The organism is Brachybacterium sp. FME24 (assembly GCF_014897705.1).
In the GTDB taxonomy this organism is placed as follows: Bacteria; Actinomycetota; Actinomycetes; order Actinomycetales; family Dermabacteraceae; genus Brachybacterium.
In genome coordinates this window covers 1-55,854 of the sequence record NZ_JABUXV010000002.1, presented here as the reverse complement: position 1 = coordinate 55,854, position 55,854 = coordinate 1, and the positions used below count along the sequence as shown (strand labels likewise).

The 55,854-nt window shown below is 69.4% G+C and carries 54 protein-coding genes (1 of these 54 only partly in view); 30 read left to right on the top strand and 24 right to left on the bottom strand.

What is annotated here, in order from left to right; all coding sequences use genetic code 11:
• Positions 1–812: the 3' portion of a sugar phosphate isomerase/epimerase gene (locus INT51_RS02335; protein WP_193103595.1), read on the top strand. The gene continues 37 nt to the left of window position 1, outside the view; only the last 812 of its 849 coding nucleotides appear in the window; its start codon lies off the left edge, out of view; it ends in the stop codon at positions 810–812.
• Positions 813–842: 30 nt separating this feature from the next.
• On the opposite strand, the gene INT51_RS02330 is transcribed toward INT51_RS02335, so the two are convergent.
• From INT51_RS02330 to INT51_RS02320, 3 genes are read right to left on the bottom strand one after another with little or no spacing between them, the layout of a single operon-like run.
• Positions 843–1,586, bottom strand: a complete 744-nt coding sequence (locus tag INT51_RS02330) for a rhamnogalacturonan acetylesterase (protein ID WP_193103594.1) — start codon at positions 1,584–1,586, stop codon at positions 843–845.
• On the bottom strand, positions 1,583–3,565 hold the full coding sequence (locus INT51_RS22490) for a DUF6807 family protein (protein ID WP_193103593.1): 1,983 nt from the start codon (positions 3,563–3,565) through the stop codon (positions 1,583–1,585). The genes INT51_RS02330 and INT51_RS22490 overlap by 4 nt, the downstream gene beginning before the upstream one ends.
• Positions 3,562–5,145, bottom strand: coding sequence for a glycoside hydrolase 43 family protein (locus INT51_RS02320; RefSeq protein WP_193103592.1), 1,584 nt, complete (start codon positions 5,143–5,145; stop codon positions 3,562–3,564). The genes INT51_RS22490 and INT51_RS02320 overlap by 4 nt, the downstream gene beginning before the upstream one ends.
• A 380-nt stretch (positions 5,146–5,525) precedes the next feature.
• On the opposite strand from INT51_RS02320, the gene INT51_RS02315 reads away from it, so the two are divergent.
• The 8 genes from INT51_RS02315 (at position 5,526) to INT51_RS02280 (ending at position 14,515) form a co-directional block, all read left to right on the top strand.
• Positions 5,526–6,521: a sugar ABC transporter permease gene (locus INT51_RS02315; protein ID WP_304502056.1), complete on the top strand. Its 996-nt coding sequence runs from the start codon at positions 5,526–5,528 to the stop codon at positions 6,519–6,521.
• Complete coding sequence (locus INT51_RS02310) at positions 6,521–7,258, top strand: YesL family protein (RefSeq protein ID WP_193103590.1); 738 nt, start codon at positions 6,521–6,523, stop codon at positions 7,256–7,258. Before INT51_RS02315 ends, INT51_RS02310 begins: the two co-directional genes overlap by 1 nt.
• A complete protein-coding gene (locus tag INT51_RS02305) occupies positions 7,255–8,763 on the top strand; it encodes an extracellular solute-binding protein (protein WP_193103589.1) in 1,509 nt (502 codons plus the stop codon). Before INT51_RS02310 ends, INT51_RS02305 begins: the two co-directional genes overlap by 4 nt.
• A gap of 63 nt (positions 8,764–8,826) precedes the next feature.
• Positions 8,827–10,113: a glycoside hydrolase family 28 protein gene (locus tag INT51_RS02300; RefSeq protein ID WP_304502055.1), complete on the top strand. Its 1,287-nt coding sequence runs from the start codon at positions 8,827–8,829 to the stop codon at positions 10,111–10,113.
• Complete coding sequence (locus INT51_RS02295; protein WP_193103587.1) at positions 10,097–10,585, top strand: DUF4064 domain-containing protein; 489 nt, start codon at positions 10,097–10,099, stop codon at positions 10,583–10,585. Before INT51_RS02300 ends, INT51_RS02295 begins: the two co-directional genes overlap by 17 nt.
• Positions 10,582–11,541: a carbohydrate ABC transporter permease gene (locus INT51_RS02290; protein ID WP_193103586.1), complete on the top strand. Its 960-nt coding sequence runs from the start codon at positions 10,582–10,584 to the stop codon at positions 11,539–11,541. The genes INT51_RS02295 and INT51_RS02290 overlap by 4 nt, the downstream gene beginning before the upstream one ends.
• 84 nt (positions 11,542–11,625) lie before the next feature.
• Positions 11,626–12,576 carry a dienelactone hydrolase family protein gene (locus INT51_RS02285; RefSeq protein ID WP_193103585.1) on the top strand — a complete coding sequence of 317 codons (951 nt, stop codon included), beginning with the start codon at positions 11,626–11,628 and terminating at the stop codon, positions 12,574–12,576.
• 244 nt (positions 12,577–12,820) lie between these two features.
• Positions 12,821–14,515, top strand: coding sequence for a ribonuclease J (locus INT51_RS02280; protein WP_193103584.1), 1,695 nt, complete (start codon positions 12,821–12,823; stop codon positions 14,513–14,515).
• Between the two features lie 92 nt (positions 14,516–14,607).
• Here the strand turns inward: INT51_RS02280 and INT51_RS02275 are convergent, their stop codons facing one another.
• From INT51_RS02275 to INT51_RS02260, 4 genes are all read right to left on the bottom strand, one after another.
• The gene (locus INT51_RS02275) at positions 14,608–16,128 is read right to left on the bottom strand and encodes an HNH endonuclease signature motif containing protein (protein ID WP_193103583.1); all 1,521 of its coding nucleotides are present in this window, start codon (positions 16,126–16,128) and stop codon (positions 14,608–14,610) included.
• A 343-nt stretch (positions 16,129–16,471) separates the two neighbouring features.
• On the bottom strand, positions 16,472–17,005 hold the full coding sequence (locus INT51_RS02270) for an AAA family ATPase (protein WP_193103582.1): 534 nt from the start codon (positions 17,003–17,005) through the stop codon (positions 16,472–16,474).
• 20 nt (positions 17,006–17,025) lie between these two features.
• Positions 17,026–17,175, bottom strand: coding sequence for a hypothetical protein (locus INT51_RS02265; RefSeq protein WP_193103859.1), 150 nt, complete (start codon positions 17,173–17,175; stop codon positions 17,026–17,028).
• A 69-nt stretch (positions 17,176–17,244) separates the two neighbouring features.
• Positions 17,245–18,069 carry a helix-turn-helix domain-containing protein gene (locus INT51_RS02260; protein WP_193103581.1) on the bottom strand — a complete coding sequence of 275 codons (825 nt, stop codon included), beginning with the start codon at positions 18,067–18,069 and terminating at the stop codon, positions 17,245–17,247.
• 71 nt (positions 18,070–18,140) lie between these two features.
• Between INT51_RS02260 and INT51_RS02255 the strand changes: the two genes are divergently transcribed.
• Positions 18,141–19,013 (top strand): phytanoyl-CoA dioxygenase family protein, encoded by an 873-nt coding sequence (locus INT51_RS02255; RefSeq protein WP_193103580.1) that lies wholly within the window; start codon positions 18,141–18,143, stop codon positions 19,011–19,013.
• A gap of 121 nt (positions 19,014–19,134) precedes the next feature.
• A complete protein-coding gene (locus tag INT51_RS02250; RefSeq protein WP_193103579.1) occupies positions 19,135–20,736 on the top strand; it encodes a peptide chain release factor 3 in 1,602 nt (533 codons plus the stop codon).
• A 28-nt stretch (positions 20,737–20,764) separates the two neighbouring features.
• Here the strand turns inward: INT51_RS02250 and INT51_RS02245 are convergent, their stop codons facing one another.
• Complete coding sequence (locus INT51_RS02245; RefSeq protein WP_193103578.1) at positions 20,765–21,847, bottom strand: 3,4-dioxygenase subunit beta; 1,083 nt, start codon at positions 21,845–21,847, stop codon at positions 20,765–20,767.
• 167 nt (positions 21,848–22,014) lie between these two features.
• Between INT51_RS02245 and INT51_RS02240 the strand changes: the two genes are divergently transcribed.
• The 3 genes from INT51_RS02240 (at position 22,015) to INT51_RS02230 (ending at position 24,792) form a co-directional block, all read left to right on the top strand.
• Positions 22,015–22,752: a response regulator transcription factor gene (locus INT51_RS02240; protein WP_304502054.1), complete on the top strand. Its 738-nt coding sequence runs from the start codon at positions 22,015–22,017 to the stop codon at positions 22,750–22,752.
• Positions 22,749–24,329: a HAMP domain-containing sensor histidine kinase gene (locus INT51_RS02235; RefSeq protein WP_304502053.1), complete on the top strand. Its 1,581-nt coding sequence runs from the start codon at positions 22,749–22,751 to the stop codon at positions 24,327–24,329. The genes INT51_RS02240 and INT51_RS02235 overlap by 4 nt, the downstream gene beginning before the upstream one ends.
• A gap of 124 nt (positions 24,330–24,453) precedes the next feature.
• Positions 24,454–24,792: a cupin gene (locus tag INT51_RS02230; protein ID WP_193103577.1), complete on the top strand. Its 339-nt coding sequence runs from the start codon at positions 24,454–24,456 to the stop codon at positions 24,790–24,792.
• A gap of 132 nt (positions 24,793–24,924) precedes the next feature.
• Here the strand turns inward: INT51_RS02230 and INT51_RS02225 are convergent, their stop codons facing one another.
• The 3 genes from INT51_RS02225 to INT51_RS02215 form a co-directional block, all read right to left on the bottom strand.
• Positions 24,925–25,104, bottom strand: a complete 180-nt coding sequence (locus tag INT51_RS02225; RefSeq protein WP_193103576.1) for a hypothetical protein — start codon at positions 25,102–25,104, stop codon at positions 24,925–24,927.
• Between the two features lie 98 nt (positions 25,105–25,202).
• Complete coding sequence (locus tag INT51_RS02220) at positions 25,203–26,714, bottom strand: hypothetical protein (protein ID WP_304502052.1); 1,512 nt, start codon at positions 26,712–26,714, stop codon at positions 25,203–25,205.
• Positions 26,715–26,882: 168 nt separating this feature from the next.
• On the bottom strand, positions 26,883–27,545 hold the full coding sequence (locus INT51_RS02215) for an isochorismatase family protein (protein ID WP_193103575.1): 663 nt from the start codon (positions 27,543–27,545) through the stop codon (positions 26,883–26,885).
• Positions 27,546–27,689: 144 nt separating this feature from the next.
• Here INT51_RS02215 and INT51_RS02210 point away from each other — a divergent pair, with 144 nt between their 5' ends.
• From INT51_RS02210 to INT51_RS02195, 4 genes are all read left to right on the top strand, one after another.
• Positions 27,690–28,631: a GlxA family transcriptional regulator gene (locus tag INT51_RS02210; protein ID WP_193103574.1), complete on the top strand. Its 942-nt coding sequence runs from the start codon at positions 27,690–27,692 to the stop codon at positions 28,629–28,631.
• Positions 28,632–28,717: 86 nt separating this feature from the next.
• The gene (locus INT51_RS02205) at positions 28,718–29,503 is read left to right on the top strand and encodes a thioredoxin domain-containing protein (protein ID WP_193103573.1); all 786 of its coding nucleotides are present in this window, start codon (positions 28,718–28,720) and stop codon (positions 29,501–29,503) included.
• A gap of 1 nt (position 29,504) precedes the next feature.
• Positions 29,505–30,380, top strand: a complete 876-nt coding sequence (locus INT51_RS02200; RefSeq protein WP_193103572.1) for a cytochrome c biogenesis CcdA family protein — start codon at positions 29,505–29,507, stop codon at positions 30,378–30,380.
• Positions 30,377–31,588 (top strand): PQQ-binding-like beta-propeller repeat protein, encoded by a 1,212-nt coding sequence (locus INT51_RS02195; protein ID WP_193103571.1) that lies wholly within the window; start codon positions 30,377–30,379, stop codon positions 31,586–31,588. The genes INT51_RS02200 and INT51_RS02195 overlap by 4 nt, the downstream gene beginning before the upstream one ends.
• Before the next feature lie 10 nt (positions 31,589–31,598).
• Here the strand turns inward: INT51_RS02195 and INT51_RS02190 are convergent, their stop codons facing one another.
• The 3 genes from INT51_RS02190 to INT51_RS02180 are packed head-to-tail and all read right to left on the bottom strand — an operon-like array spanning position 31,599 to position 33,549.
• Complete coding sequence (locus INT51_RS02190) at positions 31,599–32,582, bottom strand: M56 family metallopeptidase (RefSeq protein ID WP_193103570.1); 984 nt, start codon at positions 32,580–32,582, stop codon at positions 31,599–31,601.
• Positions 32,579–32,992 carry a BlaI/MecI/CopY family transcriptional regulator gene (locus INT51_RS02185; protein WP_304502051.1) on the bottom strand — a complete coding sequence of 138 codons (414 nt, stop codon included), beginning with the start codon at positions 32,990–32,992 and terminating at the stop codon, positions 32,579–32,581. The genes INT51_RS02190 and INT51_RS02185 overlap by 4 nt, the downstream gene beginning before the upstream one ends.
• Positions 32,989–33,549, bottom strand: coding sequence for a hypothetical protein (locus INT51_RS02180; RefSeq protein WP_193103569.1), 561 nt, complete (start codon positions 33,547–33,549; stop codon positions 32,989–32,991). The genes INT51_RS02185 and INT51_RS02180 overlap by 4 nt, the downstream gene beginning before the upstream one ends.
• 224 nt (positions 33,550–33,773) lie before the next feature.
• Between INT51_RS02180 and INT51_RS02175 the strand changes: the two genes are divergently transcribed.
• Positions 33,774–35,915, top strand: coding sequence for a heavy metal translocating P-type ATPase (locus tag INT51_RS02175; protein WP_193103839.1), 2,142 nt, complete (start codon positions 33,774–33,776; stop codon positions 35,913–35,915).
• 12 nt (positions 35,916–35,927) lie between these two features.
• Here INT51_RS02175 and INT51_RS02170 read toward each other — a convergent pair whose 3' ends face one another.
• Together INT51_RS02170 and INT51_RS02165 are read right to left on the bottom strand one after the other, a co-directional pair.
• Complete coding sequence (locus tag INT51_RS02170; protein WP_193103568.1) at positions 35,928–36,530, bottom strand: CueP family metal-binding protein; 603 nt, start codon at positions 36,528–36,530, stop codon at positions 35,928–35,930.
• Between the two features lie 81 nt (positions 36,531–36,611).
• Positions 36,612–37,172 carry a YdhK family protein gene (locus INT51_RS02165; RefSeq protein WP_193103567.1) on the bottom strand — a complete coding sequence of 187 codons (561 nt, stop codon included), beginning with the start codon at positions 37,170–37,172 and terminating at the stop codon, positions 36,612–36,614.
• Between the two features lie 235 nt (positions 37,173–37,407).
• Between INT51_RS02165 and INT51_RS02160 the strand changes: the two genes are divergently transcribed.
• Positions 37,408–39,084 carry an FAD-binding dehydrogenase gene (locus tag INT51_RS02160; protein ID WP_193103566.1) on the top strand — a complete coding sequence of 559 codons (1,677 nt, stop codon included), beginning with the start codon at positions 37,408–37,410 and terminating at the stop codon, positions 39,082–39,084.
• 154 nt (positions 39,085–39,238) lie between these two features.
• Here the strand turns inward: INT51_RS02160 and INT51_RS02155 are convergent, their stop codons facing one another.
• A complete protein-coding gene (locus INT51_RS02155) occupies positions 39,239–40,078 on the bottom strand; it encodes an NAD(P)-dependent oxidoreductase (protein WP_193103565.1) in 840 nt (279 codons plus the stop codon).
• Between the two features lie 104 nt (positions 40,079–40,182).
• Positions 40,183–41,028 carry a GNAT family N-acetyltransferase gene (locus INT51_RS22795; RefSeq protein ID WP_370540775.1) on the bottom strand — a complete coding sequence of 282 codons (846 nt, stop codon included), beginning with the start codon at positions 41,026–41,028 and terminating at the stop codon, positions 40,183–40,185.
• A 93-nt stretch (positions 41,029–41,121) separates the two neighbouring features.
• On the opposite strand from INT51_RS22795, the gene INT51_RS02145 reads away from it, so the two are divergent.
• Entirely contained in the window at positions 41,122–42,474 is a 1,353-nt protein-coding gene (locus tag INT51_RS02145; RefSeq protein WP_193103563.1) for an FAD-dependent oxidoreductase, read from the top strand.
• Between the two features lie 78 nt (positions 42,475–42,552).
• On the opposite strand, the gene INT51_RS02140 is transcribed toward INT51_RS02145, so the two are convergent.
• Together INT51_RS02140 and INT51_RS22620 are read right to left on the bottom strand one after the other, a co-directional pair.
• On the bottom strand, positions 42,553–43,188 hold the full coding sequence (locus INT51_RS02140) for a response regulator transcription factor (protein ID WP_193103562.1): 636 nt from the start codon (positions 43,186–43,188) through the stop codon (positions 42,553–42,555).
• Positions 43,185–44,375, bottom strand: coding sequence for a sensor histidine kinase (locus INT51_RS22620; RefSeq protein ID WP_193103561.1), 1,191 nt, complete (start codon positions 44,373–44,375; stop codon positions 43,185–43,187). The genes INT51_RS02140 and INT51_RS22620 overlap by 4 nt, the downstream gene beginning before the upstream one ends.
• A gap of 133 nt (positions 44,376–44,508) precedes the next feature.
• On the opposite strand from INT51_RS22620, the gene INT51_RS02130 reads away from it, so the two are divergent.
• The 6 genes from INT51_RS02130 (at position 44,509) to INT51_RS02105 (ending at position 50,653) form a co-directional block, all read left to right on the top strand.
• Positions 44,509–45,312 carry an ABC transporter ATP-binding protein gene (locus tag INT51_RS02130; protein WP_193103560.1) on the top strand — a complete coding sequence of 268 codons (804 nt, stop codon included), beginning with the start codon at positions 44,509–44,511 and terminating at the stop codon, positions 45,310–45,312.
• Positions 45,312–47,432: an FtsX-like permease family protein gene (locus INT51_RS02125; RefSeq protein WP_193103559.1), complete on the top strand. Its 2,121-nt coding sequence runs from the start codon at positions 45,312–45,314 to the stop codon at positions 47,430–47,432. Before INT51_RS02130 ends, INT51_RS02125 begins: the two co-directional genes overlap by 1 nt.
• 86 nt (positions 47,433–47,518) lie before the next feature.
• Positions 47,519–47,938 carry a hypothetical protein gene (locus tag INT51_RS02120; RefSeq protein WP_193103558.1) on the top strand — a complete coding sequence of 140 codons (420 nt, stop codon included), beginning with the start codon at positions 47,519–47,521 and terminating at the stop codon, positions 47,936–47,938.
• 176 nt (positions 47,939–48,114) lie between these two features.
• On the top strand, positions 48,115–49,284 hold the full coding sequence (locus tag INT51_RS02115) for a VOC family protein (protein ID WP_193103557.1): 1,170 nt from the start codon (positions 48,115–48,117) through the stop codon (positions 49,282–49,284).
• Positions 49,285–49,468: 184 nt separating this feature from the next.
• Positions 49,469–50,185: an NADPH-dependent F420 reductase gene (locus tag INT51_RS02110; protein ID WP_193103556.1), complete on the top strand. Its 717-nt coding sequence runs from the start codon at positions 49,469–49,471 to the stop codon at positions 50,183–50,185.
• Between the two features lie 87 nt (positions 50,186–50,272).
• Entirely contained in the window at positions 50,273–50,653 is a 381-nt protein-coding gene (locus INT51_RS02105) for a MerR family transcriptional regulator (RefSeq protein WP_193103555.1), read from the top strand.
• Here INT51_RS02105 and INT51_RS02100 read toward each other — a convergent pair.
• A complete protein-coding gene (locus tag INT51_RS02100; protein ID WP_193103554.1) occupies positions 50,605–51,339 on the bottom strand; it encodes a nitroreductase in 735 nt (244 codons plus the stop codon). The genes INT51_RS02105 and INT51_RS02100 overlap by 49 nt on opposite strands.
• Before the next feature lie 219 nt (positions 51,340–51,558).
• On the opposite strand from INT51_RS02100, the gene INT51_RS02095 reads away from it, so the two are divergent.
• A complete protein-coding gene (locus tag INT51_RS02095) occupies positions 51,559–52,053 on the top strand; it encodes a GyrI-like domain-containing protein (RefSeq protein WP_193103553.1) in 495 nt (164 codons plus the stop codon).
• Positions 52,050–52,883, top strand: coding sequence for a MerR family transcriptional regulator (locus INT51_RS02090; protein WP_193103552.1), 834 nt, complete (start codon positions 52,050–52,052; stop codon positions 52,881–52,883). The genes INT51_RS02095 and INT51_RS02090 overlap by 4 nt, the downstream gene beginning before the upstream one ends.
• 19 nt (positions 52,884–52,902) lie before the next feature.
• Here INT51_RS02090 and INT51_RS02085 read toward each other — a convergent pair whose 3' ends face one another.
• Positions 52,903–53,358, bottom strand: a complete 456-nt coding sequence (locus INT51_RS02085; protein WP_193103551.1) for a hypothetical protein — start codon at positions 53,356–53,358, stop codon at positions 52,903–52,905.
• A 111-nt stretch (positions 53,359–53,469) separates the two neighbouring features.
• Positions 53,470–54,030 carry a TetR family transcriptional regulator gene (locus INT51_RS02080; RefSeq protein ID WP_193103550.1) on the bottom strand — a complete coding sequence of 187 codons (561 nt, stop codon included), beginning with the start codon at positions 54,028–54,030 and terminating at the stop codon, positions 53,470–53,472.
• Between the two features lie 85 nt (positions 54,031–54,115).
• Between INT51_RS02080 and INT51_RS02075 the strand changes: the two genes are divergently transcribed.
• A complete protein-coding gene (locus INT51_RS02075) occupies positions 54,116–54,862 on the top strand; it encodes an SDR family NAD(P)-dependent oxidoreductase (RefSeq protein WP_193103549.1) in 747 nt (248 codons plus the stop codon).
• 233 nt (positions 54,863–55,095) lie between these two features.
• On the opposite strand, the gene INT51_RS02070 is transcribed toward INT51_RS02075, so the two are convergent.
• A complete protein-coding gene (locus INT51_RS02070; RefSeq protein ID WP_193103548.1) occupies positions 55,096–55,674 on the bottom strand; it encodes a helix-turn-helix transcriptional regulator in 579 nt (192 codons plus the stop codon).
• Positions 55,675–55,854: the final 180 nt, after the last annotated feature.

Sequence of the window (55,854 nt, the reverse complement as noted above, 5' to 3'; positions counted from 1 at the left end):
CCCTGGACCACTCCACCTCGATCGAACTCGCCGCGAAGCACGGCTTCGGCGGCGTCGACCCCGACCTCGGCTACTTCCGCTCCCTCGGCAGCACTGCCGCGGTCGCCGAGCACGCCGCCGCCGTGCGCGAGCGCGGCCTGCAGTGGGGCATGACCGGCCTTCCCGTCCCGCTCGACGGCTCCGCCGCGGAGTTCCGCCAGGCCCTCGTGGACCTCCCCGAAGCCCTCGAGCTGCTGACCGCCGCCGGTGTCGAGCGCGTGGGCACCTGGATGCGCCCGATGCACGACGATCTGGACTACTTGCGCAACTGGCGCCTGCACGTGGGCCGCCTGGCCCTGGTCGGCGAGCTGCTGGCCGACGCCGGGCTGCGCATCGGCCTGGAGTACATCGGCCCGAAGACCTTCTGGTCCACCGAGCGGTACCCGTTCATCCACAGTCTGCGCGAGGCGCGCGAGCTGATCGCCGATTCCGGGGCCACCAACGTCGGCCTCATCCTGGACAGCTACCACTGGTACACCGCCGGCGAGAGCGCCGCGGACCTGGTCGGCCTCACCGACGCCGACATCGTCTCGGTCGACATCAACGACGCCCGCGAGGACCGCGAGCGCGACCAGCAGCAGGACCTCGACCGTCGCCTGCCCTACGACACCGGGGTCATCGACCTGGCCGGGTTCATGGGCGCCGTCCACGCCGCGGGCTACACCGGCCCGGTGAAGGTCGAGCCCTTCATGAAGTCCCTCGCCGAGCAGCCGGTCGACGAGGTCCTCGCCGACATCTCCAGCCGCCTGGATCGCGCCGTCGCCGGGCAGTGACCCCGCTTCGCACCGCGCTCCGTCGCTGAGTCAGCGAGGGAGCGCGGTGCGTTCGCGGCGCAGCGCAGCGACCACCACGGGCGCAAGCAGCTCCGCCACGATCTCGGCGACGGTGATCGCCCCGTCGACGCAGAAGTGCGTGTTGTCCTCGACCCCCTCGGGGTAGAGCGCGCTGGCCCCGGCGGGCAGCTGGGTGAACAGCCGGCGCGAGGCCTCCTCGCCGAGGGACTCGATGAGCTCCCGGGTCCGGGCGTTGAGGTCCAGCAGCGGCACCCCGAGACGCTCAGCCAGGGCGATGACCGCCGCGGGATACTCCGCATGGGTGTGCAGCAGCAGCCCCTTCGCGAAATGCCGACGCGCCACCGGCGTGCACAGCACCGGGTGCGCGCCGAGCTCACGGACCTCCTCGACCATGCGGGTCAGCGCCGCCGTGTACCCGCCCCAGGGGTCAAGGTACTCACGCTTCTGGTCGTTGTGCCCGAACTGGATCACCACCAGGTCACCGGCGCGGGTCTCCTCGAGCACGCCGGCCCAGAGGCCCTCCTCGCGATGACTCTGCGTGGAGGCACCGTTCTTCGCGAGGTCGACGACATGGATCGGCGCCGCCGGCTGCTCCGCGGCCGTGGCGCACCGCGCCGTGAGGGCGGCACCGAGGTGGGCGCCCCATCCGCTCATCGGATACGCGGTCGCGACATAGGGAGCCATCGTCGAGTCGCCGGCCAGCACCACGCGCAGGCCCCGCCCGGTCTCGGCCCGACGAGCCCCGACGCTCATGCGCCCGGCCCGGGGAAGTCGTCCTCCATGACCGGCATCGCCGTGATGATGTCGGGAACCTCGTCGGTGATCACCGGATGGTCGAACACCGCCGCGCGCACCCGCACGTCCAGCATGCCCCCGGCGGGGAGGAGCCGGGACTGCGACCAGGCGAAGCTGGTGCCGATCCCCACGTAGTCCGAGGCCCGCACGAACCAGGGATCGATCCGCCCCTGGGCCTGTTCGTCCTGGACCAGCAGCAGGCTCGTCCAGTCGTTCCCGTGACGGCGCTGGACCACCAGGAACGGGCTGGAGGAGCCGTGGGCGACGGATTCGCCCTGCCCGCCCTCGACGAGGATGCGGGTCTCGTCGGTGCTCGGCAGGCGCCAGAACAGGCCGCCGTAGCCGGCGCCCAGGCGGCCGCGCACGGCGGGGCTGGTCATGTGAAGATCCCCGGAGTCGGCCTCCAGACGACTGCGCCAGGCCAGGCCCCAGCCGCGCTGCTCGGGCAGCAGGAAGGCGCCGAGTCGCCGGTGCTCCAGCAGCAGGTCGCTGCCGTCATGGGCGAGCCACCGCACCTGCGACTGCAGGTCGCGACCGTTCTGCGCCGTCACCTCCCCCCGCGACTCCTGCCGGCCGTGGTTCGCCAGCAGCGTCGATCCGCGCCCTTCGACGAAGGTGCGCCCTCCCCAATAGGTGGTGCCGTTGACGTCCGGCAGGGTGAGGGAGACGCCGAAGTGGTGCCGGTGGTCGACCGGGTTGGTCGCGGTCATCGCCCGGCCGCTCAGCGAGCGCACCGGATGCAGATGCGGCCGGGGACTGTGCACGGGTGCCATGGAGGCGCCGGTCACGGCGGCGCTCAGCAGCGTCCCGCCGTGCAGCAGGGTCCAGTCCCGCCCCTCCCGCACCCACCCCAGAGGCTTCTTCTCGAGCTCGAGCTCCGTCGGCTCGGCCGGACCGCTGGTCTTCTCGGTGACCGGCACCCGCGAGGGCGGCACCCTCCCGGTGCTGTCGCCGACCAGGAGCTGCGGCTCGAGCAGGACGTCGTCGGCCGCCTCGGTGCCGCCGGAGCGCTGGAGGCGCCCGCGCAGCAGGGTCCAGGCGATCGCGCCGGCATCCAGCTGCTCCAGGCCCACGGTGGTCAGCCGCGGCACCGCGAAGCGGGACAGTTCGATCCCGTCGAACCCGGTCACCGAGAGGTCGCCGGGAACATCGACCCCGAACTCGTTCAGCCGGGCCAGGATGCCGAAGGCCACCAGGTCGTTGAAGGCGAGGACCGCGGTGGCTCCGGACTCGAGCACCTCCTCGGCCACCCGGTACCCGTCCGACATCGCGGAACCGCCGAGGATCGAGCGCAGCGCCATCGCCGGGTTCGCGTCGGTCAGTGCGTTCAGGGTGGTGAGGCGCTCGCGGTTGGCGGCGCTGCGCGGCGGGCCGGCCACGTACAGCAGGTCGCGGTGGCCCAGGCCCTCGAGGTGGCGGACCAGCTGGGTGAGGCCGGCCGCGTAATCGATGCCGACGGACGCCAAGCGGGGATCCTTCGCCCGACGGTTCACGAGCACCACCGGGGAGATCTGCTCGACGAGCTCGTCCAGCGCCAGATCGTCCATCCGGGGCGAGACCAGCACCACGGCGTCGCATTGGCGGCGGGCGTCCTTCGCGATCGCCGCCTCCCGCTCCGGGGACGCGGCCTCGGCCACCAGCACGCTGTATCCGTCGGTCTCCGCTGCGCGGGACAGGCCCCGCAGGATCGCCTGGAACATCGGATTGCCCAGGTCGGGGATGACCAGGGCGATCGTCAGGGTGCGGCCGGTGGAGAGGTTCCGTGCGGTGAGGTTGGGGCGATACTGCAGCCTGTCAGCGGCGTCCTTGACCCGGGCGCCGATCTGCGGGTCGACGCTGGTGCGACCGTTGAGCACGCGGGAGACCGTGGCCCGAGAGACCCCGGCCGCCTCCGCGACCTGGGTGATGGTCGGTCCTCCGCTGCCTCGAGACGTCACGCGTCACGCCCTTCTCGTCGTACGGTCACCGGTCCGAAGCTCGCCCGGCGGTCCTCGAGCACGCGGTGGGCCATGCTGCCGACGGTCGCGAACAGACCGATCTCGGCGCCGATCCAGTGCCCCTTCGTGCTCGGCCATTGTGACAGCAGCGGTTCGACGGCGACGCGACCCAGCGGTTCGTCGAGCTCACCGAGGCGGACGTCGGACGCGGCGAAGCTGACGCGCCCGTCAGCGTCGATATCCGCCTGCAGGTGCACGGATACCTCGGCGGCGGGGTCTGCCGTCAGCAGGCGAGCCCGGTGCTCGGACTCGTCGACCTCGTCCTGCGCCATGGTGGCGTGCACCAGTGCGATCCCGTCGGCGTCGCGGCGCAGTCCGGCCCAGGCGTAGCTCAGCCCCAGCACCACCAGCCCGGCGCGCTCGATGCCGAGCGACACCGGTGACTCGGCGCCGGGCAGGTGCAGGCGGGCGGACCACTGCGAGGGCCGGCCCGGCATCTGCTGACCGAGGATCTGCCCCAGCTCCCGCAGGTCGCCCCGGGGGCTCGGCGCGAAAGCCAGATCCAGGCGGCCGTTCCCGGTGCGGGACCAGTGCGGCTGCGGATTGGCCTGCCAGTGCCAGCGCGGGTGGAGGTGCGCGGTGGTGAAGTCGTCGGAGCGCTGCGGCTCGGAGTACGCAGCGGCGGCGCCGCGCTGGGGGATCACCGGGACCGGCCGCCCGCGCACCTCGTCGATCGGATCGCCCAGGTGCGGCCACCCCTCGTCGTCGAACCGGACCGGCTGGACGTGGGTGACCCGCCCGAACACGTCGCGGTCCTGGAAATGGACGAACCACCAGTGGCCGTGGACATCGTCCACCAGCGCGCCCTGGTGGGGGCCGTTCACGGCGGTGGAGTCCTGCTCGAGCACGATCCGGTGCTCGTAGGGGCCGCGCAGGTCGCGCGAGCGGAAGACCACCTGGTAGCCGTCGGCGACCCCGCCGGCCGGGGCGTAGATCCAGTACCAGCCGTCGTGCACGTACGCCTTGGGGCCCTCGAGTGTGAGCATGTCCGGAATGGTCGCGCCATCGATGATGACCTGCGAGGTCGATAGCGGCGCGGTCAGCTCGGGGGTGACCTCCAGCAGGGTGAGGCGGTTCTTGATGCCGGCGCGGGAGCGCGCCCAGCCGTGCACGAGGTAGGCGCGGCCATCGGTGTCCCACAGGGGGCAGGGATCGATGAGCCCGCGACCGGGCAGCAGCAGGCGCGGAGCGCTCCAGGGCCCAGCGGGGTCCGGGGCCTCGAGCACGAAGATCCCGTGGTCCGGATCCGGGTAGACGATGAAGAAGGTGCCGTCGTGCTCGCGGATCGCCGGCGCCCACACCCCGCTGCCCCGGCGGGGGAGCGCGTAGTGCTCGGCGGGGACCAGCGAGGGCAGGGCGTTGGTGACGTGCTCCCAGTCCACCAGGTTGCGAGAGCGCAGCACCGGCAGGCCCGGGGCGCGGTTGAAGCTCGAGGCGATCATCCAGAAGTCGTCGCCGCAGCGGATGACGTCAGGATCGGGCCAGTCCGCATCGAGAACGGGATTCGAACGGTGCTCCAACGGGGTTCCTCCTCAGGAGTGGGCGGCCGCGAAGAGCCGTAGTGCGCCGAGCGGGATGGGCGCGAGTAATCGGTTTCAGCCCCCGCGATCGCACACGCTATCAGGGCGGCCCAGAGGGCGTGCGAGAGGGCAGCTCGACGGCCCGATCCCGGCCCCCACTGTCGACACCAAAACGTGATCAAGCGCTGACCTGGGAAAAGAGTGCCCTATGGCGCATCCGGCGACGGTCCGCGCCTCGCTTCCGGCGGGGACGTCGTTGACAGCCTCGCGGCCCGACTGCACACTGGGGCGACTGCGGGGAACCGGTTTCCCATAGAGCGGTTTCCCGCCGCTCTGCACGGTGCCCCGCCGATCCCTACGACGAGCAAGGATGGCCAATGGTGGCTGACTCCGTAAGCGACGCCAGGACGGATGCTCCCGTGCTCGCGGCGAGCATCCCGGCAGCGGGCGCCACGCCGCTCGCGCCGCGCAAGAAGCCCCTGGGCACGATCCTGTGGCGCTACCGGGCGCTCTATCTGATGGCACTGCCCGGCATCGTGTACTTCCTGGTGTTCAAGTACCTGCCCATGGGCGGGCTGATCATCGCCTTCCAGGACTACAAGCCGTTCCTGGGGATCATGGACAGCCCGTGGGTGGGCTTCGAGCACTTCGTGCGGCTGTTCACGCAGGACACGTTCTTCATGCTGCTGCGGAACACGCTGGTGCTCTCCCTGCTGCTGATGGCGATCTCGTTCCCGGTGCCGATCATCCTGGCGCTGCTGCTGAACGAACTGCGCGGGAAGTTCTTCAAGCGCAGCGTGCAGACGATCATCTACCTCCCCCACTTCATGTCCTGGGTGATCGTGGTGTCGCTGTTCTACGTGATGCTCACGACCGACGGTGGGGCGCTGAACAACCTCATCGTCTCGCTCGGCGGGGAGCCCGTCGGCTTCCTCACCGATCCGGACTGGCTGCGACCGATGTACATCTTCCAGCACGTCTGGCGCACCGCGGGGTGGGGAACGATCGTCTATCTGGCAGCTCTGACCGCGGTGGACATGAGCCTGTACGAAGCGGCCGAGATCGACGGCGCCAACCGGTGGAAGCAGACCTGGCACATCACCCTGCCGGCCATCCGCGCCACGATCATCGTGCTGTTCATCCTCTCCATCGGGGACTTCCTCGAGCTCGGCTTCGAGCACATGTTCCTGCTGCTGAACTCGATGAACCGCGACGTCGGCGAAATCTTCGACACCTTCGTCTACACCGCCGGGATCCAGAACGGCCAGTTCGGCTTCGCGACCGCGGTGGGCCTGTTCAAGGGCCTCGTGGGCCTGATCCTCGTGATCGGGATGAACTCCCTGGCCAAGCGGCTCGGCGAGGAGGGCGTGTACTGATGTTCGGCTTCGAGCAGTTCGTGACGCTGAACCGGGGGCTCACCGGGTTCTGGCGCTTCGCGTGGCTGAACATCCTGTGGATCGTGGTCACCGTGCTCGGGCTCGGCGTGCTCGGCGCAGGGCCGGCGAGCTACGCGATGGCGAAGTACCTCGATCGGTGGTTCCGCCACGGCGAGACCCCACCGGCCGCCCCGACCTTCTTCCGCTACGCCCGGGAGCTGCGCTGGCATCCCGTGCTGGTCGGAGGGGTCCTCCTGGCGGCCGGCGCCGTGATCCTGGTGAACCTCATGAGCCTGCCGGACTGGTACCTGCGGGTCGCGAACCTCCTCGCGCTCGCCGTGCTGTGGATCATCACCGCGCACGTGTTCTTCGTGATGGCTGCCCTGGACGTGCAGGGCCTGCGCGCTCAACTGTCCAGTGCGCTGCTGCTGGGGCTGGGCTCCCTGCATTGGACGATCATCGGCACCGCCGTGGTGCTGGCCGGCTACGCGCTGATGATCCGCTTCGCGCTGCCGCTGCTGGCCCTGTTCGGCGTGGCCCTGCCCGCCGTGGTCTTCGCCGCGATCTGCCGGCGCACCGTGCGTGACCTCGACCTCCACCCCGCGACGACGCCGTCGTCAGCCCCTGATCTCCCGCGCATCGATGCGCATCCCGCAGGGCGCACCGATGCGCTCTCGCGCCGCTCGCCGTCGGCCTCCGACCGAGCGACCACCCTCAGGAAAGGAACCCCGGCATGATCTCTCGCAGGAACCTCCTCCAGTCCGTCCCCGTCGCCGCAGCCGGCGCCCTCGCAGTCTCCGCCTGTGGAAGCAGCGGCGACTCCGGCGGATCAGGCGGCTCGAATGCTCCGCTGACCTGGATGTCCATGCTTCATACGCCCACCACCCCGGACCCCGATGGTTCGATCATGGCGGCACTGGCGGAGTACACCGGCACCGAGTTCGAGTTCCAGTGGGTCCCCGACGCCTCCAAGGAGGAGAAGATCAACGCGGCCCTCGCCTCGGGCTCGGTCGCCGACATCTCCACCCTCAACCAGCTGGGCATGCCTTCTACCCGCGACGCTCTCACCTCCGGGATGTTCTGGGAGGTCGATGACCATCTCGCCGACTACCCGAACCTCGCCGCGATCAACCCCGACACCCTGGACGGCGCCCGCTTGGACGGCACCCTCTACGGCGTGCCCTTCCAGAAGCCGATGGCCCGCTACGGCGTGCTGATCCGCCAGGACTGGCTGGACCGCCTCGGGCTCGAGGTCCCGCACACGATCGAGGACCTCGGTGAGGTCGCGAAGGCCTTCGCCGAAGGGGACCCCACCGGCACTGGTGCCGGGACCACCGGGTTCATCGACCGCCAGGAGAGCTTCCTGGTGGGCTTCCGCTCGCTGGCCGGATACTTCGGCGCCGGCGACAAGTTCCAGCTCGACGACGCCGGGAAGATCGTTCCCGCCTGCACCACCGAGGCCTGGAAGGAGGCCATGCAGTGGTACCGCGGGGTCTTCGAGGCCGGCGGCGTCAACCAGGAGTTCGTCACCGTCCAGAAGCAGAACCAGCAGCAGGCGATCGCCCAGGACAAGGGCGGGATCGTGGTCACCGGCCTGTTCGAGGCGAAGAACTACGTGGCGCTCGCCGAGTCCATCAACCCCGACACCGAGGTGAAGTGGACGCTCATCAACGACATCACCTATGCGGACGTCCCCCGCCGCATCGTCTCGGACACCGGCGGCGGCATGGGCGGACTGATGGCCTTCAACTCGCAGACCCTGACGTCCGAAGCGGATCTCGGCCGCGCGCTGACCCTCATCGACAAGCTGCTGGACGAGCCCGCCTTCCAGCTCATGACCAACGGTGTCGAGGGCACGCATTTCGAGCTCGATGCCGACGGCGCGGTGACCATCATCGATCAGCCGCTGTGGGAGCAGGAGGTCCAGCCGTACTCCAGCTCCCGCCCCTCGGACCAGGTGGAGACCTACAAGTCCACCGACCCGTATGTGAACCAGGCCAACGAGATGATGACCGAGAACGCCGAGTTCGCGATCACCAACCCGGCCCAGCAGCTGACCTCGCAGACCTACGACACGCAGTGGGCGACCCTCGAGAAGGCGCTCAACGACTCCTACAACACCTTCATGGTGGGGCAGTCGACGCTGAGCGACTACGAGGCGACCATCGAGTCGCTCCGCTCGCAGGGGCTGGACGACATCATCAGCGAGTACACCGAGGCCTACGACGCCCTCGGCGGCTGACCCGCCGTCGGTCCGCACCCCCGTCTCCCTCCCGTCCTTCGAAAGGCCGTTCCCGTGTCCCTCGTGGAGATCACCGAACCACCCGCCGCCGCCGACCTGGCGACCGCCCGGCTCCAGCGCGCCATCGACGAGGCCGCCACTCGCGGTGGCGGGCGGGTCGTCGTTCCCGCGGGCGTGCACCGCACCGGGGCGCTGCGATTGCGGACCGGCATCGACCTGCACCTCGAGGCCGGCGCCCTGCTGCAGTTCGTCCCGGAGCCGGAGCTGTACCCGGCGGTCCAGGCGCGGTGGGAGGGAGCCGTCGGCCTCGTGCATTCCCCGTGCCTGTACGCCCAGGGGGAGAAGGATGTGTCGATCACCGGTCTGGGCACGATCGATGGTGGCGGCCAGGCCTGGTGGGACACCTTCCGTCATCGCCGGGCAGAGCTCGCTCATCCCCGGCCCACCCTGATCGGGCTGCACGGGTGCACGCGGGTCACGATCCGCGACGTGGCGCTGCGCAACTCCCCGGCCTGGACCGTCCACCCCGCCCTGTGCGACGACGTCACGATCAGCAGCATCCGCATCAGCAACCCGGCCGATTCCCCGAACACCGACGGCATCGACCCCGAGTCCTGTCGCAATGTGCGCATCAGCGACTGCCATATCGATGTCGGGGACGACTGCATCGCGATCAAGTCCGGCACCGAACACACCCCGGAGCGCGTGGCCAGCGAGAACATCGTGATCACCAACTGCACCATGGTCCATGGGCACGGCGGGGTGGTGATCGGCAGTGAGATGAGCGGCAGCGTGCGCAATGTCGTCATCAGCAACTGCGTCTTCCAGGGCACCGACCGCGGCATCCGGGTGAAGACTCGGCGCGGTCGCGGTGGAGCGGTCGAGGATGTGCGCGTCACGGGCGTCGTCATGGACGACGTGCTCTGCCCGATCACCGTGAATCCCTTCTACTTCTGCGGGCCCGACGGCAAGGATCCCCACGTGGGTGACCGCAGCGCCCGGGAGGTCGACGGCGGCACCCCGCAGATCCGCGGACTGCACCTGGCCCACGTCACCGCGAAGAACGTGCACGCCTCGGCCGGACACCTCTTCGGACTGCCCGAGGCGCCGCTGGTCGATCTCACGATCGATGACTTCCTGGTCTCCTTCGCGGCCGACCCGCGCCCGAGCTCTCCGGAGATGGCCGCGGGCGTCGAGCCCCGGACGCGCTCCGGGATCGAGCTCGGGTTCCTCTCCGGCGGCGCGCTGCGCCGGGTACGGGTCTCCGGGGCCGACGGGGACGTCGTGACCACCCACGCCTGCGAGGGCGTCGACCTCGACGTGAGGGGCAGCGATGACCGTCACGTCTGAGACCCGGCGGCGTCCCGCCGGGAGCGCGCACCGAGAGCAGAGCACAGCCCGGCGGGTCCGCCGCACCCCAGAGCTGTGGATCGCCTCGATCGGCAGTGTCCTGTCCTTCGTGGCCCTCGGGGGCTTCTCCCTGGTGATGACCAAGATCGACCCCGCGGCTTTCGAGCGGGTCGTCATGCCGGCGCTGATCGGTCCCGAGGCGGGTATGAGCCGCCAGGAGGCGTTCGAGGTGGGCCGCACCCTCGGTGCCTGGTTCGGCGCGACCCTCCTCCTCGTGCTGGCGCTCGTGAGCGTCGGGATCTTCTTCGCCCGTCGGCGGCCCTCGCGCCGATCCACCGGCTGGTGGTTCCTCGCCGCTGGTCTCGCCTGCCTGCTGGGCAGCCAGCTGATCCTCTATCCGATCGCCTTCCTCTTCTTCGTCAGTGCCGGACTGTTCGCCCTGCGTCCGGTCACGGATGGGAGCCCTTCATGACCACGTCCTCTCCTGCGCCCGCCACCGACGTGGCGGCCACGGCTGTGCTCGCCACCCGACCGCCGGTGCGCCCGAAGAAACCCACGGCGCGACGACTCGGCCCGGGCGAGCAGATCTTCCGGGTGGTCAACGTGATCATCCTGGGCGGCTTCTCGCTGATCTGCGTGATCCCGTTCGTCCACGTCATCGGCAGCTCCTTCGCCACCCCTGGGGAGCTCGCGACCACCAACTTCCTGCTGGTCCCGCGCGAGGCCACCCTGGATGCGTACCGGTACATCCTGTCCACCCCGACGATCTTCCGGGCGATGGGGGTCTCGACGGTCGTGACCGTCGGCGGCACCTTCCTCAGCCTCCTGGTCACCGCGCTCATGGCGTACGCGCTGGCGAAGCCGTACCTGGTGGGGCGCCGCGCCATCAACTTCATGGTCGTGTTCACGATGCTGTTCAGCGGCGGCATGATCCCTACCTTCATCGTGGTCTCCAAGCTGGGGCTGCTGGACTCCCTGTGGGCGCTGGTCCTCCCGGTCACCGTGAACGCCTTCAACTTCGTGATCATGCGGAACTTCTTCCAGGGCATCCCGGACAGCCTCGAGGAATCCGCCCGGATCGACGGCTGTTCCGAACTGGGCGTGTTCGCGCGGATCGTGCTGCCCCTGTCTATCGCCTCGATCGCCACCATCGGCCTGTTCTACGCCGTGACCTACTGGAACACCTACATGCACGCGGTGCTCTACATCAACGACTCCTCGAAGTGGCCGATCCAGGTGCTGCTGCGCCAGATCGTCATCGTCGCCAGCGGTGTCAACGCCGACGCCTCCTCGGTGGACGTGGTGCCGCCGGCGCAGTCCGTGAAGATGGCCGTGATCACCGTGGCAACCCTGCCGATGCTGATGGTCTACCCCTTCATCCAGCGCTTCTTCGTCAAGGGCGCGCTGATCGGCTCGGTCAAGGGCTGAGGCGCGCTCCGCGCCGTACCGTGAGGACCAGAGGACGGGTCGTTCGAGAAGCGCTGCCCGCATCCCCGATGACGAGGAGAACGCATGCCCGCCCTGTCCACGAGCCCAGAGCCGCTCCGCAGACGCCTTCGCTCCTTCCTCGGTCTGGCTGACGAGTTCCATGACCAGCCCAGCGGGGGACCCGGTGGCGCGATCATCGTCGGGCCGACGGGCGCCTCCGCGGCCCCCGGGCCCTCCCTCGTGCAGGTCCTCACCGCCGACGGCGACGATATCCCCGCCTTCCTGCTGCGCCCCGCACCCGAGGTCGCCACCGGGGCCGGGGTGGTGCTGGTCGCCGGGCACGGCCGCGGCATCGATGATCTGGTGGCCACGGATCCGGTCGACGACTACCACGACGCCCTCGCCCACAAGCTGGCCCGGGCCGGGTTCACGGTGCTCTGCCCGGAGATGATCAGCTTCGGCAGGCGCCGCGTCCCACGAGCCGCAGAAGAGGAGCCGTACGAGGAGACCGAGAACTCCTGCGGCATCGATGCGGCCCGGCACCTGCTGCACGGACAGCCCGTGATGGGCCGACGGGTTGCCGATGCCCGCGCCGCCGTACAGGCCCTGCGCGGGGTGGCGGGCGTGGACCCGCAGCGGGTCGCGGTAGCGGGCGGCTCCGGGGGAGGGGCTGTCTCCTTGCTCCTGGCGGCAGTGGACACATCTATCGCCGGCGCCCTGGTCGCGAGCTACTTCTGCAGCTTCGAGGCGAGCCTGTGCTCGATCCGCCACTGCCCCTGCAACATCATCCCGGGCCTGCTGCCGGACCTGGAGATGGCGGACATCGCCGCACTGATCGCCCCGCACCCCCTGATCCTCGAGGCAGGGGAACAGGACCACATCTTCCCGATCGAGGCGACCCGGGCGTCCTTTGCGATGCTGCCGCCGGTATGGGAGGCCCTCGGGGCGACCCCGCCGGAACTCGTGGTCACCGACGCCGGGCACGCGTTCCGCGCTGAGCGCTCGCTCGACGTGCTGACACAGCGGATGGCCTGACCAGAGGCTCCGGCGGTTCTCGCTCGCGCCCCTGCGGGCCGCCTGAACCCTTCCCGTCGGGGCGTTCCAGGGCCGTGCGCAGGGGCGAGTGCCGCCATGGCGATTGTCTCCCCTTGCGGGATGTCGTCGGCCCGGAGACCGATACTGCCGTACGGTTGATGCTGTGAACGCTGCTGCGAAGCCCTGCGACGCGCGCGACACCCAGCTCTTGAGACCCTGACCCTTCAACGATTGAGATGCCTCTATGCCCTCCTCCGTAGCCACCCACCGCAAGCTCACCGCGCCCCCGCGCCTTCCCAAGAACGGCCTGCGCATCACGCCGCTGGGCGGCCTCGGCGAGGTCGGCCGCAACATGACGGTCTTCGAGTTCGGCGGCAAGCTGATGATCGTCGACTGCGGCGTGCTCTTCCCCGAGGAGCACCAGCCCGGCATCGACGTGATCCTGCCGGACTTCACGTCCATCCGCGATCGCCTCGACGACATCGAGTGCATCGTGCTCACCCACGGGCACGAGGACCACATCGGCGGCGTGCCGTACCTGCTCAAGGAGCGGGCCGACATCCCCCTGATCGGTTCCGAGCTCACCCTGGCCTTCATCACGGCCAAGCTCAAGGAGCACCGCATCACCCCCAAGACCATCCAGGTCGAGGCGGGGGAGCACCGCAAGATGGGCGCGTTCGATCTCGAGTTCGTCGCGGTCAACCACTCCATCCCCGACGCCCTCGCGGTCGCGATCCGCACCAAGGCGGGAATGGTGCTGCACACCGGCGACTTCAAGATGGACCAGTTCCCGCTGGACGATCGGATCACCGATCTCCGCGCCTTCGCGCGCCTCGGCGAGGAGGGTGTGGACCTCTTCCTCACCGACTCGACGAACGCCGAGGTCCCCGGCTTCACCATGTCGGAGCGCGACCTCAACCCCGCGATCGACCAGGTGTTCACCACCTCGCCGCGCCGCGTCATCGTCTCGAGCTTCGCCAGTCACGTGCACCGCATCCAGCAGGTGCTGGACGCCGCCCACGCCAACGGCCGCAAGGTCGCCTTCGTGGGCCGCTCGATGGTGCGCAACATGGGCATCGCCCGCGACCTCGGCTACTTGAACATCCCCAAGGGGCTCGTGGTCGACTTCCGCAAGATCCAGTCGATGCCCGACCACAAGATCACGCTGATCTGCACCGGTTCGCAGGGAGAGCCGATGGCGGCGCTCGCGCGCATGTCCAACGGCGATCACCAGATCCAGGTGGGCGAGGGTGACACCGTGCTCATGGCCAGCTCGCTCATCCCCGGCAACGAGAACGCCATCTACGGGATCATCAACAAGCTGACCGATCTCGGCGCGAACATCGTCCACAAGGGCAACGCCAAGGTGCACGTCTCCGGCCACGCGAGCGCCGGCGAGCTCATCTACTGCTACAACATCGTGCGCCCCAGCAACGTCATGCCGGTGCACGGCGAGTCCAAGCACCTGCACGCCAACGCCGAGCTCGCCCGCCGCACCGGCGTCCCGGAGGACCGGATCATCGTCGGCCAGGACGGCGTCACCGTCGACCTGGTCGATGGCCGGGCGAAGATCTCCGGCAAGGTCAAGGCCGGGCTGGTCTACGTCGACGGTCAGACCATCGGCACCGCCACCGAGGACACTCTCGCTGATCGACTGCTCCTCGGCGGCGGCGGCGTCGTCACCGTCGTCGCGCTGATCGACCCCAAGACCAATCAGCCGACCGAGCCGCTCGAGTTCCTCACCAAGGGCTTCGTCCACGACGACCGCACCTTCGAGGGCGCCACCAACGAGGTCTCCAAGGCGCTCAAGCGGGCGAAGCAGGAGAACATCGACGACATCAGCGCGATCGAGAAGATCATCGTCGAGGCCGTCAGCGGCTACCTGCGCCGGACCCACCGCCGCGAGCCCGCCGTCATGGCGGTCGTCGTCGACGCCTGATCGCAGTTCTCCACGAGGGCCCTTCCTGCCCGCTTCACGGCGGCTCAGGAGGGGCCCTCGTCGTTGCCCACCCCTGCCGAATCCCGATCGGTTCAGAACGGCGGATCGGGGAACGGCGTCGGATCGGCATCCTGGAGCAGTCCGTGGTGACTGGCGGCGTCCCACGCGAGCATCTCCTCGTAGGCGTCCCAAGAACGCTGGAGGGCAGCGGCCAACCCCGGGGTGAGCAGATCCCGATTCGGCTGCGCCGTAAGGGGTGGGTGTGCGCCGATGTGCCACGTGGTGGTTCCATCCGGTTCCCGGACCGGGTCGAGGAGGCCTCGTGTTTTCATGTCGTGGTGCTTCCAACATAATCGATGGAGATTCTCGATCGATGTCTGACCGCCACTCTCAGGATTTTTGTGATTGTATTCCTCGATATGATCGGCTTCGCCGACGGTGCACACATTCTTGGTGCATCCGGGAACGGCGCAGACGGGATCGAGAAGACGCAGATGCTCTCTCATCGTGGCGGTCGCGGAATATCGCGTGGGCGGCAATGGGAGGAAGGCGCCGTCGGAGGGATCGGTGAGGATCCGGTACCAGGTCGGCTCGCCGGCCGCGAGGTGGCGGGCCATCGCTGCGGGCAGTGGGATCGTCCCGTCGATCGTGCCCGGGGCGTCGGATTCTCCCAGCAGGGTCATTGCCGGGACGACCACCTGCAAGCGGAACCTGCTCTCCGGCACCTCGATGCCCGCGGTCTCGAGCATCGTGCGGGACAGGAGCGCGTACCGCAGGGCCGCGAGCGTCAGGTGCTGCCCGTTCCGGACGGCGTCCCCGTCGATGTCGAAGGGGACTGGTTGCTCCTTCTCGAGCGCTCGGCGCTGCTGGTTCTGGACCGCACGGGCGGCGAGGTCGAGACGGTGCGTGAAGGAGAGGATCTCGTGAATCGGCCCGGTGATGACGACGCGGGCGGTGCCGTCGTGGTCGGGATTCACTTCGAGCGCGACGTCACGCTGCTCCGTCGGGGTCGCACGCACGGCGGCCGCTCCGAACCAGGCGATCAGCTTCCCCAGCTCGCGCAGGAACCGATCACAGGAGACGTTCGCGAGATCCCAGTCGGCAACGCGCTCGTCCAGCTGACGGCGCTGGTCAGGGGTGAGGCGGCGTACCCGGCGCAGCAGCTGCTCGAACCAGGAGACCGGCATGTGGCCGGCTTCGAGGCGAGCGAGCGTCCGCGGGAGAGTCGTCACGGCCGTGCAGGCATCGCGCAGCTGCGCGCGGGCATGGTTCAGGGTGATCCGGCGGGCGTCGGCGACGAGAACCGCGTACAGGTCGCCCTCGTCGCTGGTCTCGTCCCAGAGCATCGCGAGCTTCCGCAGCCGCCCCGCGTAGGCGCGGGCCTCTTCGAGGTGGGTGGAGAACAGTTCACGCGCGACGTGCGCCTCGAAGCATCCGGGGTCGACCAAGGAGCGGGAGGCGAAATCCTCCGGATCCAGGGGTCTGCGGGCGCGGACCGGCGTGCGAGGCGGCTCGGTCCCTCGGGCAGCTTCGGTTCCGCGGGCGCTGGCGGCGCCGGCACGGAAGGCGGAGTCAGCGCCACTCGATAATCGCGATTCAGCAGTCGTCGACATTCCGACACCTCCTTTTCCGAGTAGTCCGCACCTGTCAATTATCTCTTCCCAGTGTAGAACTGCAATGCGTCCCGCGCCAGTCTTTCGGTCAACCTGCCGCAGAATGTGGATAACCATGGTGTGTGGAGGAAAGATGAGCCGATGGGGGAGTCTCGTCGTCGCAATTCTGTGGACGGCGGCGGATCCCCGCTGTGCCGGGATTTGTGACGAGATTCAAGCGGGGCAGGGCGCCGCCCGTCGCCGGAGCGCAGGAGCATCGCAGGGGAGCGAGGGAGCGACTCAGAGCCTTGGGGTAGCGGGGTTCACGGCTCAGTAAGGCCCTCAGATCAGCGCGACCCTCAGGTCAGTGCGGTTCCCTGGCCAGCACGGCCTCGACGAGCTGCTCGCGGGATCGGGCGCTGTCCAGGCGCAGCACGGGCTTCGCGAGGGTGTCGAGCCACGCCTCGTGGCCTGCTCGGCTGCGCCCCGAGAAGCTGGGGTCGTCATAGCCCTGGGCCCACTGCCGGAACCGGGACCAGGCTGCCTCGTCGACCTCCTGGCCCTCTCGTCGGATCGTCTCGCGGGCTTCGAGCCGGCGCAGGCGCTCGGAAGGATCCAGTGTCAGGAACACCACGACATCGCACTGCGCGACGACGCTCTCCCCCCAGCCGAGCATCGACCCGGACAGGACCCAGGATTCGCGCGGCACGAACATCTCGTGCATGAGTGCGAGGCGTGCGTCCTCGGGGCGCAGGGCGGCGTACGGCGGGGTCGAGGGCTTCCAGAAGTAGTCGTCCGCATCGGCGTGGGGCACCGACCAGTGATCGGCCAGGGCGCGGGCGAGCGTCGTCGTGCCGGAGCCGCTGGCCCCCATGATGTGGACCCGGGAGCGCTGCATGGCTCCATTCTCGCCCCTGCTCACCGCCCTGCCCGGCGCAGCTGCCCCGTGACGGCGTAGCGGCGGAGGTCGATGGCGTCGTCACCGTCGACGTCGGTCTCGGACCACGGCATCATGCGCAAGGTGGAGGGGCGGATGCTGTGCCAATCCCGGGTCGCGACAGAGACCATGATCATCACCGCGACCAGGGCCAACAGTCTGCCCCACCCCGGCACCGCATCGTCCCGAGGAGGCCCGGCTCAGCGGTGCTGCTCACGATGCGCCGTCGGGCTCACGTGGTGCCGCGCCCGGAACCGGCGGGAGAAGTACAGGGGGTCGAGGTAGCCCACCCTTCGGGCGACCTCGGCCACCGGCTCGCCGGTCATCTCCAGCAGACGGGCCGCCAGCTCCATCCTCTGCGCCTCCAGATAGCGCATCACCGACGTCCCCACCTGGGCGGAGAAGAGGTGGGCAAGTCGAGAGGGGGAGAGATGGGCGATGCGGGCCAGTGCCGGGACGTCGAGATCCTCGGCCAGGTGCGCGTCGACGTGCTCCATCACCCGCAGCACCCGCTCGTCGAGCTGCTGCTGTCGAGGGTTCCGGGTGTCGTACCAGAGCAGCGCGGCCTCGACCCCGTTCAGGGCGAAGAGCTCCGGGCGGCCGACGGCCATGCGGGAGGCGCGGGCCGCTGCGAGCAGCAGCTGCTGCACGCGATCGTCCACCTCGGCGCCGAGCCGCACCCGGCCGATCCCGACCACCGGTTCCGGCCAGTCCAGCAGGGCCAGCCAGGTGGGCAGCGGGCGGAAGTGGCTGAACAGCAGGTGCCAGCGACCCGTCGCCGGATCGGTGCCGTAGTCGTGGAGCGTTCCCGGGCGTACCAGCACGGCGTCGCCCGGAGACGTGGTCAGCTGCTGATCGTCCGCACCGTGCAGCAGTCCGGCCCCGGCGACGGTGTGCATCAGCAGCCAATCATCCGTCCCGCGGGACCGTCGTATGTGATACCCGGCGTCCTGGTCGAGCTCGCCGGCCAGCACCCGGTGCGTCGTGGGAGGCGGCATCTCGACGGCCGCGATCTGTCTGGGCATAGCAGGATCCTCCATATCCGCGACCACCGGTCACCTTCCCCGCCATGGTCCCGGAAACCACACTGGTGGACATGACGAACACACAGATCGCCCCCGACGGACACCCGGACGTCTCCGATGTGAGTGGGTTGGAGGTCGTCGAGTCCGGAGCCCTGGACCCGCAGCGACTGGCCGACGCCTATGCCCGCAACGGTGCGGTCCAGATCCGGGGCCTGCTCAGCCCGAGCGAGATCGCCGAGCTCCGCGACGCCTTCACGACCCATATCGAGACCGACGGCGAGGGCGGAGCGTTCGACGAGACCGCCGCGGGCGATCCCCTGCACGCCTACCCCCGCATGATCCAGCCCCACCGCGGCGACCACACCCCCGGTCAGCTGGCGCGGCGCTGGATGCTCGAGCAGCGGGTCATGGGCCGGGTGGCCGACATCGTCGGCCCGGTGTGGGCGGCGCAGTCGATGTTCTACTTCAAGCCCGCCGGGGCCCGCGGGCAGGCCATGCATCAGGACAACCTGTTCCTGCAATCGCACCCCGAGACCTGTGTGGCGGCGTGGATCGCGGTCGACGACTGCGATGCCGAGAACGGTGCGCTGGGAGTCGTCCCGGGCACGCACCGCTACGAGATCGTCTGCACGGAGGAAGCCGACACCACCGAGTCGTTCACCTCGGACACCGTGAGCATCCCGGAGCATCTGTCGGTGGTGCAGACGCAGATGAAGGCCGGTGACATGCTCATCTTCCACGGCAGCCTGGTCCACGGCTCCAAGCCCAATACCAGCGCGGACCGGTTCCGGCGCTCGCTGATCTTCCACTACGTCCCCGAGGGCAGCGAGGAGGTCGCCGCCAACTATCAGCCGCTGCTGGATTCGGCGGGCCATGAGGTGACCATCGATGCCTCCGAGAACGGTGGCACCTGCGGCGAGAGCTGGGCGCCGAGCAACCACTGACCGCGGCGAGGGCCTCGCGAGCGCGGGGGAGACCGCACGGTTCCACAGCGCCGCACTGTGATCAGCGCTTCGGTCGCGACCCGTCCCTGCGGCGAAGCCCTGAAGTCCCCGTACAGTGCTGATGATGCATATCGACTCGGACAGCGCTGCGCCCCCACTCCGTGTACTCGATGAAGCGATGCGACGCCGCACGTTCGCGGTGATCTCGCACCCGGACGCCGGCAAGTCGACCCTCACCGAGGCCATGGCGCTGCACGCCCACGTCGTGGACGAGGCCGGCGTGACCCACGGCAAGGCACGTCGCGCCGCGAGCATCTCCGACTGGGGCGAGGTGGAACGCGAACGCGGCATTTCGATCACCTCGTCCGCCCTGCGTTTCGACTACCAGGACGTCGTGTTCAACCTGCTGGACACTCCGGGGCACTCGGACTTCTCCGAGGACACCTACCGCGTGCTGACCGCGGTGGACTTCGCCGTGATGCTCATCGACGCCGCCAAGGGCATGGAGGCGCAGACCCGCAAGCTCTTCGACGTCTGCCGGCGACTCGGGCTCCCCGTGGTGACGGTGATCAACAAATGGGATCGCCCGGGCCTGGAGGCCCTCGAGCTCTTCGACGAGATCCAGGAGGTCACTGCCCGAACGCCGGTCGCAGTGAACTGGCCGGTCGGGTACGCCGGGAAGTTCCGGGGCCTGCTGGAACCGGGCGCGTCCAGCTACCTGCGCCACGAGGTGGTCGCCTCCGGTGCCCGACTGGCCGACGAGAGGCTCGTCGACGGCGCCACGGACGGCGACCTGGACGAGGAGACCTGGCGCGATGCGGCCGAGGGTGTCGGAGTCGCCGCCGAGCTGAACGGATCCTTCGCCGTGCAGCCGTTCCTCGACGGCGAGCAGACTCCCGTGCTGTTCACGGCCGCCGCCGGGAACATCGGGGTCCGTGTCCTGCTGGACTTCCTCGTCGATCACGCCCCGCCTCCCCAGCCTCGGCTCGACGAGGAGGGGACGCCTCGACCGATCGAGGCCGAGCTGGCCGGTTACGTGTTCAAGATCCAGGCCGGGATGAATCCCGCCCATCGTGACCAGGTGGCGTTCGTGCGGGTGAACTCCGGGGTGTTCGAGCGGGGGATGGAGCTCCGGCACGCGCAGACCGGCCGCCCGGTGTCCTCGAAGTACGCCCATCATCTCGTGGGCCGGGGCCGCGAGACCATCGACGAATCGTGGCCCGGTGACGTCGTCGGCTTCGTCAACACCACCGGTCTGCACGTTGGCGACACGATCCACGGCGGCAAGCCGGTCACGTTCCCCGGCATGCCGCGGTTCGACCCGGAGCGGTTCCGCGTCGCCCGTTCCCTGGATTCCGCGCGCAACAAGCGCTTCGTCAAGGGACTCGCCCAACTCGAGGACGACGGCACCATCCAGATCCTCCGCGATGCGAACGGCAGCCCCGGTGGGCCGGTGCTCGCGGCCGTGGGGGAGCTGCAGTTCGAGGTCGCCGTCGAACGGATGCGTCGTGAGTTCGGGGTGGAGATCGCTCTGGATGCACCGATGCCCTACGACCGCTCACGCACGTTCGCGCGCTCCGAGGTGGGCCGGATCGCCTCGGTCGTCGGCGTGGAGGTGCTCTACCGGCCCGACGGTGAGCCCGTCGCCCTCTTCCCGGATCGCTGGAGGCTCTCGCGGGTCCAGGAGCGGTTCCCGGAGGTCTTCCCGGAGCGGGCTGTGTGACGCTGGCGCAAGGTGCCACCGGGGAGGTTCACTCCTCCTCGCCGGGTTCTCCCATCGGGCCGCCGCCGTCGGCAGGGGGCTCGCCTCCATCGCCTGGGCCACCGGCGCCGCCGGGGGCCGAGGCGGGAGCCTCCTCCGTCGTGCTGGTGTCGATCGGGACGTCGATGTGCACCAGGTACCCGGCGTCGGCATCGCCGGTGACGGTCGCGAGCTGCATGTCCCAGCCGTCGGAGAAGACGTTGTCGCTCTCGAGCGACGTGTCATCCAGGTTCTCCGTCGACCCGTCGTACAGCGACGAGGCGTACACCTCGACGCTCGTCTCCTCGGGCAGGGCCAGCTGCGAGGTGAGGACGGCGTTGCCGGCGTCGGTGATCGAGTCGATGTCGGGGAACACCTCGAAATGGATGTGGGGCCACCGGCCCGAGTAGCAGCCCGGGAAGATCGAGGTGAACTCGACGGTGCCCTCGTCGCCGACCACCTGGACCCCGCGCAGGTAGGTCTCGTCGGTGAGCCCGTCGCCGTACATCGAATAGGCGCCCTGAGCATCGCAGTGCCATACGTACACCGCTGCCCCGGTCATCGCGGCGCCGTCCGCGGCGAGGTCGGTGACCGTCATGGTGAGGGTGATCAGTGCCCCTTCGGCGACGGTCTCCGTGTCGATGCTGGAGCGCAGGTCACTGCGTTCGACACCGCTGATCTCGAGCACGTCGGCGCCGTTGGAGCCGTCGCCCGGGTAGGGCCCCGCCGTCTCGGTGGGCATCTCCGTAGTGGTGGTCGTGGCGTCGGAGCCACCGTCGGAGGCAGCCGCTCCACCTCCGTCGGAGGCGGTCGTTCCGGTCGTCGCGGCGCCCGTCCCGCTGCCGCAGGCGGCGAGAACCATTGCGGCCGCACCCGCTCCCAGTGCGCCGATCGTGCGACGCCGCGTGACGAGAGTGTCGAGATCGAAGGCGAGGCCCTGGTCCTCGATGTCCTCCTGGGGGCGGTCGAGGCGGCGGCCCTGCCAGATCCGCGGGCGGGTCTCGGCTGCGGGAGAGTCGACCGGGTCGCGGGATTCCGAGGCGGCGGGGAAGGCGCGGCGGGCGGAGTGACGGGTCAGAGGGTAGCGGTTCATGGTGACGTCCTCTCGGTTGGAAGGAGCAGCGGATGTGCTCGTGCCCAGACGGTAGGAACGTTCCCTATGACTGCGCTATGAATCCGCTCAGGGCCGGATATGTGCTCTCCGCCTCCGGTCCCAGCCGGTAGCGTCCTGGTCAGAACCCCGATCCGGAGGCCGATGCGATGACCCCGACCCCACCCGGCTCCCGCCCGGCGCCGCTGAGCCGCGCCGACGGTGCCCCCGTGCGCGCCCTCGTGGCCGACGACGAGGCATACCTCAGCGACCTGCTGCGCATGGCGCTGCAGAACGAGGGGTGGGAGGTGCGCACAGCTGCGAACGGTCAGGAGGCGCTGAACGTGGTGCGGGAGTTCGCGCCGGATCTGCTGGTGCTGGACATCATGATGCCGGGGATCGACGGGATGGAGGTCCTGACCCGACTGCGGGCGGCCGGGAACGACGCGCCGGTCCTGTTCCTCACCGCGAAGGACGCCGTCGAGGACCGGATCGCGGGCATCGCGGCCGGCGGTGACGACTACGTGACCAAGCCCTTCCATCTCGAGGAGGTGCTCGCCCGGCTGCGGGGGATGGTGCGCCGGCACGTCGCGGTGGCGGCCGAGGCGGATCACCGCCTGGTCGTCGGCGATCTGGTGCTCGACGAGGAGACGTACGAGGTAGAGCGCGCGGGCGCCCCGCTCCGGCTCACCGCGAAGGAGTTCGAGCTGCTGCGCTGTCTCATGCGCACCCCGCGCGTCGTGCTCAGCAAGGAGCAGATCCTGGACCGGGTGTGGAGCTACGACTTCGGCGGGCGCTCCAGCGTGGTCGAGCTGTACATCTCCTACCTGCGCAAGAAGGTGGACACCATCGGTGAACCGATGATCCACACCGTGCGCGGTGTCGGCTACACGATCCGGCCAGCGTGAGCGACGCTGCAGCGAGGCCCGGTGCGGGCGACGCGTACGACGCACCCGATGCGGGCGGCGCGCCCGTGCCCTCACGTCGTCGCATGTCGCTGCGGCGTCAGTTGGTTCTCGGTGTGAGTGCTCTGGTCGCGGCGGCCTTCGTGCTCACCGGCACCACCACCGTGCTCGCCCTGCGCGCCTCCGTTCTCCAGCAGCTCGACCAGGAGGTGCTCACCGGCCTGGATCTCGCCGCCACGCCGGGCGAGGGTGCCGGTGGCGGGGCGACGCCGCCTCCAGCAGACGGTTCCGCCGAGCCGGCCCCGAGGATCGGGACGCTCACCGTGGTCATCGACTCCGATGGCACGGCTGTCCGGGCCGATGCCATCGACGACGACGGTAGCCGCAGCACCCTCACGGATGCGCAACTCGAGGCGGTCACCGGGGCGGACCCGCCTCCGCGCACGCCGGTGACCGTCGACCTCGGCGGAGAGCTCGGGACGTACCGGATCGCCGAGGAGACCATCCGCGACAGCGGCGGCCCCGACAGCAATGACTCCCCGCGCACCGTCATCTCCGGGAACTCCATGCATGGCGTGACCTCGACGACCACCGCGCTCACGGCGATCCTCGCCGGCGTCCTGGGCAGTGCCTTCCTGCTCGTCATCGGCGCGCTGGCCGTGATCGTCACCCGCAGCCTGCGACCGCTGCGGCGCGTCGCGGGGGTCGCCCGACGCGTCTCGGAGCAACCCCTGGCGAGCGGGGAAGTGGTTCTGCCGGACCGCGTCGCTCCCGCCGACACCGACCCCAGGACCGAAGCGGGACAGGTGGGCAGCGCCCTGAACTCGCTGCTCGAGAACATCGTCACGGCCCTCAACCAGCGCCAGGCGAGCGAGGATCGCCTGCGGCGATTCGTCGCCGATGCGAGCCACGAGTTGCGCACACCACTGACCTCGATCCGCGGCTACGCCGAACTCTCACGGGCCGAGAACGCGCCGATGACCCCCACGCAGCAGCGGTCCCTCGAGCGCATCACGGCCGAATCGAACCGCATGTCTTCGCTGGTCGAGGATCTGCTGCTGCTGGCCCGGCTCGATGCCGGACAGCCCCTGCGGACAGAGGTCGTCGACCTCGCTCCTTTGGTGATCGATGCGGTGAGCGACGCCCACGCCGCCGCCCCGGACCATCACTGGCTGGTCGATGTCGGCGAGCCGATCGACGTCACGGGGGACGAGGACCGGTTACTGCAGGTGGTGACGAACATCCTCGGCAACGCCGCCGCGCACACCCCACCGGGCACGACCGTCGAGGCAGGGGTGCGGCAGCAGGCCGGGCACGCCCTCCTCCGCATCGTCGACGACGGCCCGGGCATTCCCGACTCACTGCAGGAGCGTCTGTTCGATCGCTTCGCCCGCGATGACTCCTCACGCGCTCGGGGCGACGGCGGGGCGAGTGGTGGTGGGACCAGCAGTGGTGGGGCCGGTCTGGGCCTCGCGATCTCCCACGCCATCGTCACCGCGCACGGTGGCTGGATCGAGGTGGACAGCGCGGCGGGACGCACGGAGTTCACCGTCCACCTGCCGATGCACCCGGCGACCTGATCGGTCTGATGCACCGGGGGTTCTTGCGGCCCCATTTGTCTCGACCCCGTGGAGACGACGTGGACTCCGAGCCATGACTGAGTTGCGCTGGGGTGTGCGATCGCGATGACCTAGCCTCGTAGGCATGTCCTACCGGATCGTGCACTCAGACAACGTCGAAGCAGGGCGTGGTCCTCATCCCGCGGGGAGCCCGTTCGATAAGCGAATCAGTGAACGTCTCGGCTTGGGGGCTTTTGAGATGTACAAGGTGCAACTCCCGGCAGGCGCCGCGACCGAGCCCCATGACCATGTCTCCGACGGGGTCGAAGATGCCTATGCGATCGTCCGCGGCAGCGGCTGGCTGGTCGTCGACGGCTCGGAAGTTCCGTTGCAGGAGGGTCATTTTGTCGCCGTCTCCCAGGAGAGCGTCCGGTTCGTTCGGGCAGGTGCCGACGGCTGCGATCTCATCGCCGTGTGTGCGTGAACATGGTCGGGGAGGCGTCTGAGGTGTGGTGGCCGAAGCGCAGGGTCCACCTCACGCCACGGCGATGAGTACCGTCGCGACCAGTGCTGTGGTGAGTCCCGGGCGTATCTCGCGACGATTCTCCAGAACTCGTCAGGGCCGGCCGAGGTATTTCCGGGCGCTCAACTGTGTCTTGTCGATCGTCGACCGGTGTCGCGGGGACGCACGGCGCGCGGTGTCAGCTGCTGCATCGGTGAGTTGGCCGGCGACTTGGCGGCCCTTCTCGGTGCGGAGAGCGGCCTGTGCGGCGTAGAGGAGTCGGGTCAGTTTCATGCGCCGATATGACCACATGTCGCTGCAGACCACCTGAAGCCGATACGCCCCCACCTACCTGGATGCTTGCCGCGCGGACGGGCCGCGGTGCGGATCTCTCACTGATAGGACACGAACCAGGGGCGCGGCTCGACCTCGTAGGTCTCCTGCGGCGTGAACGTGGGGGTGTCCTCGTCGTAGAAGTTCTTCCATGCCATGAAGATCCCCTCGGGCAGATCCTTCTGCAGGGCATCCCAGGTGCCCAGCTTGAGATCCGGGGTGCCGTGGCCATCGGCGTGCACGGTGATCGCGAGCTCCGGATGGGACGTGTCGACGTCCTGCCGGTCCGAGATCATCGAGTTGCTGAACTGGTGGAGGATCAGCAGCTTCTGAGGGAGATCGTTCTGGGCGGTGAGATCAGCCAGCCACTGGGAGGTCTCGTTGACCTCCTCGGCCGTCACGGAACCGATCTGCTCCATGTGCTTCTGGCCGGGCTCGAGCCGCCATTCCGCATCGAGTGCGAGGCCCACATGGGGCTCCTTGAGCAGGTCCTCGTACCTCTTCGCCTGGGTCAGGAAGTCGGTGGTGCCGGGCTGCAGGTCGAGCACGACGTAGACCCCGGCCTCGCCGGCCGCGTCGACCCAGTCGCGGAGCATCTCGGGGTCGAGCTCCTGGGAGAAGTCGCCGTCGGCCCCCGGCTCTGATGAGGCGACCGTCGTGATGATCTCGAAGGCGGGGATCACCGGCTCGTCGGAGAGGCCCTCGTAGTCCGCGGCCATGTCCTGCACGCGAGCGATCGATTCCTCCAGCGGCTGCTCGCCGAGGATCCCCAGGGACGGGACGCCCGGTGACCCGTAGGCGGCGATCATGCGTCGTCCCGGGAAGACCTCCTGCCCGCCGCCCGGGAGTTCGGGGGCGGTGACGACTCTCTGCAGAGCATTCGTCCACTGATCGGCGGGGCCGAAGGTCTCGCCCAGGGCGAGGATCCCGGCCGACGGGTCCTCCCCGGCAGCGTCCTTCACCGTGGCGATCGTGTCGCTGCTGCGACCGGGTTCCCCGCCGGGCATCTCGGTCACGGTGCCCCCGGCAGCCTCGATCTCGGCGCGCGCCACGGTCTGAGCGGGGCCCGTCTGCTCCGGATCGATGAGCAACGAGGCGGTGGTCGGCTTCTCGTCTGCGGCCACGTCGGGGATGTCGTCCTCCACGTCGGCCGACGCAGGGTCGATCTCCACGACGTCGAGATCGCCATCGAGCCCGGAGAGGTCCGTGCCGGCCGCCGTGACGAGCGTGCCCACGCCGAGGCGCTCGGCCTCCTCGGCGACAGCCTGACCCGTGCCGATCAGCAGGGGGAGGCCGAGTCTCGAGCTCACGCCGGCCAGTGCGTCGACGGTATCCTCGGTGGCCACCACGGCGACGTCGGCGGATTCGAAGAGTGCTGCGCTGAGGTCGAGTGCGGTCTGCGCGGCATCCTCCCCGGGCAGCACGGTCGAGGCAGGCGCCTCGTCGAGGACGTCGACGCTGAGCCGCTGGTCGAGCCAGGTGCACGCACCGAGCGTCGTGACCAGCGTCGCGGCTGTCGTGGCCGCGATCGTCCTGCGGAATCGTGCGGGTGGTCCGGTCCGTGCACTCACTGCGCTGCGTGCCTCTCCGTCGCCGTCCTGAAGGCCCTGGGAACATGCCGTCGCGCACCCGGGGCCGGGGTACGGCCCCAGCCTGCCGTGTGCGCGCCCCGGCCCGGCGGAGACACGGCGGGAGCGAGGGAGTGGGAGCGCGGGAAGGCGCTGCCCTGACGGAAGCCGTCAGCGATCGACGGATTCCGACGGCCCCGACGCGTGCGCCTCCCGTGCTCCTCGGACGGCGGAGGTGCCCAGATCGCTCTTCGAGAGTGGCTCCTGGGTGGAGAGCGCCCGGGTCCACGCGTCGGTGGTCGCGACGGCGGCCAGGTTCGAGTGCAGCACCGTCATGATCGTGCTGTGGATGGTCTCGGCGGAGGCGGATCCGGCGCCGTTGGCGATGTGGATCGCACCGGTGGCGTCGGAGAGCACCTCGGTGGTGAGCTCGAGGCCCTCGCCCTCCACGGCGGAGGCGAGGATGCAGTTGTTGGTCATGTAGCCCACGAGGGTGACCGTGTCGACGTCCTGCTCGCGGAGCCAGGCGGCGATATCGGTGTCGGCGTAGATCGAGCCGAAGCGCTTCACCGCGCTCTTCCAGCTGTCGGTGCGGCGGGCCTCGACCTCGGGGTGCAGCTGGAAACCAGGCTGGGCCGGGTCGAAGACGGGGGCGCCTGCTCCCATGCTGTGCTGGATGGCAGCGATCGGGATGCCCGCCTCCGCGGCGGCATCGATGGCCTGCGTGATGGCCGGCAGCGAGTCGGCGTGGGCGGGGTGCTGGATCTCCAGCGGCCCGCTGAAATAGTCCTGCTGCACGTCGATGAGGATGAGGGCGCGGCGCGGCGTGGTCATGGCGATCTCCTGGATCTGTCGAGGGTGTCACCGAGCGGCGACACCTCTCGATGCTCCATCGGATCTCGCCCCAGGCCCAGTGGCGGGAATGCCGATATACGATGAGATCCAGCCAGCTGGAGGTCGGCCGCTGAGGAGGGCAGGATGCGCATCGGGATCTATGCCGTCGAGGGCACCACGCTCTTCCATCTCTCGGTGCCGCAGATGGTTTTCGACGAGGTCTCCCGCCAGGGTCTCGCGCCGTGGGAGACCTTCCTGTTCACCGAGCGCGGCGGGTCGGTCGGGACGGCGGAGGGGTACGCCGTGACCGGGGTGGAGGACTGGGGCGCTGCCGCGGAGGCAGACGTCCTCGTGATGCCCACCTGGCATGCGGACGGGCGCCCCGCGAGCCGCGACCTGCTGGAGCGGCTGGTCGCCGCGCACGCCCGCGGGGTCACCATCGTCGGACTGTGCCTCGGGACGATCCCCGTGGCCGATGCGGGGCTGCTGGACGGCCGTACCGCCGTGACGCACTGGCAGTCCTTCGACCAGTTGAGCGCACGTCATCCGGGACTGGCGCTCGACGAGACCGTCCTCTACGTCGACCACGGCGACGTGCTGACCTCGGCGGGTACCGCCTCCGGGCTCGATGCCTGCCTGCATCTGGTGCGGGCCCGGCTCGGCGCCGCCGCGGCCAACAAGGTCGCCCGCTCCCTGGTGATCGCCCCGCACCGAGAGGGTGGTCAGGCCCAGTACATCGAGCGGCCGGTGCCCGCACAGGAGGAGCAGGATCAGCTCTCCCGGGCCATGGCCTGGGCGCTCGAGCATCTGGAGGAACCGCTGCCAGCCGCCCGGCTCGCACGAGCCGCTCATATGAGCCCGCGGACCTTCGCGCGTGCCTTCCCGGCGGCGGTGGGGACGACGGCCGCGGTCTGGGTGAGGGCGCAGCGACTGGACGAGGCGCGCCGGCTCCTGGAGGCCACGGGCCGCACCGTCGATCAGATCGCCGCCGACGCCGGGTGGGGGAGCGTCGCCACGATGCGCCAGGCCTTCTCCCGGTCCCTCGGGATCTCCCCGACGCAGTACCGGCGTCAGTTTCAGGGCTGAACGGGGCGGAGCGGGCGGCCGTCACCTCCTGTGGTTACTATGGAAGATAGTAATGTCCGCATGCGCCAGGAAGGACCGGAACGCCGATGGCACCTCCCGACAGCACTGCCCCTGATCCCGCGGAGCAGGGCGGGGCCCGTCGCCGCTGGGCGGTTCCGGCAGCGATCGTGGTCGTCACCGCAGCACTGGTGATCGGCGTGCTCTGGCTGCAACCCGGCGGGAACGACTCCGGGGAGGCGTCGCGGGAGACCCCGTCGACCACCGCGAGCGACGGAGGAGCCGCGGCCATCGAGCATCCGTCCTCGGTGGCCGTGCCTGACCTCAGCGATCAGGAGTCGCGCGACCCTGACGATCTGCTCGCGGAAGGTTCCGTCGACGCCCCCGTCACGCTGGTCGTCTTCACCGACTACCAGTGCCCCTACTGCGCGCAGTGGTCGACCGAGACGCTGCCCGCGATGCGCGAGTACGTCGATCGCGGGGAGCTGCGCATCGAGTGGCGCGACGTGAACGTCTACGGGGAGGATTCCGAGCGCGCCGCGCGCGCGAGCCTCGCCGCTGCGATGCAGGGGCGCCACGAGGAGTTCCACGGCCGACTGTTCGACGGGGCCGAGATCCGGTCGCCTGACGAGCTCAGCGAGCAGGCACTGATCGACCTCGCCGCCGAGCTCGGGCTGGATCCCGAGCAGTTCGCCGAGGACATCGACTCCGAGCAGGTGGCGACGACCATCGAGGCGAACGCCCAGCAGGGCATCGAGCTCGGCGCCATGTCCACCCCCGCGTTCATCCTCGGCGGCACACCGACCGTCGGCGCGCAGCCCACCGAGGTGTTCGTCGACATGGTCGACCAGGCGCTCGCCGACAGCGAGGGCTGACATGGAGGTCGGTCTGCTCAGCGCGTTCCTCGGCGGCGCGCTCGCCCTCCTCAGCCCCTGCGGAGCGCTCCTGCTCCCGGGGTTCTTCGCCTCGACGATCACCTCGCGCGCCGGCCTGGCGACCCACGCCGTGGTGTTCTACCTCGGACTCGTGCTGACCCTGGTCCCGCTCGGCATCGGTGCCGGAGCACTCGGCGCCCTGCTGATCGGACAGCGCGCCCTGCTGATCGCCGGGACGTCGGTCGTACTGATCGTGCTCGGCGCCCTGCACGCGCTCGGACTCGGGTTCGACCTCAGCCGGATGCTTCCCGGATTCGACCGTCTGCAGCAGCGCTCGACGCGCGGCACCGGGTTCGCGCGCACCTTCCTGCTCGGCGCCGTCGGCGGCATCGCCGGATTCTGCGCGGGGCCCATCCTCGGCGCCGTGCTGACCCTCGCCGTGGGGCAGGGCAGCATGCTGCTGGCGGGTCTCCTGCTGGCCGTCTACGGGGCCGGCATGGTGGTGCCGCTCATCGTTCTGGCAGCGGTGTGGGACCGCTTGGGCGATCGTGCCCGGGCGCGCTTGCGTGGACGTGAGTTCACGGTGCTGGGGCGCCGCCTGCACACCACCACCGTCCTCACCGGCCTGGTGATCATCGCCCTGGGCATCCTCTTCTGGACGACGAACGGCCTGGTGACCCTGCCCTCGCTGGTCCCCACCAGCACGCTCGCCCGTTGGCAGGCGAACAGTGCGCAGCTCGACGGCCCCCTGGTGCAGATCGCCGTGATCGTGGTGCTCGGACTGCTCGGCCTCCTGTGGTGGTGGGTGCGGGACCGGCGCCGCCGACGGGACGCTGGACCTGCGACGATCACGCTGACTCCGGGCAGGCGGCCATGAGGCGCCGCAGCCTCGTTGCCGCCCTGCCCGTGGGACTGGTCGTCCTCAGCGCCTGCGTCAGGGAAGATCCCGAGGCGGGTGCGCCGGCCGCCGCGTCCCCGGTCCAGGACCCCACCCCCGTCGTCCGGGGGGAGCAGGCGCCGGTGGTCGATCCTGCGGAGCTGCGACTGCCCCTGGAGATGACGCCGATGATCGTCGTGGACCCGGGTTGGACCTCCACCCCGCTCGAGCTCGACGGCATCTTCCTCGGGTATCGGGACGACCAGGACCAGCTGCGATACATCGCCGTCGACCAGGACGGCACGATCCTCTGGGAAGCGGACAGGCCGCTCAGCTGCACCGGATTCACCCTCACGCGCGGCGCCGAGGACACGCCGGTCGCCGTCCTCGCCGACCTCGCACCCGCCGAAGACGCCGTGGCGGCGATGACGCTGACGGCCTACGACCTCCGCACCGCCGACGAGGTCTGGGGCCCGATCGACGCGCCGGGTCCGCAGGCCGGCGTCGGGCTGGTGTTCGCGGCGCCGAGCGACGCGCCGATGGGGGAGACAGGGCCCCGCAGCGCGCTGTCGGGTTCGACCGGAGAGGTGAGCCTCGTCGACGCGGATCTGGCCGACGGCCGGATCCTGGCCGAGCACCTGGGAACGATCCTGTGCACGGAGGGGGCAGAACTGCTCGCCCTCTCCATCGAGGGCGAGGAGCTGTGGCGCCTCCCGATGCCCACGGGCATCGACCCGCTCCGCGCGCGCGTCCTCGGCGCGATCGACACGAACACGTCCTTCGCGGTCATCGCCGATCAGGAATCGGCCGGAGTGGTCCTGGACCTCTCGCAGGGGTCGGTGATCGCCGACGAAGCGCTGCGCGTCGCCCGCGACCACGTCCTGGAGATCACCGTCGTCGCCTCTGGCTCGACCGTGCGCGGGCTCGACATCGACGGCGTCGAACAGTGGACGCACGATGATCCGGAGGAGCTCGACCTGATCAGCGCCGGCGAACGCCTGGCCTACGCCGTGCGCCGGGGCGAGGGGACCCTGGTGGTGCTGGATACGAACCGTGGGCTGATGGTCAACCCGTACGACGTCGATCTCGAGGGTCCGCTCGCGGTCCCCGAGGTGTTCTCGGCGGAGACGGCCGCCGCCGTGCGCATCGAGGAGAAGCGCTGCCTCGTCACCACCGCCTTCGACGAGAACTACGGCCTGCGGGAGTGAATCGGCATCCTCACAGCGGCAGCGTGCACCCGCCGAGGACGACCAGCGCGTACTGGCCGTAGACCCAGAACCCGGCCCCGAGCAGCAGCGCCAGCAGCGTGGTCATCACTCCTGCGGGCGCCAGGGCGGAACGGACGGCGGCGGGGGAGACGAGGTGCCCGATCCGATCGGGGCCGGGACCTGCCGGACCGGTGGCGTGCAGCGCGACTCCCGCCGGCGACGGAGCGGGTGCGCTTCCGAGGGTCAGCAGGGCGCTGGCCAGCGCCGGCGTGCCGCAGCGGTGGCGCGAGGAATCATCTGCCGCGACTTCCAGCAGGTGCGGGACGGTGTCGGTGACGGCCCGGGCCAGAGGGATGGCACGCAGCGGCCCGGCGACTGCGTGCAGCACGGTCGCCATCAGATGGTGGTGCTGTCGCAGATGCGTCTCCTCGTGCTCGACCACGGCGGCGAGCTCCTGAGGGTCGAGCGCCTCCAGCAGGCCGTGGGAGAGCACGATGCCTCCCCGGCGGCTCGGCAGGCTGAAGGCCACGGGCCGCTGATCCGGGACGAGCACGACGCGGCGCCCGGCGATCCGGGCACTCCTGCCCACGGCCGAGACCTCGTCCAGGACCGCGCGCGTGGACCTCGCCCGACGCACCAGCCGCCCTGTCGCGATCACCATCAGCGTGAGCGTTCCGCCCAGCGGCAGCAGGAGCAGCACGGCGGCCGGCACGGGGATCTCGATCGGGGCCCCCACGGGGAGCGGGCTGGCAGCCGCGAGGCATCGCCGGCAGACGTCGCCGACCGGGGCGGGGAGCAGCTGAGGGCCGCTGACGAGCCCGGCCAGCACCACGCTCACCGCCGCTGCTGACGCCAGCCACACCGTCAGCCCGCCCAGCAGCAGGGCGGACGACAGACGCGGGGCCCGCACGAGCAGAGGGCTGCTCCGGCGCACCAGGGTGGGGCCGACGAGCGCCAGAACGAGAAGCGCGGCACCCAGCAGCAGGACGATCACGGTGCCTCCTGTCCATCCTCCGGTGGCGGGGAGGCCTCATGGCCGTCCAGGTACGCGCGCAGCATGGCCAGGTCCCGCGACTCCATCCCGTCGACGAAGCGCAGGATCGAGGCGCTGCGGTCGTTGCTCGCGGACAGCGCGTGCTCCATCAGCTGGGCCGCATGCTCTGATCTCGAATGGCGTGCCCGGTACTGCACCGACCGGCCCGCGCGCCGGTGTGACACCAGGCCCTTCCGGTCGAGATTCTTCAGCACCGTGGCGATGGTGGTGTAGGCGTACTCGTCCCCCAGGCGGGAGATCAGCTCGCGGATGGTGAGCTCGGCCTGCTCCCAGAGCTGCTCCATCACCTGCTGCTCCAGCGTGCCCAGGCGGACCTGGCCGAAGGACCGGCCCGGATCGGCGGGGCTCACGAGACCACCTCCCGCCTGGTCGCGCGGGTGACCGGCACCGGGCAGGCGACCTGGCCGCTCAGACGCCAGATGACCGCGATGACCGCCAGCACGAGCGCCATGGCCGCCAGGAACGGCTGCACCGGCGCGAACCAGGTCAGCGCTCCGGTGTATCCGAGCGCCAGCAGCGCGATCTTGTTGCACACCGGGCACCCCACGGCGAACCATGCCAGCACTCCGGCGGCGGTCCCGGTGCGGGCGCTGCGACGCTCGGGACCGTCGTGCGCCTCCGCGGCCGTGGATCGGGAGGGCGTCGGCGGAGTCACGTAGGTGGCGATCAGGATGCCCATGAGGGCGGACGTGAGCACCCATACCGGGTAGTTCCACGCCACGGCGGGGACGTCGCGGGAGAACACCGGATTGGGGATCAGCACGGTGGCCAGCCCCATCACCACCCCCACCAGAAGGGCTGCCACAGCTGCTGCGAGGACCTGCGGCGTGCCCCACTCCCGCAACGCCAGGGCAGCCAGGCGCAAGGACTCTCGAAACCGGTTCGGCCATTCCTGGATGCGAGGCATGTTGCCACTATGCCCCACTGATTACTATCTCGCATAGTCGATCGGAGGCGCCGTCGGGTCGGACTATCGCGGACCAGTGGTTCACGGGAGAGGGGTCACCCCTTGCGTAATACCCCCAGGGGGTATACTGTTCAGCGAATCCACGAGGAAGGGGACGAGGTCGTCCCGACCGAGACCGGAGCTGGGTGCGAGCTGGCCAGCAGGATGAGCGAAGAGAGATGACCATGAGTCCGGACCCGTCGACCCCCGCCCACGCCGACCGTGCGCATCACCACGACGCCGCCGATGAGCCGCACGCCGGCCACCACGGCCACGACGCCTCCGCGGGCCACAGCGATCACGGTCACGGCGGTCACGGCGGCCATGGCGATCACGTGGGTCAGTTCCGGCGCTTGTTCTGGATCATGCTCGTCCTCGCCGTGCCCGTGGTGGCCCTGAACGATATGTTCGCCGGCCTGATCGGCTACCCGCTGCCGGACGCCGGATGGGTCTGGTGGGTCTCGCCCATGCTGGGCACGATCATGTACGCCTGGGGCGGCCGGCCGTTCCTGACCGGAGCGGTCTCCGAGATCCGCTCCGGCAAGCCGGGGATGATGCTCCTGATCGGCCTGGCGATCACCGTGGCATTCATCGCCTCCTGGGGCGCGAGCGCGGGTGTGCTGGACCACCAGCTGAACTTCTGGTGGGAGCTGGCGCTGCTGATCGTGATCATGCTGCTGGGTCACTGGATCGAGATGCGATCCCTGGCCCAGACCACCTCGGCGCTGGACTCCCTCGCGGCACTGCTGCCCGACGAGGCCGAGAAGCTCGAGGGCGACGAGGTCATCACGGTCGCACCGGCCGATCTGGCCGTGGGTGACGTCGTGATCGTCCGCCCCGGTTCCTCCGTGCCTGCCGACGGGAAGATCGTCGACGGCAGCGCGAGCATGGACGAGTCCATGGTCACCGGCGAATCCAGGACCGTGCGCCGCGAGATCGGGGGCCAGGTCGTCGCCGGCACCGTCGCCACCGATTCCGGACTGCGCGTCGAAGTCACCGCGATCGGCGAGGACACCGCCCTGGCCGGTATCCAGAAGCTGGTCACCGATGCTCAGGCCTCCTCCTCGCGGGCGCAGCGCATCGCCGATACCGCAGCGGCCTGGCTGTTCTGGTTCGCCCTGGGATCTGCCCTGATCACCGCACTCGTCTGGGCACTGATCGGGCTCCCCGACCAGGCGGTGGTCCGCACGATCACCGTGCTGGTCATCGCCTGCCCCCATGCGCTGGGCTTGGCGATCCCGCTGGTGGTCTCCATCGCGACCGAACGCGCGGCCCGCGGTGGCGTCCTGGTCAAGGACCGCCTCGCCCTGGAGTCGATGCGCACCGTCGACACGGTGCTGTTCGACAAGACCGGCACCCTGACCAAGGGGGAGCCCACCGTCACCGCCATCGAGCCCGTCGCCGGCCGCACCGAGAACGACGTGCTCGCCCTGGCGGCCGCCGCGGAAGGAGGCAGCGAGCACCCCCTGGCTCGCGCGATCATCGGCGCCGCCCGTACCCGCGACCTCGGCATCGGGTCCGCCTCCGACTTCACCTCGTCCCCGGCAGTCGGAGTCAGGGCCACCGTGGGCGGCATCGTCGTCGAGGTCGGCGGCCCCCATCTGCTGGGTCGGCACGATGCGGCCGAGCTGCCCGCCGCTGATGCCTGGCGCCGCGAGGGAGCGATCATCCTGCACGTCCTCGCCGGCGGCGAGGTCATCGGGGCGCTGCGCCTGGCCGATGAGATCAGGCCCGAGTCTCGTGATGCCGTGGACGCGCTGCACGCCGTGGGCACGCAGGTCGTGATGATCACCGGTGACGCGCAAGCGGTCGCCGATACGGTCGCGGGGGAGCTCGGCATCGACCGGGTCTTCGCCGGAGTGCGCCCCGAGGACAAGGCTGCCACGGTCTCCGAGCTCCAGCGCGAGGGCCGCACGGTCGCGATGGTCGGCGACGGCGTCAACGACGCCCCCGCTCTTGCTCAGGCCGACGTCGGGATCGCCATCGGCGCGGGAACGGACGTCGCGATCGGCTCTGCCGGGGTGATCCTGGCGTCGTCGGACCCTCGCTCGGTGCTTTCGATCGTCGAGCTCTCCCGCGCCGCCTATCGGAAGATGAAGCAGAACCTGTGGTGGGCGGCCGGATACAACCTGCTCTCGGTTCCCCTCGCCGCCGGCGTCCTGGCCCCGATCGGGTTCGTGCTGCCGATGAGCATCGGGGCTCTCCTGATGTCCGCCTCCACCGTGGTCGTGGCACTGAACGCGCAGGTCCTGCGCCGCCTCGACCTCACTCCCGAGGCCAGCACCGCGAGGATCCTGGACCGCGCGCCCTCATCCAGCAGATCCTGAGCGCGCTGGGCCTCAGGCCGTCAGCTGCAGGGTGGTCAGGCACGTGGCGGCCTCGTCGCCACGGGTTGACAACGCTGTCGTAGCGCTCATGTCGTCCTGGGAGCAGGTGAGAGTCAGGGAGCGATCCCGGGGCAGCCACATGCCGAAGAACCCGTTCGGATTCGTCGTGATCACGTGCTCGAGGAGAGCCTCGCCGCTGGCGTCCGTCACCAGGACCTCGAAGTTCTGGTCGGGGAGCTCTCCGGTGCATGTGGTCAGGCTGTGGACGTGGCAGTCGTGGGTCACCTCGAGGAACGGGGCCACCGACACGTAGAATTCCTCGTCGGGCAGCGGAATCCGCGCCTCCCGGCCCGAGGCATCGCTAAGCGCGAGTTCGTCCGGGTGCACCGCCGCCAGCACGTCGGCCGGCCGCTGATCGATCGGCAGCGCCTCCAGCTCATCGATGATCTCTCGCCCATTCATGCCGTCGAATCCGAGGTCGCGCAGCAGATCGTTGCCCGAGGCGGAGCCGGTGTCTGTCCCGGTGCTCGCGCAGCCGACCAGGACCAAGGGAGTCAGGGTGAGGCCGGCGAAAAGCGCGCGTCGCGCTATCGCAGTGGTGGAGGGGCTTGTCATGACGGGCAGTCCTTTGCACACGGTGGGGTGGGTAGTGAACGCAGGGCTGGCTCGACCCCGGCCAGCCTCGCGTTCACGGCGTCACTCGGCCGGCTGGATCTCGCTCTCGACGACCCACTTGTGGTTCGTCATCGCCATGCCGTCCATCTCGACATCGACCATGTACACGGTCTCGTCGGTCGAACTGTCGATCGTCGCCTCCGCACTGTCCATGCCGGGCATGTGCTCCGCATTCAGCACCACCTCGGTGCCCTTCGCAAGGGGTGTCTCGGCAGGACCGTCGAGCTCCTCGTGCACAACCCACTTGTGGTCGGTGACGAGGTCTTCGCTGTCGGCCGGGGTGTAGGACACGGAGTAGGTGATGGTGTTGAACGCACCGGAGATGGTCGCCGTCGCCCCGTTCATGCCGGGCATGTGATCGGCGGCCAGGACCACCGTGGTGCCGACCGGGTAGGTCGGATCGACCGCCTCCGTGATTCCTTCCGGCGGCGGGTTGCCCTCGGGCTCGTGCCCTTCGTGGCCGCCGTCCGGCGCGGCCTGAGTATGCATTTCGTCGGAAGCGGTGTGGGAGCACGCGGTGAACACTGTGACGCCCGCGGTGATCAATGCCGCCCGTCGACTCATTTGTCCGATCTTCGTCATCGCATCTCCTCGGTCGCGGATTGGACTCGACGAGCGTATACCCCGATGGGGTATTACTTCGCGTGCAGGGGGCAAAAATCTCTCCGGGCGTGAGGTGCCCCGCGTCATCGCCGCGTGGCGTCTCCGGAGAGCCCGAACACCGCAGCGTCCCCTCGCTCGCCCGGGGGATACGAAGCGCATTGAGTACGATGCGAATCGTCACCGTCGGATGGCCGGATCGAGACGAGGAAGCCTCATGGACGCAGACGTGATCATCATCGGTGGTGGGCTCGCGGGACTGGTCGCCAGCAACGAGCTGACCCGCGCCGGGAAGCGAGTCCTGATCGTCGACCAGGAGAACGCGGCGAATCTCGGCGGGCAGGCCTTCTGGTCGTTCGGCGGAATCTTCCTGGTGGACACCCCCATGCAGCGACGCTTCGGGGCCCGGGACTCGTTCGAGCTGGCATGGCAGGACTGGAAGGGGTCCGCGGGGTGGGACCGCCTCGCCGGACCGCATCCCGAGGACGAGTGGGCGCAGAAGTGGGGCCGCGCCTACGTCGAGTTCGCCGCGGGGGAGAAGCGGCAGTGGCTGCACGAGCAGGGGGTGAGGTTCACGCCGCTGGTCGGCTGGGCGGAGCGGGGCGACCTGACCGCGCGCGGCCACGGCAACTCCGTACCCCGCTTCCATGTCCCGTGGGGCACGGGCACGGGGATCTCGGAACCCTTCGCGGACACGGCTCGTGCGGCGGCCGAAGCCGGCCTCCTGACGTTCCGGTTCCGCCATCAGGTCGATGGGCTGCTCTTCGAGGGTGACCAGGTGACCGGTGTGCACGGCACGGTGCTCGCGGCCGATACCGCCCGACGCGGCGTTCCCTCCAGTCGAGAAGCGATCGGCACGTTCGAGTTCCACGCCCAGGCGGTGGTCATCGCCAGCGGCGGGATCGGCGGCGATCACGAGCAGGTGAGGAAGTGGTGGCCGGAGAGCCTGGGCACCCCGCCGCACAAGATGATCACGGGCGTGCCGGAGCACGTGGACGGCCGCATGCTCGACATCGCCACCGAGCAGGGCGTCCGGCTGGTCAACCGCGATCGCATGTGGCACTACACCGAAGGCCTGCAGAACTGGAACCCGATCTGGCCCGACCATGCCATCCGGATCCTTCCGGGCCCGTCCTCGATCTGGTTGGACGCCCGGGGGCGCCGACTCCCCGCGCCCGGGCTGCCCGGCTACGACACCCTCGGCACCCTGAAGATCCTCCGCACGACGCCGGATATCGCCGACTACGACTACTCGTGGTTCCTCCTGGACCAATCCATCATCAAGAAGGAGTTCGCCCTCTCCGGATCGGAGCAGAACCCCGACATCACGAACCGGGACCTGGGGCTGCTCCTGCGGAGCCGACTCGGCCGGTCCGCGACCGGACCGGTGGAGGACTTCAAGGAGCACGGAGAGGACTTCGTCGTCGCCGACACCCTGCCCGAGCTGGTGGCGGGCATGAACGCGATGACCGGGGATGACCTCCTGGTCCTCGAGGACATCCAGGAGATCGTCCGGGCGCGCGACAACGAGATCGTGAACCCGTACTCCAAGGACGCCCAGACGATGGGCATCCAGAACAGCCGGCGCTACCTCGGGGACAAGCTGTTTCGCACGGCGAAGCCGCACCGGATCCTCGACCCGGCGCACGGGCCCCTCATCGCCGTGCGCCTGTGGATCGTCACGCGCAAGACGCTCGGCGGAATCCAGACCGATCTCGATGGACGTGCGCTCGGCGCGGACGGCGCACCCGTCCCCGGGCTCTTCGCCGCGGGTGAAGCAGCCGGTTTCGGTGGCGGCGGGGCGCACGGGTACAACGCGCTCGAGGGCACCTTCCTCGGGGGATGCCTCTTCACCGGACGAACCGTCGGCCGCTCCTTGGCGAGGTCACTATGACGCCCACCCCCGGCACCCTCCGAGCGACCTTCCTCGGGGTGTCCACCGTGCTGCTGGACGACGGCGCGAACGCGGTGCTCACCGACGGATTCTTCTCGCGACCGAGCATCGTGCGCACGTCGGGGTGCCGGTCGATCCGTGGCCCTGAGGCCGGTCAGCGCCAGCTGTGCTGGGGGTCGAAGCCCAGGACGGCGCGCGCCCTGTCGATCGACAGCAGCGTGCCGTTGCCCGAGATGTCGCCGTTCACCGGGACGTCGGGGAAGACCTCGGCGACGAGCTCGCTGTTGTCGCGCGACATGACCGTGTCGGCAGCAGCGATGATGAAGCGGTCGAATCCCGTGGCCCGGTGCTCGAGCGCGAGGCGCACGGCCTCAGCACCGTCGCGGCCGTCGATATAGCCCCAGAGGTTCCACTTGCGCAGCGTTGCATCGGCGTCGAACGACTCGAACGCGGCGTAGTCCTCCTCGTCCATCACGTTCGAGAAGCGCAGCGCGATGATCTTCAACTCCGGATGCCAGCGAGTCAGTTCGATCGCCAACTGCTCCTCGAGGTGCTTCGAGAGCGAGTACGTGGACTCAGGGCGCGCCGCATAGTCCTCATCGACCGGGATGTAGGGCGGCGGGGTGTCGAACGGCAGTCCGAGCACCGTCTCGCTCGACGCCGTCACGATGTTCGTGATGCCGGCCTTGATCGCCGCGTTGAACACGTTGTACGTGCTGATGATGTTGTTCTGGAACGTCGCGGTGTTGGTCGCGAGGCCGGGGGCCGGGATCGCACTGAGGTGCACGACCGCGTCGAACCCGTCGGGAGCCTGCTCATCGATACCGGTGAGCGCATCGAGCACCTGACCGGCGTCACGCAGGTCGATGCGGACGAAGCCCGAACCGCGTTCCCCCGCCTGGTCGAGGTTGATCACCAGATGACCATGCTCCCGCAGCTGCCTGACCACCGTGCGTCCGAGTTTGCCCGAGCCACCTGTCACTGCGATTCTCATGCGCACATCCTGCACCATGGACCCCTCCTGCTTGAGGAGAACGAGTCGCTCTCGTGGGTCTGTGCTCAACGGGGGTGACAGCGCGCTTGGTCGACGCGAGCCCCTCAGTCGGTGGAGCGCCGCCGCTCGAGCAGGACGGTGTCGCGCCAGACGCCGTCGAGCTGGGCGATCCGGCTGCGGACCGCAAGGGTCTGGAAGCCTGCCGTGTGGTGGAGGGCGATGCTGGCGCGGTTCTCCGGGAAGATCGAGGTCTGGAGGGTCCAGAGGTCGGCGTCGTCGGCTTCGGTGACCAGGCGGTGGAGAAGGGTCTTGCCGACGCCGCGGCCGCGTGCGCCGTCGGTGACGTACACGGAGGTCTCTCCGACGCCGGCGTAGCAGTCGCGGGTCGAGGTCGGAGAGATCGCAGCCCAGCCCACGACCCTTCCCTCCAGTTCTGCGACCCATCGGTGGCCAGGCAGCCATCTGGCGGCCAGGTCGGAGGCGGTCGGGACCGTGGTCTCGAAGGTGGCGTTCCGGCCTGCGACACCTTCGGCGTAGATGTCGCGGACCACCGACTGATCCTGCGTGGTCATCGCTCGGGTGGTGACATCGCCCGGGAGATCGGCAGGGCAGCACGGCAACGGGGCCATCGTGCCCATGACGACGTCTGCTGCGTGGGGCAGGCCGGTGCAGCAGGTCGGGTTCACGGAGACGATGCTCGAGGTGCCGACCCTGTCGATCATGAGGAAGCCGACGTCGGCAAGCTTGCGGACGTGATGGGAGCAGGTGGATTGGCTGATCTCGAGCTGCGCTGCGAGATCCCCTACCCGGATCGCGCCGGCGGGACTGGTGGCCACGGTGTGCAGGAGGCGCACGCGGGTCGCATCGGCCAGCGTCCTGAACCACTCGGCGTAGGTCTCCGCCGCCGCGACATCGACGAGTGGGGGCCTGAGGGGCTGGGTGGTAGTCACTCCGACATGATACATCGACGCCCATCGATTGACTTGATCGACGTCGGTCGATAATGTCGAGGCATCGACACCTTTCGATCCAAGGAGCATCTGATGGAGGCATTGCCTCTGGTAGTGATCGGCGCCGGCCCAGCCGGGCTGGCGGCTGCGGCCCATGCACAGCAGCGAGGAATGAAGGTCGTGGTGCTGGAAGCGGGCGACCGCGCCGGTGCGAACGTCCGGGAGTGGGGACACATCCGGCTGTTCTCGCCATGGTCCGAACTGGTGGACCCCGCCGCGCAGCAGCTCCTGGGCGGCCTCGGATGGGCGGCGCCGGACGCGTCGGCCTACCCGACCGGAGAGGACTGGTCCCGCGACTATCTGCAGCCACTGGCCGACGCCTTGGACACGACGGATGACGTCTCCCTCCGCTACGGCGCCCGTGTCATCGGTGTCTCGCGACAGGGACGCGACCGAGTCATCGACTCCGGCCGGGACGCCGAGCCGTTCGTCATCCAGGTGCAGATACCGACGGGCATCGAGCGCGTCAGGGCGCTCGCCGTCATCGATGCCTCGGGCACCTGGGGGAGCCCGAACCCTCTTGGTGGCGATGGCCTGCCGGCGATCGGCGAAGCGGCGGCGACGAACCGGATCAACTCTCGAGTTCCGAACCTGCGCGATGGCTCGGTGCGGGAGCAGTTCGCCGGTCGCCACGTCGTCGTGGCAGGGACCGGCGCCTCCGCGCAGACTGCTCTGGTCGAGCTCGCCGCGCTGGCCGAGGCCGAACCCTCCACCCGGGTGAGCTGGTTGGTGCGTCGGTCCTCGACCAAGGAGGCGTTCGGCGGGGGCGACAACGACCAGCTCGTGGCGCGCGGGGCGCTGGGCTCCCGGGCGCGTCACGCTGTCGATTCCGGCGCGATCACCGAGTTCAGCGGGTTCCGCACCTCGGACGTGGAGGTCGCGGAGGGCGGATCGCTGGTCCTGACCTCGTTCGACGGGCAGAAGGTCGCAGGTGTCGACCACGTCATCGCGGTGACCGGATTCCGTCCGGATCTGAGCATGCTGACCGAGGTGCGTCTCGATCTCGATCCGGTCCTGCAGGCCCCGACCGATCTGGCGCCGCTGATCGATCCCAACGTCCACTCCTGCGGCACCGTCTATCCGCACGGAGCCAAGGAGCTCACGCAGCCCGAGACCGGCCTCTACATCGTCGGGATGAAGTCCTACGGGCGCGCCCCCTCGTTCCTGGCTCAGACCGGATACGAGCAGGTCCGCAGCGTGGTCGCGGACATCGCCGGTGACCGGGAGGCCGCCGAGCGCGTCGAACTGAGCCTGCCGGAGACCGGGGTGTGCGGCGGGTCGGGCCTCTTCGACGAGCCCGAGAGCTCCGCGGCCCCGGAGGAGGGGTGCTGCGGTGCGCCCGCGACGGCGCAGCCGCTCACGATCGGGGCCCTCCCGGCGCGATGACGGTCACTGCTCCCATGGCGGAGAACGTCAGCGGGGATGCACTGCCCTCCGAGCACCGGTCGCCGAGGCGCGTGCCGTTCAGCGGACCAATCGCGCGCGCCAGGCCCACGCGGCGATCTCGACCCGGTTGCGGGCGCCGATCTTCCCGCTGATGCTCCGCGCGTGCGTCTTCACCGTCGACAGGGAGATGAACAGATCGGCGGCGATCTCCTCGTTGGTGCGGCCGCGGGCGATGGCGGCCGCGATCTCGAGCTCCCGGTCCGACAGGTCGTGCCCGGCCCCTGCTCCGGATTGCCCGGCGGCGAGCTCTCCGAGCAGGCGCACGGTGATCGACGGCGACACCAGGGCGTCGCCGACGGCTGCAGCGCGAACCGCTTCGACGAGCAGCCTCGGTCCGGCGTCCTTGAGCATGAAGCCGGAGGCGCCCGCCTGGAGCGCGGTGCGCAGGTACTCATCGGTGTCGAAGGTCGTGACGACGACGACGCGCGGCGCCTCCGGCATCGCCGTGATCAGGCGCGTGGCTTCCAGCCCGTCCATCCCCGGCATGCGGATGTCCATCAGCACCACCTCGGGGCGCAGCCGCTTCGCGACGCCCACCGCGTCCTGGCCGGAGCCGGCGATCCCGATGACCGAGATGTCCCCCTCCGCCTCGAGCACCATGCGGAACCCGGCGCGGACCATCTCGTGATCGTCGGCGAGGACGACGCCGATCATCGAACCCGCTCCAGAGGCAGAGTGACCTGGACTCTCCAGCAGTCCGATCCGTGGGCCCCCGCCCGCATCGTCCCCCCGAGCGTGGTGACCCGCTCCGCCATCCCCATGAGACCGAATCCCTTCGAGTCCGGCTCGACAGGGCGCGCACGGACTCCATCGTTGCTGATGTCGAGTGCGAGCTCCCCGTCGACCTCACGCACGGACACCCGGGTGGTTCCCTCGGGAGCATGGCGTCGCACGTTGGTGAGCGCCTCCCGGACCACGCGGTACGCGGTCTCGCCGACGCCCGGCGGCACGGGGGAGCGGTTGTCCTGGAGATCCAGCGTCGTGTGCTTGCGTTCCGGATCGAACCGGTCGATCAGCGCCGGGACGTCGGCGAGGCCGTAGGGCACGATCAGCGGGTCATCCCGATCCGACTCATCTCGGATCGCGCCGACCATCCGACGCATCCCGGAGAGCGCCTCGGTCCCGGCTGATTCGATGGCGGAGAAGGCCTCGGCGAGCTGCTCGGGGTCGGTGCGGTCCACGGCGATCGCGGCTTGTGCCTGCACCACGATCCCGCTGACCTGGTGCGCCACGACATCGTGGAGCTCGCGAGCCAGCTCCATCCGTTCCGAGCGCCGATGGGTTTCCGCCTCGTGTTCCCGCCGCATCCGCACGTGCCGTCCCGCAACACCGCCGGCGATCATGCAGCCCCAGACGAGCAGCGCCAGCAGCACGGCCGTGGCATCGCCGTCGAGACGCAGCAGCACGGCGGCGAGGCTCACCACGAGCGCAGCCGCACCGACGAGGACCGCGCCGCGCGCCGAGGATTCGCCGCGCACTCCGAACACCGTGAGCACGAGCAGTGCCGCGGTCTCGGTCACGGACAGCGTGAGGCTGCCTCCCGAGACGGAGACCACGGATGCCAGGAGGGACACTGCGAAGGCGGTCGCCACGGCGACACGGGCCGGCATCCGGCGACGGGCGAGCGCGAGAACAGCGGCCACGGTTGCCACGAGCGCCGTCGCCAGAGCGCCGGCGATATCCGTGGCGGCGAGCTCGGCGGGCAGGAAGCGGACGCCCAGCTCGAAGTCGACCATGAGCAGCAGGGCCAGCACGAGGAGCTCGGCAGTCTTCGACGCTGCTGCCGTGAGGGTGGAGGGCAACCGGGGCCGCCGATGTTCTCCCTCGATGTCGCTCGCCACCCCTGCATCGTACGGACCCCGGCGGCCAGGGCGACCGTCCGGACGGCGCATCGACCGAAGGAACGAGCACGGGCGGCAGAGATCGTTCGCAGGGCCGAAGCGGAGACCGGAGGTGGACCGCGAACCTTGAGGCATGACACGTGATAGCGGCGAATACAGCGGCGAATCCCGCTCCGCCACGACCGACCCCACGGCACGACTGGCCGCCCGCGCGATAGACGTCGTGCGGGAGTACGGTTCCGGCGCAAGCCGGGTCCGCGCGCTGGATGGGCTGAGCATCGATCTGTTCGCCCGGCGCTTCACCGCCATCATGGGTGCCTCCGGGTCCGGCAAGTCGACGTTCCTGCACTGCCTGGCCGGTCTCGACCAGGCGACCTCGGGTCGGATCCTGCTCGGCGAGACCGATCTCGGGCGCCTCGATGACGCGTCGTTGACCGCGACGCGGCGGGACAGGATCGGGTTCGTGTTCCAGGACGGGAACCTGCTTCCGCACCTCACGGCGGCGGAGAACATCGACCTCGGGGCATCGCTCGCCGGGCACCGTCCGGACCGGGCGTGGCGCTCGGAGCTGGTCGAACGACTCGGGATCTCGGATCGGCTGCGGCATCTGCCGTCTCAGCTCTCCGGTGGCCAGCGTCAGCGGGTGGCCGTCGCTCGGGCCCTGCTCGGACGCCCCGACCTCATCGTGGCGGACGAGCCGACGGGCGCGCTCGACAGCGTATCGAGTCGATCCCTGCTGGAGATGTTCCGTGCCTGCGTCGACGACTACGGGCAGACCGTGGTGATGGTGACCCACGACCCGGCGGCTGCCGCGGTCACCGACGAGGTCATCCTGCTCAAGGACGGTCGGGCAGCCGGCGTCTTCCGGACGCCGACCCACGAGACGGTGCTCGAACGCGTCGGTGAGCTCGCATCGCACGCGGAGCAGACCGCGTGATGGTGTATCGCACAGCAGCGCTCAGCGTCGCACGCCGACCGGGCCAGGCCTTCCTGATCGGCATCGCGGTCGTCGCAGCGGCAGCCTTCGCCGCCGCATCGCTTCTCCTCGCCCTCAACGCGCGCGATGCCCTTGTCGCGTTCGGGGTGACCACTCCTCCTGCCGTGGATGCCGTGGTCGTCCCGAGTGCTGAACTCGAGACGGCGGCGGTCGCCGACATCGCGGAGAAGCTGCGGGCGCTGCCCGGCACCAGCGAGGTCGCCGTGCAGTACTACGGCGATGTCGAGGTGGAGATCGGTGGCACGACCTCGACGTGGAAGCTGAGCAGCGATCCCGGATCCGGCCCGCTCAGTGAGATTCCCGAGCTGACCTCAGGGAATCCCCCGGGGACCGGTGAGGTCGTGCTCGGCGCCAGCACCGCCGATCGGGCGGGTGCCTCCGTCGGAGACTCCTTCGTCGTCGAAGGGCGCGAACTCGTCGTAGCCGGGATCGGCCCGGTGCACGAGTTCGGACAGGACACGGCCCTGGTCAGCGAAGAAGATGCCGTGGCTCTCGGCGAGACGATGATGCCTGTCCAGATCTTCGTCACGGGCGATCCAGACCTCGACGCCATGAAGTCCGTGGCCGGTGAGAACATCGTTCTCAGCGGCGAGGAGCGACGGGCGGCACAGGAACGCACGGTCACGGAGACCAGCACCGGCGTGTTCGGTGCCCTGGCGGTGTTCGTCGCTCTCGCCCTCGTCTCTGCCGTGGTGATCGTCAGCTCCACCTTCCGCATCATGCTCTCCCGTCGCGCCACCGAACTCGCCCTCCTGCGATGCATCGGGGCCACCCGGAACCAGGTCAGTCGATTGGTGCTGATCGAAGCAGCGTGCATCGGGCTGCTCGGCGGCATCGCCGGGGTCGCGATCGGCCTGGGGGTCTCGGCGGCACTGGTCGCGGCAGCCCGGGGCGCCGGGCTGCTCAACGCTCCGTTCATCTCCTCGCCGATCGGGCTCGTCGCGTGCGTCGCGCTGGCGGTGCTCTGCACCATCGTCGCGGCGCTGCCTGCCGCACGAGCTGCCGGAAGCGCCTCGCCGGTGGAGGCGCTCGGTGCCTCGCGCTCCTCGGAGGCGCGCCCCCTCCGTCGTCGTGCACGCTCGGCCCTCGCCGGCGCGCTCGCCGTCGCCGCCATCGCCACCGGTGCGGTCGGTCTGTTCGTCTCGAGCACCGATCAGTTCGTCGGCCTCGCGTTCGCGGCTCTCAGCGGCCTGTTGGTCTTCGGTGCGCTCGTCGCCACCGGCCCCTTCCTCGTGTCGGGGGCGGCAGCGCTGCTGCACCCTCTGGCCTCGAGGTCGGTGCCGATACGACTGGCCCTGTCGAACACCCGCCGGGCATCACGCCGCACCGCTGCCATGACCACCGTGCTCACGCTGGGGGTCGGTCTCACCGCAGCCCTCGTCGTCGGGGTGGCCGGGGCGACCCAGGATGCGCAGGACGGCGTCGCGAGGAACTTCCCCTCGACCGCGATCATCCCGGTCGATCTCGTCGCCGACCCCGAGGCCGTCGCCACCGAGCTGTCGGCACATCCAGATGTCGAAGCACACATCGACGGCCTGGACATCCTCATCGATCCGGCACCCGGATCGAGCGATGAGGATCTGCGCGCGGCAGTGCTCGAGAGCACGGACCCGGGGACGTCCATCTTCTGGGCAGACGATGTCCTCCAGGGAATCGAGCAGATGATCCTCATCGGGCAGGCCGTGGGCGCAGCGATGATCGGCGTGACCATGCTCGTCGCGCTGATCGGCGTGGCGGTGACCTTGGCGCTCTCGGTCACCGAGCGGCGGCAGGAGATCGCCCTGCTGCGAGCGCTCGGGGTGAGCCGATCCGGCGCCCGCCGCTCGATCGCCGCCGAGGCAGCGCTCGCTTCCCTGGTGGGCGCGGTGACCGGCGTCGCCTTCGGCAGCGCGTACGGCGTGCTCGCCCTGCGCATCCTGGGCCTGTCCGCCGGCCCGCCACCGCTGGCCGCGCTCGCCGCCCTCGTCGTCGGCGTCACCGCCGCCGCCCTGATCGCGGCCGCCGTGCCGATGTGGAACGCCGCCCGCGTCCAGCCTGCCATCGGGGTGGCCGCGCGATGAGCCCGCCAGCGATCCACCGCCTCCGTAGGCACCAGTTCGCGCATCGATCCGATGCACAGGCACCAGCGACAGGGAAGAGCAAGAACATGACTCCTCGACACCGCCGTCTCCTGCTGGGCGCTGTGGGCATGGCCGCGGCGACCACTCTCATCGGGTGCACCGTCGTCCAAGACACGTTCCAGGTAGGGCAGCGTGAGTTCACCTACGAGACCGCAGCCGAGGCTGAGGCATCCGACGAGTCCTTCCGCTTCCAAGGTTTCCTGCCCGACGATGCGACGGACGTGCGACTGATCGCGCAGCTGGACGGTCACGCAGCCGTGATGCGGTGGACCAGCCCGACCGTCTTCACCTCCGAGTACTGCTCAGAAGGGACCATCTCCTCGGAGCCCGAGATCGAGGCCGACTGGTTGCCCGATCCGCTGCCGACGGACGGCGTGGTGTGCAGCAGCTGGATGGTGGTCCGCAGCGGAGACACCCAGGTGGCCTGGACGAACGAATCAGAGTGACCAGGTGGCCGACCGGGCGGGAGCGTGGCGATGCCGGGATTGCCGCAACCGCCGCGTGGGGGTGCCCCAGTGCGAAGCAGATACTTCTGCCCGCTCGATGGCCGGCGGTGAATGGTCGGCTACGGTCGTGGCCGGCCTTCTGGTGCCTCGCCGCAACGCCACGTAGTCTGTCCGGTATGGGCGATTCGGACTGGCGGGTGCTCGACGGTGTATCGACGGCGTGGTTCGAGACGCCGTCGCTGAGCGCGGCGGCGGTGATGGCCGGGCGCATTGCGGAGAAGCCGGCCGTCACGGCGGTCGACGTGCGCACGACCGGTTTGAGGGTGCGCGTCGACTCCGACGAGAGCGCCGAGGCCGTCTCGGAGTTGGCGCGGGACCTCGGCCGGATTGCGAACCCGGGGGCACTGCAGAGCCTGAGCGTCGTGCTCGATTCCGCGGAGCCGTCGGCCCTGCGGCCGTTCTGGCAGCGCGCGCTGGACTACGACCCGGATGGCGAAGGGCGCCTGGTGGATCCGTTGCGGCGCGATCCCGCCCTGCAGTTCCGGGCCTCCAGTGAGTCCCGCCCCGTGCGCCACCGCATCCACGTGGATGTAGTGCGGCCGGAGTCGGCGGTCGAGCAGGCGGACCTGGGCGAGGCGACCGGACCGTACGGGATCCGCCACGCCGATGCCGACGGCAATGAGCTCGACCTGGTGCCCGGATCGCCGCTCGGCGAGAACAGCGGGGCCGACGAGTGGCAGGCGGTGTTCAGCGCCATGGCCTGCTATCGCGTCGACTCTCCCCAGCGGCAGGACGACCTGGCTGCGGCGGCCGCAGCTCTGGCCGAGAATGCAGGATCCCCGCTGCTGATCGACCTGCGCCCCGGCCTGGTGGTCCTCGACAGCGGCAAGGATCTGTGGGAAGCAGAGGCCCAAGGCCCGGGCCTCGACTTCACGGCCCTGGCCGCACGCATCCAGTCTGTCGCCCGCGAGCTCGGTGCCGCAGCGGACTCCGGGCTGCTGCGCTTCGTCCAGCTCGTCCTCGATGCGGCCGACGTCGCCGCAGTCCGCGCCTTCTGGGTCGTCGCACTCGGATACGTCGAGGACCGGCGCGAAGGCGTGAGCGATATCTATGATCCCCGACGATTCGGTCCTGAGCTGGTGTTCCAGTCGCTCGACGCCACGGACATGCCACGGCGGCGACAGCGCAACCGTGCCTCGATCGAGCTCGAGGTCCCGTTCGATGTCGCACCGTCACGCCTGGACACCGCACTCGGAGCAGGGGGCCGGCTGATGGAGGGGTCCGATGGTCGATGGCGCGTCGCCGACCCGGAGGGCAACGAGCTGGTGATCGTCGGCACGGCGTGACCTCGCCCGGATTGACATTGACAGTAGTGTCAATGTTGGACACTGGCTGTGGAGCCCTGGGCCCTTCTCCTCGAGGGAAGGTTGCGTGGGGCTCTCGCGCGATCGGCGTCCGTCGCGGGCGCAGTGCAGTGGTCGTGCGGCAGGGCGGAGTCGGCAGGTGCCGACGGAGACCAAGGAGAATCGCATGACTCGGATGGGCATCATCGGCAGTGGCTCGATCGGATCCGGACTCGCTCGTCTTGGCGTCGCGGCGGGAAGCGAGGTGATGATCGCGAACTCTCGCGGTCCCGAGACCCTCGCAGAACTCGTGGCGGAGCTCGGTTCCGGAGCGCAGGCAGGGACGGTGGAGGAGGCGGCCGGATTCGGCGACCTCACGATCCTCGCGGTCCCGCTGTCGGCTTACGGGTCCCTTCCGCTGGAGGCTCTCTCCGGCCGCACCGTGCTCTCGACCGGGAACTACTACCCCAGCCGCGACGGCCGGATCGCCGAGCTCGACTCCCTCGACCTCACGACCGCCGAGTACGAGACGAAGCTTCTCCCCGGTGCGGTGATCGTGAAGGCGTTCAACAACATCGTCGCCCATCACATCCCGTCGCTCACCCGTCCGGCAGGAGCAGGGGACCGGTCGGGCATGGCCATCTTCGGGGACTCCGACGAGGCGAAGGCACTCGTTGCAGGTGTTGTCGGCAGCGTCGGTTTCGATCCGGTCGACGCCGGCCCGCTTGCGGAGTCCTGGAGGACCGAGCCGGAATCGGGGGCGTACACCCTGATCTACGCCGCTGATCCCGAGTCGTTCTTGTCCAATTTCTCTGCTGACATGGGAGCCCCGCTGCCCGCGCCCCGGCTCGATGACCTGGTCACCTCCTCCTCCCGTGCAGCGGTGGCCGAGAGGGAGTTCTGAGCGTCGCACTACCCGTACGGGCGGCCGGTAGCAAGCTGCCAGCGCCTCCGTGCCGAGCGGCATGGACACCACGATGAAGGAGCGCGCATGAGGATCGGGGAACTGACGAAGAGGACCGGGGTGCCGACGCGCATGCTGAGGTACTACGAGGAGCAGGGCCTGATCACGCCCCGACGGCTCGACAACGGGTACCGCGAGTACGACGACTACCTCGTGAACCGGGTTCGCAAGATCCGCGGGCTGCTCGACTCGGGGATCCCGACGCGGATCATCGGCGACATGCTCCCGTGCCTGAACGACACCGAGGCCACGGTGGTCGCCGACCCCGACCCGGAACTGCGAGAACTGCTGGTCGAGCAGCGCGACAAGATGACAGAGCGCATCTCGTTCCTCGAGCAGAACCGGGTCGCCCTGACGCGCTACATCGACGCGATGGACCGCGCCATCCCGGACTCCGCCGCCTCCTGAGGGGCGCCCTCGTCGAACACGTCCGAGTCATGCAGCACGACGCTCCGGTCCAGCGGGACGCGCCCGATCTCGAGGCTGCGCAGGGGCGAAGCCGGGTCAGCCGTCCCGAACGCGATACCGAAGAGCAGCTTCTGGTCCCTGGGCACGCCGAGCGCGCTGCGCACCGCGTCGGCGTACATGCCGTGCACCGCCTGAGGGATCCCCTGGTACCCGTGGCCGTGCAGCGACAGCAGGAAGTTCTGCGCGTACATGCCGACGTCGCTGGCTGCTCGCACTCCATCGCCAAGCTGTGGCACGAACAGCATCGCCACGTGCGGGGCGCCGTAGAACCGCAGGTTCTCGCGCACCACCTCGTTGCGCCCTTCATGGTCCCCCCGGGCGATACCGCGGGCCCCGTAGGTCGCGGCAGCGAGGTGCTGTGAGCGTTCCAGATGCACACCGTCGCCATAGGTCTCGGTGAAGTCCGGAGAACGCCTCTCGGCATCGTGCGCCTCCAGCAGCGCTGAACTCAGTGCGTCCCGCGCAGGCCCGGAGACGACGTGTGTGGTCCACGGCTGGGTGTTGCTGTGCGAGGGCGCCCAGCGGGCATCCTCGAGCACCTCACGGATCACGCCCCCGGGGACGGGATCGGGCAGGAAAGCCCGCGGAGAACGACGCGAACGGATGACCTCGGTGATCGTGGACATGGATACAGACCTCTCGTGCAGTGCGACTGTCGTGCGCTCCGTGCCGGAGCACAGCCATCCTTCAACATTCACACTGATGTAAAGGTCAAGCCGCCATGGGGAGACGCTCCTCTCGGTGCAATGCCTGGATCGCTTCACGGTGTTGACCTTGCCCTTGGGTGAACCCGTCTCCTGGGCAGTGGCCCATTCGAGAGTCGGGTGGCGACCAGGAGGATGATCATGATGAAGGGATTTGAGGTCGAGGAGCGCACCGAGCGTGCGTGGGTCGGCGTCACGATGACGGCCGAGCTCGCTCAGTGGGATCGAGTGAATGCGTACGTGCCGAAGGTCTACGCGGCTCTCGCGGCGGCGGGCGGCATCCCCTGGGGAGGCCCGATCTATCAGTACCACCGCCTGCGAACCGCTGCGGACCCCATGGATATCACCGTCTCGGTCCCCGTGGCCGCGCCCCTGGAGCTCGGAGAAGGATTCGTGACGGGTGCGCTCCCCTCGGGGCGCTACCTGGTGGCGCGACCGGACGGCGGCCCGGATGTGCTCGAGACGGTGCACGCCGAGATGTGGCAGTGGGCCGGTGACCAGGGGCTCGATCTGGCGATCGATGAACGCCCGGACGGGATCTTCTGGCACGCACGCACGGAGCAGTTCCTCACGGACCCGCAGGCCGAGCCGGACCGCAGCAGGTGGGACATCGAGGTTGCATACTTGCTGGCATGAGCGAGCCCGCCGAGAGGTTGTCGATCGGAGAGTTCAGCCGGCTCACCTGGCTGTCCCCGAAGGCGTTGCGCCTCTACGAGCGTCGCGGTCTGCTGCGCCCGGACCTGGTCGACGAGTACACGGGATATCGCTACTACCTGCCGACGCAGGCGGAGCGCGCGCAGTTGATCGCCCTGCTGCGCCGCGCCGACATGCCTCTCGCGCGCATCGGCGCAGTGCTGGACGCTGCGGACGAGGACCGCCCCGCTCTGCTCGGCGCGTACAGAGCGGAGATGATCCGCGCACATGAACGAGCCGTCGCCCTGCTCGACGATCTCGCGAGCCCCCACGGCGATGATCGCTCCGCAGGCGACGGGGGCACGACCGAGGTGCACAGCCGGGAGGTGGCCGCCCAGGCGTTCGTCTCGCGCACTGTGCGCACGACCGCCGGTGATCTCCCCGCGCAGATCGAGCGCGCCGCCGCGGCCCTCGTCGGCCGCGCAGGAGAGAACATCGACCGGTCCTCACCCCTCGTCGTCGCCTATCACGGCGAGGTGAGCTGGGAGTCGGACGGCCCGATCGACGTGCGCGTCCCCGTCCTCGACCCGTCGACCGCAGACGGGATCGAACCTGCCGGATCGGAGTTCTTCGTCGAGGTGCCGTTCGGGGAGGTGCAGTTCCCGACGATCCTCCGCTCGTTCGACGCCGTACGCGGCGCCGCGTCCCGGGACGGAAACCGCCCGGTGGGGCCGCCGCGCGAGATCTACCTCGACGGGGACCCGTTCCGATGCCAGGTCGCACAGGGCTTTCTGGGCCCCGCACGGATCGACCCCACGGATCAGGCTCGCTGACTAACGCCCGCCGGGCTGCTCACGCACGGGCGATCGGGTCGCCCTTCGGGGCGTCGTGGACCACTGCGACCTCGGTGGGCGTCGAGCTGCAGACCTCGCTCCAGGCGTCGGGGCGCGGGCCGTACCCACCACCATAGATGACGGCGTCGCCTTCGGCCGCGAAGACGTCGCCGGTGCGTTCGTGAACGACGACACGAGTGCCGTCCTCCTGGGTGACCCCGATCGCGGTGGGGAAGATGACGCCCACCGTCAAGGTCTCGTCCAGGAAGGTGCACCCCTCGCCGTCGATGGCCAAGTCACCGCCCACCATCGCGTCGAACGAGTTGTCGCCCTCTTCCCACGATGACGTGGGAACCGCGAACGTCGAGGAGCCCTCCGGCGGCTCCCACCCGCATCCCGCGGCGGCGGCGGCGATCGCGAGGCCGGCCAGGCCGGCCAGAGCGCAGCGTCGGGTCCTCTCGAGCACATACCTCATGACAACCTCCTCGCGCGGGCGAACCGGGTACATCGACTCTATGGTCGGCGGAGTCCGGGCATCCGAGGCGTGACGGTATCGAGACCAGGTACCCCTCGTCGGCCCGGCGACTCAGGGGTGGGCTTGCAGCATTCGCTCGACGGCGGTGACGACCGATTGTCGGCGAGCGGCAACTGCCTCACCACTGACCGGATCGTCCTCGAGGCCGGTAAGCCCTTCTGGTGAGAGCTGCCAGGCTTGCGCGATCGCGTAGATGAAGACCAGGACGTCGACCGCCGACAGCGGGCGCGCGGCTGCCGTCGCGACGGCGAGCGTCTTGTTCCGGTAGATATCGTGCGGCTCAGCGGTGGCCTCTGGTCGCTCGAGCTGAGCCCACATGCTCAGGCGGAGGACTTCGGGGAAGCGCTGATGATGGTCGAACACGTCCCCGGCCCACCCCGCGAGATCCTCCGGGCGCGGAGGGACGTTCTCGGCCATGCGACGCAGCGCCTCCGCGAGGGTGGCATCGAACAGGCCGCTCTTGCCGTCGTAGTACGCGTAGATCATCCGAACGTTGCTCTGCGCCTGGGAGGCGATCCGCTCCACGCGCCCGCCGGCGAAGCCGTGGGCGGCGAACTCCATGGTCGCCGCGGCGAGTATGCGCTCCTTCGTGGCTGCAGCGTCACGTGCCATGCGTCGCCCCCTCGGGTTGGTCTTGACTGGCCTGTGCTCGCCCATTATCTTACAAGTAAGTACTCATTTACTTACTGGAGATGACATGACTCGTATCGCTCTCGTGACCGGGGCCAACCGCGGACTCGGTCGGGCCACCGCGCTCGCTCTGGCCCGGAACAGGATCAGAGTCGTCGCGGCCTCGCGGGGCGGTGCGAGCGAGGTCGTGGACGAGATCGTCGAATCGGGTGGCGAAGCCATTGCGATTCAGTTGGATGTCGCAGACCTTCCCTCCCTCGAGGCGGCTCGCGGTGCGGTCCTCGCCGGGATCAGGCAGGAGTGGAACGCCAGCACTCTCGATGTGCTGGTCAACAACGCCGGGGTGGGGCTGTTCGCGCCGCTCGGCGACGTGACGGCAGAAGACTTCGACGCCACCTTCGCCGTCAACGTCCGCGGCCCGCTCTTCGTCACGCAAGCCTTTCTGCCCCACCTGTCGGACGGGGCCCGCATCGTGAACGTGTCGAGTTCGCTCAGCCGGCACGTCAGCCCGGCGACCTCCGTCTATGCCGCATCGAAGAAGGCGCTCGAAGCACTGACCCGGAGCCTCGCCCTCGAACTGGGCCCGCGGGGCATTCGGGTCAACTCGATCGCCCCCGGGCCGACCGCGACCGACTTCAACGGTGGAGCCATGCGCGACAGCGACGCCATGCGCGAGGCACTGTCCGAGCAGACCGCTCTCGGGCGAGTGGGCGACCCGGATGACATCGCCGACGCGATCTCTGCCCTGGTCTCCCACGAGTTTCGCTGGGCCACCGGTGAGCGCATCGAGGTGTCCGGTGGTGTGCTGCTGTGATCGCACCATGTGGATCCGTACGGTCTGGGCCTGTTGCAGTGGGTACACCCAGTGCGACAGATGTGTCGCAAAAGTGTACTTTCGTGACCTACTGGGAACCGTAAATGACCGTCTAGTGACTGTCCGGATCGGATGCCCCAATTTGGGACGTACCTCGCGGCGTGCGTGGGACACCTTCTTGTGCGACAGCCCCATTTCACGTTGACCGCTTGAGATGGCCCTCGGTTGTGGGCTCACGGCCTAGCGGGGAATCCTCGAGCGAAGACGAAACAGCTTTGACGGTCGATCCCATCGTCCGGGATCTCGCGGAACTCCCAGCGGCGCACTACCTCAACGAGCTCGTCCCTCAGGGCCGCCATCTCCATACTGGTCAGGCGAGCCCATCCTTGCGTAGCGAAGGTGCTAGTCACGGCGCCGTCAGAATCGGCGGTGTCCACGAGTGAACGGCGAGACCGCGCAAACTGCTGCTCGAGCGCCAGTTGCTCAGCCTCGAAGGCGGCGCTACGGGCTGCAAAGTCGGTGATTTCCTCACGGCTCCAGCGCGTAGTGGGGTGCGAGAGCTTCCAGAAGTGCTTGCGCTCATCAGAGCTAACGCCGTGCGCTTCCTCGATGAGTCCCGCGTTGCTGAGCACCTTGAGGTGGTGCGATGCGCTTCCTGGCGCGATGCCTAGTTCAGAGGAGACATGGCCAGCAGTGACGGGACCGTCGGCAGCCAGGAGGTCCATGATGCGTGAGCGAACAGGACTGGCGAAGGCGGCAAGTGCGCTCGTCCGGGACACGTTGAAGGGGCTGGGTGGACGTCGGTTGTTCATGTCCAGACCTTAGTCGCACAAGCAGAGTTGCACAAGCGGCCTTGTATAGAGTGGGCGGAGTCGTCGAGCCGCCATTGGCGAGGTCGCGGGTCAGGCTCCCTTGAACGCGGCGCATTCACGCGACCAGTTGAGTCCCGCATAGTGGTGTAGCGCGGTGGCCCCGTGATCGTCTCTGACGAG

Bases quoted from the DNA above. Each gene is read 5' to 3' on its own strand.
- INT51_RS02330 (WP_193103594.1), bottom strand. From the start codon at position 1,586: ATGAGCGTCGGGGCTCGTCGGGCCGAGACCGGGCGGGGCCTGCGCGTG.
- INT51_RS02310 (WP_193103590.1), top strand. From the start codon at position 6,521: ATGTTCGGCTTCGAGCAGTTCGTGACGCTGAACCGGGGGCTCACCGGG.
- INT51_RS02305 (WP_193103589.1), top strand. From the start codon at position 7,255: ATGATCTCTCGCAGGAACCTCCTCCAGTCCGTCCCCGTCGCCGCAGCC.
- INT51_RS02295 (WP_193103587.1), top strand. From the start codon at position 10,097: ATGACCGTCACGTCTGAGACCCGGCGGCGTCCCGCCGGGAGCGCGCAC.
- INT51_RS02290 (WP_193103586.1), top strand. From the start codon at position 10,582: ATGACCACGTCCTCTCCTGCGCCCGCCACCGACGTGGCGGCCACGGCT.
- INT51_RS02285 (WP_193103585.1), top strand. From the start codon at position 11,626: ATGCCCGCCCTGTCCACGAGCCCAGAGCCGCTCCGCAGACGCCTTCGC.
- INT51_RS02280 (WP_193103584.1), top strand. From the start codon at position 12,821: ATGCCCTCCTCCGTAGCCACCCACCGCAAGCTCACCGCGCCCCCGCGC.
- INT51_RS02275 (WP_193103583.1), bottom strand. From the start codon at position 16,128: ATGTCGACGACTGCTGAATCGCGATTATCGAGTGGCGCTGACTCCGCC.
- INT51_RS02270 (WP_193103582.1), bottom strand. From the start codon at position 17,005: ATGCAGCGCTCCCGGGTCCACATCATGGGGGCCAGCGGCTCCGGCACG.
- INT51_RS02265 (WP_193103859.1), bottom strand. From the start codon at position 17,175: ATGGTCTCTGTCGCGACCCGGGATTGGCACAGCATCCGCCCCTCCACC.
- INT51_RS02260 (WP_193103581.1), bottom strand. From the start codon at position 18,069: ATGCCCAGACAGATCGCGGCCGTCGAGATGCCGCCTCCCACGACGCAC.
- INT51_RS02255 (WP_193103580.1), top strand. From the start codon at position 18,141: ATGACGAACACACAGATCGCCCCCGACGGACACCCGGACGTCTCCGAT.
- INT51_RS02250 (WP_193103579.1), top strand. From the start codon at position 19,135: ATGATGCATATCGACTCGGACAGCGCTGCGCCCCCACTCCGTGTACTC.
- INT51_RS02245 (WP_193103578.1), bottom strand. From the start codon at position 21,847: ATGAACCGCTACCCTCTGACCCGTCACTCCGCCCGCCGCGCCTTCCCC.
- INT51_RS02240 (WP_304502054.1), top strand. From the start codon at position 22,015: ATGACCCCGACCCCACCCGGCTCCCGCCCGGCGCCGCTGAGCCGCGCC.
- INT51_RS02230 (WP_193103577.1), top strand. From the start codon at position 24,454: ATGTCCTACCGGATCGTGCACTCAGACAACGTCGAAGCAGGGCGTGGT.
- INT51_RS02225 (WP_193103576.1), bottom strand. From the start codon at position 25,104: ATGAAACTGACCCGACTCCTCTACGCCGCACAGGCCGCTCTCCGCACC.
- INT51_RS02215 (WP_193103575.1), bottom strand. From the start codon at position 27,545: ATGACCACGCCGCGCCGCGCCCTCATCCTCATCGACGTGCAGCAGGAC.
- INT51_RS02210 (WP_193103574.1), top strand. From the start codon at position 27,690: ATGCGCATCGGGATCTATGCCGTCGAGGGCACCACGCTCTTCCATCTC.
- INT51_RS02205 (WP_193103573.1), top strand. From the start codon at position 28,718: ATGGCACCTCCCGACAGCACTGCCCCTGATCCCGCGGAGCAGGGCGGG.
- INT51_RS02200 (WP_193103572.1), top strand. From the start codon at position 29,505: ATGGAGGTCGGTCTGCTCAGCGCGTTCCTCGGCGGCGCGCTCGCCCTC.
- INT51_RS02195 (WP_193103571.1), top strand. From the start codon at position 30,377: ATGAGGCGCCGCAGCCTCGTTGCCGCCCTGCCCGTGGGACTGGTCGTC.
- INT51_RS02180 (WP_193103569.1), bottom strand. From the start codon at position 33,549: ATGCCTCGCATCCAGGAATGGCCGAACCGGTTTCGAGAGTCCTTGCGC.
- INT51_RS02175 (WP_193103839.1), top strand. From the start codon at position 33,774: ATGAGTCCGGACCCGTCGACCCCCGCCCACGCCGACCGTGCGCATCAC.
- INT51_RS02170 (WP_193103568.1), bottom strand. From the start codon at position 36,530: ATGACAAGCCCCTCCACCACTGCGATAGCGCGACGCGCGCTTTTCGCC.
- INT51_RS02165 (WP_193103567.1), bottom strand. From the start codon at position 37,172: ATGACGAAGATCGGACAAATGAGTCGACGGGCGGCATTGATCACCGCG.
- INT51_RS02160 (WP_193103566.1), top strand. From the start codon at position 37,408: ATGGACGCAGACGTGATCATCATCGGTGGTGGGCTCGCGGGACTGGTC.
- INT51_RS02155 (WP_193103565.1), bottom strand. From the start codon at position 40,078: ATGAGAATCGCAGTGACAGGTGGCTCGGGCAAACTCGGACGCACGGTG.
- INT51_RS02145 (WP_193103563.1), top strand. From the start codon at position 41,122: ATGGAGGCATTGCCTCTGGTAGTGATCGGCGCCGGCCCAGCCGGGCTG.
- INT51_RS02140 (WP_193103562.1), bottom strand. From the start codon at position 43,188: ATGATCGGCGTCGTCCTCGCCGACGATCACGAGATGGTCCGCGCCGGG.
- INT51_RS02130 (WP_193103560.1), top strand. From the start codon at position 44,509: ATGACACGTGATAGCGGCGAATACAGCGGCGAATCCCGCTCCGCCACG.
- INT51_RS02125 (WP_193103559.1), top strand. From the start codon at position 45,312: ATGGTGTATCGCACAGCAGCGCTCAGCGTCGCACGCCGACCGGGCCAG.
- INT51_RS02120 (WP_193103558.1), top strand. From the start codon at position 47,519: ATGACTCCTCGACACCGCCGTCTCCTGCTGGGCGCTGTGGGCATGGCC.
- INT51_RS02115 (WP_193103557.1), top strand. From the start codon at position 48,115: ATGGGCGATTCGGACTGGCGGGTGCTCGACGGTGTATCGACGGCGTGG.
- INT51_RS02110 (WP_193103556.1), top strand. From the start codon at position 49,469: ATGACTCGGATGGGCATCATCGGCAGTGGCTCGATCGGATCCGGACTC.
- INT51_RS02105 (WP_193103555.1), top strand. From the start codon at position 50,273: ATGAGGATCGGGGAACTGACGAAGAGGACCGGGGTGCCGACGCGCATG.
- INT51_RS02100 (WP_193103554.1), bottom strand. From the start codon at position 51,339: ATGTCCACGATCACCGAGGTCATCCGTTCGCGTCGTTCTCCGCGGGCT.
- INT51_RS02095 (WP_193103553.1), top strand. From the start codon at position 51,559: ATGATGAAGGGATTTGAGGTCGAGGAGCGCACCGAGCGTGCGTGGGTC.
- INT51_RS02090 (WP_193103552.1), top strand. From the start codon at position 52,050: ATGAGCGAGCCCGCCGAGAGGTTGTCGATCGGAGAGTTCAGCCGGCTC.
- INT51_RS02085 (WP_193103551.1), bottom strand. From the start codon at position 53,358: ATGAGGTATGTGCTCGAGAGGACCCGACGCTGCGCTCTGGCCGGCCTG.
- INT51_RS02080 (WP_193103550.1), bottom strand. From the start codon at position 54,030: ATGGCACGTGACGCTGCAGCCACGAAGGAGCGCATACTCGCCGCGGCG.
- INT51_RS02075 (WP_193103549.1), top strand. From the start codon at position 54,116: ATGACTCGTATCGCTCTCGTGACCGGGGCCAACCGCGGACTCGGTCGG.
- INT51_RS02070 (WP_193103548.1), bottom strand. From the start codon at position 55,674: ATGAACAACCGACGTCCACCCAGCCCCTTCAACGTGTCCCGGACGAGC.